The organism is Pseudomonas sp. LJDD11 (assembly GCF_024584215.1).
GTDB lineage: Bacteria > Pseudomonadota > Gammaproteobacteria > Pseudomonadales > Pseudomonadaceae > Aquipseudomonas.
The window spans coordinates 1-55,558 of the sequence record NZ_JANJFL010000014.1 but is presented as its reverse complement, the minus strand read 5'-3'; the positions used below and the strand labels follow the sequence as shown (position 1 = coordinate 55,558).

Genomic DNA, 55,558 nt, shown 5'->3' with positions numbered 1-55,558 from the left:
AACAGCTGAGTAATGAACATGGTCGTTCTCCTTGCACGTATTCAGTGCAGTGAGCCTTCACTGCACCGCTGAATCTTGCGGGTTGCAACTACAGCATTGTCTGCAATGACGCGGCCCACAATCGTAATAAAGCATTAAACCTAAAGTTATAACTGTCGGCCTTGCGTCCAATAGTCATGAACGCGCTTGTATAAACAGGTTATTTGCAACCGCTCATGGCGTTTTCGAATGGGTGATCTACATTCCTATAACGAAATGGAGCATGGAAATCACGACCCGATGCGTCGAAGTGGTCATGAGATGACAACCGGAGAGTCGTCATGAGCAGTCGCGTTACCCTGGCCCTGGCGGTGCTTTCCCTGTTGGGTGCGATTCTGGCCGGGTATCTCGGGGTGGTGATCAGTCGTGAACCGCCTGCCCCCGCGCCCGCTGTTGTCGACACCGCCCAGGCCCCGGCTGCGCCGGTCGAAGCCCTGCCGCCAGCGCCCACAGCAACGGCAACCTCAGCCGAAGAAGCGCTGCGCAAGAACGTCGTGGTACTGGCCCGCGACCTGCCTGCCTATGTCCCCATCCAGCCCGAAGACCTGGTCATCGAGCGGCTCAAGGTCGCGCCGCAGGGCAGCTTCAGTACCTTTGAAGAAGTGCTCGGGCGCAACAGCTGGCGGCCACTGGCGGCGGGCAGTTGGCTGAATGCCGCCAGCTTCGAGGCCGGTGGCGGCTTGGCGCGGATGATCCGCCCGGGTGAGCGGGCGCTGGCCGTGGCCGTGGATGAGGTCGCCAGCGCGGCCGGGCATCTGAGCCCCGGCGACTATGTCGATGTATTGCTGTACCTGCCGCAGGACACTGATAACCCGCTGCGCTCCAGCCAGGTGGTGGTGCCGGCATTGCGGGTGTTGGGGGTCGGGGCGTTGCTCGGCCCGGCGCTCGATGGCAGCCCGGTACAGGCCTCCGGGGCCGATATCCGGGTCCAGCAAGAGCAGCAGCGGGGCAATGTGCGCAGCGTCGTGCTCGCCGTGCCGGCGCCGTTGCAGGACCGCTTGATGCTTGCCTCGCAGACCGGGGTGCTGCGGCTGGCGGTACGCAGCGCCGACGAAAGGCACCTGCAGCAATACTGGGCGGCCGACCCTGGCAGCCAGGACGTCGCCCTGCGCCTGGACTCGACCGCGCGCAGCCTGACGCGGTTTAGCCAACTGACCCTGGCGCCCGCACCGCGCCGCGATGACGCTGCTGCGCCGCGGGCGGTCAAGGCGATGGAAGTGATTCGCGGCAACCAGGTTACCCAACCGAACCCCTGATTTGAGCAAGGATGCAGTTGATGAGCAGTCGTTTCCTTTCGGTTACTGCGATGTGTGTGCTGGCAGGGGTATGGGCAGGCTCTGCCCGCGCGGCAGCCAGTGGCTGTGCGGCGCTGTCGGCCCTGCCGCCGGTGCTGGAAGTGGACCAGGGGGCACAACGCGATATCCGCCCCGGTGTGACGATTACTCGCGTTGCGGTGGGTGATCCGAAGATCGCCGATGTGCAGGCCGCTGGCACCCAGGGCGTGATTGTGACCGGGATCAGTGGCGGCGCCACCAGCCTGATGGTCTGGACCGGCTGTGCCAGCGCGCCGCAGCAGAGCATGGTGTTCGTGCGCGGCAAGGCCAGCGCAGCACTGGCTGAAACCGCGCGTAGCCAGGCCGGCCAAGAGCCGCTGCCGATTCAGGTGCAGACCGACATCCGCTTTGTCGAGGTCAGCCGCACCAAACTCAAAGAAGCCAACTTCTCGATTTTCGGCAAGGGCTCGAACAACTCACTGTTCGGCTCACCGGGAACGGTGCCCGGCTCGCTAGGGGTGACGCCGGGCATTGTGCCGTCGATTGTTGATGCCCCGGCCGGCACCGTGGGGCCGATCCTGCCTTCCAATACGGTGGTGCCGCTGAACAACAACATGTTCAACATCGTCTGGGGCGGTGGCAGCAGCAAGGTGCTGGGCATGCTCAACGCCATGGAGAACAGCGGTTTTGCCTATACCCTGGCACGGCCGAGCCTGGTAGCGCTGAGCGGGCAGAGCGCGAGCTTTCTGGCCGGTGGCGAGTTTCCGGTGCCGGTGCCCAACGCCGAGGGCAGCGGGATTTCCATTGAGTACAAAGCGTTCGGTGTGCGCCTGACCCTGACGCCTACCGTGGTCAGCAACGAGCGCATTTTGCTCAAAGTGGCGCCGGAGGTCAGTGAGCTGGATTTCACCGCCGGCATCACGGTTTCCGGCACCAGTGTGCCGGCGCTTAACGTGCGCCGCACTGACACCAGCATCTCCCTGGCCGATGGCGAGAGCTTCGTGATCAGCGGCCTGATCAGCAACAAGAACAGTTCGGAAGTGGGCAAGTTTCCAGGCCTTGGCGATATCCCGGTGCTGGGCGCGTTCTTTCGCAATTCGCAGATCAACCGTGAAGAGCGTGAGTTGCTGATGGTGGTGACTCCCCACCTGGTCCAGCCGCTGGCCCGTGATGCGCAACTGCCTTCGTTGCCCGGCGAAGGACTGCGCAATTACGACCCGAACTTCTACCGCATGATGTTTCTTGAGCGCGGCGACTTCGAGCGCCGCAGCGGGTTGTCGCAATGAGCCAGAGCCTGAGCCAGACCTTTCTGGCGATCACCCGTAACCCGGCCGACCTGGAATGGCTGCAGGGCGCCCTGGGCTCGTTGGGGCAGGTGGTCAGCGCCGGTTCCGGCAGCCTTGACGATCTGCTGGCGCTGGTCGATGTGACCTTCGCCAGCGTGGTGTTCGTGGGGCTGGATCGTGATCACCTGATGAACCAGAGTGCGCTGATCGAAGGCGCGCTGGAAGCCAAGCCGATGCTGGCCATCGTCGCCTTGGGCGACGGCATGGACAATCAGTTGGTGCTCACTGCCATGCGTGCCGGGGCACGGGACTTTGTCGCGTATGGCTCGCGCTCCAGTGAAGTGGCGGGTCTGGTGCGGCGGCTGGGCAAGCGCTTGCCGGCGGCGGCATCCAACCCGAACATGAGCGGCCTGACCGTGCTTTACGGTGCGCAGTGCGACGGCGACGGAGCACTGATTTCCAGCCACCTGGCGCTGGTAGTGCAGAAGACCGAACAGCGCACCTTGCTGCTGGACCTGGGCTTGCCACGCGGTGACAGCCTGGCATTGCTGGGCCTGGAGTCATCATTCAGTTTTGGCGATGCGCTGCGGCACCTGCGGCGGCTGGACTCGACCCTGATCGACAGTGCGTTTACCACCGCTGACAGTGGTCTGCGGATTCTTGCTTACACCGATGCCGATGACGACCTGGAGCGCTCCAGCGCCGCCGAGCTGTACATGCTGCTCAGCGCGCTGCGCCAGCACTTCCAGCACGTGATCATCAATCTGGTCGGCCAGCCTGACAGCGAGGCCTTGCGCACCTTGGTCAGCCATTGCGATCAATTGGTCTGGTACACCGACCAAAGTGTCATTGAGTGTCGGCGCAACCTGGCGATCCTCAACCTGTGGCGCGACAAGGGCATGAAATTGCAGCACGCGGTGTTGCTGGTCGATCGCTACCTGCGCGCGGTGGCACCGAATGCCGAGACGGTGGGCAAGACGTTCGGCCTGCCGGTGGTCTCGGTGCTGGCGCTGAGTCCGGAGTTGCGCCTGAACGCCAAGAATCAGGGGGTGACCCTGTTCGAGCTGGCGCCGCGTGAGTCGTTGTCGGCCGGTTTGCGGCAACTGGGCGAGCACCTGATCAGCCACTCCGGGCGAGCCGAAAAACGCACTGAAGGCTGGTTCAGCCGGCTATTGAGGAATCGCTGATGCCTGACAAACCGTTTGGCGCGTCTTCGCGCAGCCAGCAACCGGGCGATGATGCCCAGGGCCTGAAGCTGGTACTGCACCGCTACATCATCGACGGTATCGAAGAGCACGGCCGCAACCTGCTGGAAGGCTCGCGCCCGGCGCTGGCGCAGTTCGTCATCGACAAGGTCGCCGAGTATGTCGCACGTTTGCGGCTGGCGATTTCCCGTTACGAGATGGAGCGCCTGGCCGAAGAACTGGTGGATGAACTCACCGGCTTCGGGCCGCTGGAAGTGTTGCTGCGCGATGTGTCGGTCACCGAGATTCTGGTCAACGGCCCCGGCAAGGTGTTCATCGAACGTGACGGGGTGTTGCACCATACCGACCTGCGGTTCATCGACTCGCACCATGTCGAGCGGGTCATGCAGCGCATCCTCGCCCCGCTGGGGCGGCGCCTGGACGAGTCATCGCCGATGGTCGATGCGCGGCTGCCCGACGGCAGCCGGGTCAATGCGATCATTCCGCCGATTGCCCTGGACGGCCCGTGCCTGTCGATTCGTAAATTTCGCAAAGACATGCTCAAGAGCGCTGACCTGGTGGCCACCCAAGCCATCGATCAGGCGATCTTCGAGTTCTTCCAGGACGCGGTGGGCAAACGCTGCAATATCCTGATCAGCGGTGGTACCGGGACCGGCAAGACCACCATGCTCAACGTCCTGAGCCAGTTGATCGACACTCACCAGCGGCTGGTGACCATCGAAGACGTCGCCGAATTGCAACTGAGCCACCCCCATGTGGTGCGCCTGGAAACCCGCCCGCCGAATGCCGAGGGGCATGGTGAAGTGCGCGCCAGTGACCTGATTCGCAATGCCCTGCGGATGCGCCCGGACCGCATCATCCTCGGCGAGATTCGCGGGGTCGAAGTCCTCGATGTACTCACCGCGATGAACACCGGCCACGAAGGTTCGATGAGCACTGTGCACGCCAACAATGCCCAGGATGCTCTGCTGCGCCTGGAAACCCTGGTCGGCCTTACCGGCCGCCAGATCGCTGAAAAGACCCTGCGCCAAATGGTCTGTGCGGCGCTGGATGTGATCATTCAATTGACCCGTCTGCCCGATGGCCGGCGCTGTGTCAGTGAGGTGGTCGAGGTGGTGGGCATGCGTGACGACATCTATGTCACCAACACCCTGTTCCGCCTCGACAAGCGCACCGGCTATGGCTTCCACCGCGAAGCGGTGCATGCCGCAGGCGACAAACTGCGGCCGATGTACTAGGCGCAAGGAGACACGGCCATGAAAGCGACCCTGGTGCTGGTCTTGCTGGCGATTGTACTCTTGGCCGTCGCCGGCTACCTGTTCTACACCGCGCTGAACCGCGGGGCCAATGAGCGGGTTTTGCAGCGGCTGAACCAGGGCCGGGTCGTGGCAAAACCGGAAAAGCCCGGTATGCAGCGTCTGGAGCGGGCGTTTCTGCGCGCCGGCATGGGCCGGCCGGCCGAGCGCATGAAGCTGGTGCTGGCGGTCTGGGGCCTGGCCATTGTCTTTGGTTACCTGTTGGCTGACTGGCCTGGCCTGCTCGCAGGCCTGTTCGGCGTGCCCTTCACATTGCGCATGTACGTGTCATGGCGCTATCGCAAACGGGTGCTGCGGATGATCGAGCAACTGCCGCAGATGCTCGACCACACGGTGCGCAGCCTCAAGTCCGGACGCACCCTGGCTGATGCGGTGCTGCATGGCATCGAGGCGGCTGACCAGCCGCTGCGCGATGGCATGGCAAGGATCGAGCGCAACGTCCAACTGGGCGTCAGCCTGCCCGATGCCGCCCATGACTTTGCCGAACTCTATGAGCGCGACGAACTGCACCTGTTCGCCCTCGGCCTGCGGGTCAACCACCGCTATGGCGGCAATGCCAGTGAACTGATGGAAAACCTGATCAAGCTGATCCGCGAGCGTGAGCAGATGTCCCGCCAGCTCAAGGCAATGACCGGCGAAACGCGCCTGACCGCCGTGGTGCTGGGGGCGTTGCCTATTTCGCTGGCCGGCTATTTCATGCTCTCCAGCCCGGAGTACTTGCTGCACATGTGGAACGACAACAGCGGGCAGAAGATGCTGCTGGTCGCGTTTGCCATGCAAGTGACTGGCTGCCTGTTGCTGTGGCGCATGTTGAGGAGCATTTGAGATGGGCTTGCTGCTGCTCAGTGTCCTGATGTTCCTCGCCGCCTTTGGGCTGCTGGTGTCGCACATGGCATTGGTGCGCCGCAATGAGCGCCAGGTAGCCATGCGCCTGCAAGGCCAGACGATTCGCGAGAGCCGCATCGGCAGTTGGCTGCGGCTGCTGGGCGACACCCCGCTGGGACGCAAAGCGGTGAGCATGGACAGCGAGACTCAGGTTCTGCTCAACCGTATCGGCTGGCGACGCGCGAGTAAGCGCTCGTTGTATGCCGCGTGTCAGATTGGCGTGCCCATGGGCTTGGTCAGCCTCACGTTGTTCGTACAGGTGCTGTTTTTCGCGGACGCGGCCAATCCGCTGATCGCGCCGTTGTTTGCGCTGGGCATGGGTTATCTATTACCCAAGCGGGTGTTGGCGGCGGTCGCTCAGCATCGGCAAAAACAAATCGTGGTCGAGGTGTCGACCTTCATTCCGCTGCTGCGCATTCTGTTTGAGTCAGGCATGGCGGTGGAGCAGGCGCTGCGCGTGCTGAGCAACGAAGGCAAGGAACTGCTGCCGGTGTTGTCCGAGGAAATCCGTGTGATTCTGGTGCGCGTCGATTCCGGGCTGGAACTGGGTGACGAGCTGCGCAAGACCTCCAGCCTGCTGGCGGTGGACGAATTCAGTGACACCTGTGTGATCCTCAACCAGTTGATCCATCAGGGCGGTGGTGCCTTGCGCTCGCTGCTGGCACTCAAGCAACTGATCGACGATCGACGTCTGACGCGCTTGCAGGAGTACATCTCCAAGCTGTCGGCGAAGATGTCGGTGGTGATGATGGTGTTTTTGTTCCCGGCTTTGCTGATCGTGCTGGCCGGTCCAGGGTTTACTGCCATCAGCCAGGCACTGGGCAGCAAATGAATGCGTCGTACAAGGAAAGCGGGCGATGAAAGCAGTGATCGCGGTATGCGGGTTTTTGATGTTGAGCGGTTGTGCCAGTGAGGGGCATGCGCCCTGGGTTCAGGGCTTGAGTGGCAGCAGCCAGGGAAACTGCGGCAAATTGAGTTCCGATCAGGAGTTGGCCATCAATCTGGCGCAAGGCATGGCAGACGAGGGACGTCTGCATGCCAGCCTGGCCAACCTCGAAGACCTGCCCGCTGAGCTGGGCGAGGTGCGCCTGCGCAAGGCGCGGGTGTTACGCCAGTTGGGCAGCGCTGAAGCCGAGCCGCTGTACCGCAGCCTGCTGGGCACCTGCCGCGCCGCCGAAGGCGAGCATGGCCTGGGCCAGATCGCCGCCACCCGGGGTGACTACGTACAGGCCCAGCAGCACCTGCAACGCGCCGCGAAACTGGCGCCCACCGACGAGAAAGTCCGCAACGACCTGGGCATCGCCTACCTGAACCAGCTCAAACTGGAACAGGCGCGCTTTCAGTTCATGACCGCGCTGGAACTCAAACCCTCGGACAACCTGCCGGCGCAGAACCTGGTGACCCTGCTGATTTACCAGGACCAGTGGCAGCAGGCCGCCGAGCTGACCACCCGCGCCGGGCTGACGCCGCGTCAGGTCAGCGCCGCGCAACAGCGCGCGACCCAGCTTGCGGCGCCCGCCCAACGGCCGCAGGCGCTTGCACCGGCCCAGGCGCCAGCCATGACCGCCGGTATGGACACAACCCGCACTGCCAACGTCAGGAGCCAACCATGAAAACGCTGATCGGTATCGTTGTGTTATTCGGTCTGCACAGCATGGCCTGGGCCATCGAGCCGGGGCCGGCCTCGCAGGCCCAGCAACAGACCGAAACCTGGTTGCAGTTGCAGGTCAAGGGCAGTGCTGCCTCGAAAATCCCGCAAACCGCCACCCCCACCGAGCGCGAACAAAGCCTGCAGCGCTGGCTGGACAGCAACAACCACAAGATTCCGGAGTTTTTCGACCAGGAGCAGGGCGGCAAGGTGGCAGGGGGCAGTCGTTGATGGCGATTGTTGGACGCCACCGATTCAATTGAAACAGTAGTGGCTTTAGCCGCACTAGTGTTCAATCAGGTACTGTATGCCCCCGGTGTGAGCAGCCGGCCGGCGTTCCGGTTGCTCGCGAAGAGGCCGGTAAAGTCACGGCATCTGCTGCGAATGTGCCGCAGTCTTCGCTAGCAAGCTAGCTCCCACCAGGTTCACGTCAGGCTCAAGTGATAGGCACAACGCCGACTCGGTGGGAGCCAGCTTGCTGGCGAAGAGGCCGGCAGGATCAATCTGCTGTTGTGCAACCTCCATAGACAAAACCTGGAGCTTGCCCAAGGCCATACAGTCCCCCACCGAGATCTAGGTAACTGGCAGAACAGTGTTGGCTTTAGCCACGAAAGTTTTCGCAGCCAAAGCTGCTACGAGCTGATGGGGCAGATGTGTCAAGCCACAGCTCAGTGCTCGGTGACCCGGCTGCGAGCCATACCAGCGCCCGGCGACAGGGCCAGCGCCAGTTGGGTGCGATTGTGCATGTGGGTCAGGCGCAGTACCTGAGAGACATAGAGCTTGACGGTGTTCTCGGTAATCCCCAGCTCACAGGCAATCTGGTAGTTGGTCTGGCCCTTGCCAACCAGCCGCGCCACGTCCAGCTGGCGAGGCGAGAGGGCAGAGAACAGGTCAGGCACATCGACAACATTATTGTTGCTCTGATCGTTAGCCGACAGTTGCGGCACAAGCGGCGGGCGAGCGTTGTCCAGGTCGTGGTACAGATCGTCGATAGAGGCGGCCAGAAATTGCAGCTTTTCATTGAGCTGGCCAAGCTTCTGCAGGCTGTTTTGCCGTTCCTGCAGGGCGAATTCCTGGCGTTGTACGCCTTCGAGCAACTCGTCGAGGTCTACCGGTTTCTGGTAGTAATCGGAAATCCCGGCGCGCAGGGCGTTGATAACGTCCCTTTTTTCGGCGCGCCCGGTCAGCATGATGGCTTCGAACAGGTGTTTCTTGCCGCCGATCTGCTTCATCGTCTCGACCAGTTCAATGCCGTTCATACCGGGCATTTCCAGATCGCAAAGGACAATGCCGATACTTGCGTCATCGCGAAACCGCTCAACGGCCTCCAGGGCGCTGCTGCACTGCACACAGACATAGCCACAACCATCGAGAAACTCGGCCAACTCTTCAACGATCAGCGGCTGATCGTCGACCACCAGAATTTTCACTGCCGAATACTTGTTCACGCGCTACTCCCTGCCTGACCATTCCCGAATTCCTTGCACATTGATCCCTGCCACGGGTGCAGGGTTTGAGTTCGGGTGTGTCTTTAACCTAGACGCACTTGTTGACTATGTACATAGGACTAAAACCTGATTCTGACTAGCGGATGCAAAGGGCCACCAGCAGCAGCCCCGTAAACAGGAACGGCGAGAACGGAAATTTTTCCCCGGAGTCAGGATTCATCGGGCTATAGCGTGCAGCCAGACCATGACCGAGAACACCAAATACCGCTCGTCGGACGCCTAGCCACACGACCACCGTCACGGCTGCGCCGATGAATGTGCCCAGCAGATACAGGCTGTCACTGGCCAGCGCCAGAGCCGCCAGCAGCTTTACGTCGCCGCCCCCCAAACGTCCCAGCGCGTAACCGGGCAGGGTCATGGCCAGCGCCAATAGCAGGGCTCGGCCACCCTCGGCGGGTTCGGCGCCCAGCCAGGTCTGACCGCTATACAGCAACCACCCCAGTGCAGCGGCACAAGCACCCAGTGTCAGGGTATTGGTGATTTGTCTGCGCCGGGCATCCTGTTCGGCACAGAGGGCGAACCATATGAGTAGGAAAAGTAATTTCATTGAGTAAAAAACATCCTGTATTTCGGAAAGATCCTATGCTCTGTGGAGTAGTACTGTCAGGGTAGACGCCGTCATGCCAGCCAGCGGTCCATCAGGCCTGCATCGCCAGAAGGGCGCTGCCGCGATCGAGTTCGCGGCGGTGTTCGTGATTTTTTTCGCCATTTTCTATGGTGTGGTGAGTTATAGCCTGCCGTTGCTGATGGTCCAGTCGTTCAATGCCGCTGCCAGCGAGGCGGTGCGTCGCAGCGTGGCGCTGAGTCCTGGAGTTGCCAACTACAGCACTCTGGTGCGCAGCCAGGCCGAGAGCGTGTTGCAGAGCCAATTGGCCTGGATGCCCAGCGCGCTGAATTTTGGCCCCTCCGACTACAGCGTGACCTTCAACGGTACGGCGCTGACGGTCAGCATCAACTATCCGAAAACCAAACTGGCGCGCGTACTGCCGTCGCTGACCCTGCCGATCATTGGCGAGGTGCCGCGCTTGCCCGCCCAACTGTCTGCCCAAGCGAGCATTCAACTTGTCCCATGAAAAAAGTCGTTTGAGCCGTTGGCTGGGGCGCTCCGAGGTGCCCGCCCGCGAGCCTTCAACTCCGCTGGTCGTCGAGCCTGACGCGATCGGCGCGGACCTGTACCTGCTGCTCAATAACGAGGGGCAGATTCACAGTATCAGTGCGCACCTGCTCAGCCGTCTGGGCCTGAGCGCGCATACCGTGCTCAACCAGCGGTTGATGATTCTGCTGTTGCCCAACAGCGCGCTGGTGGTCGAAGGCGTGCCGGGGGACTGGGTCGGGCACATGCTGGACCTGGATTTTCGCAGCAACGATGGTCACACCCTGCACGCGCGCGGCTGGGTGCAGCACCATGGCAAGGGCTGGCTGCTGCAACTGACCGATATCAGCGATCTGATGGAAGAGGCCAGCGCTGCGCGTACCCGCCAGCAATGTTTGCGCCTGGCCGGGCAGATGGCCGAGAAGATTCGCGGCTGTATTGTCGAGCGGCTGCCGAGCGTGATTGCCGAACAGCTCGAAGAATTGGCGCAGATGTGGCGCATTCCCTGCGTCGCTCTGGCCTTGCCCGAAGCCAGTGGTATTGGCTGGCGGGTCTACAGCCAGTACAGCGCCCATACCGCGCCGGAACTGTGGCAAGTCGGCCAACGGCTGGGTAACGAATTTGACCTGCTGGATGCCAACATCGCCCACGAGCTGCATTTTGGCGGGCATACCGAGCTGTCGCCATTGCAGAGCATGTTCGGCAATGCTGATGGTTTTCTACTGCCCCATAGCCGCGACGGCGTGGCCAAGGCCTGGTTGATGTTCGGCTTTTATGAGCCGCGTCGGCAGGCACCGGATCTGGGCGAGCGAGAATGGTTGAACTTGTGTTCAGCACTGGCCGGCCCGGTCCTGTTCCGCCTTTCCGAGCAACATAACCGCCATCACGTCGAACGCTTGGCAGTGCTTCAGGATTTGCTCGGCACCGGCTGGTGGGAACTGTTGCCTGGCAGTGATGAGATTCTGCTGGCGCCGCAACTGGCACGCAGCCTGCGCCTGAGCGACCGGGTCGAGCGTCTGGCGCGTCAGGACTGGCTGGCGCTGATTCACCCTGCTGACCGGCAAGAGTTGTCCAGCCGCCTGCTGCAACTGCGCGACAAGGGTACGCCGATGTTGTTGTGTGTGCGCCTGGCCCATGCCGACCCTGGGCAGGAAACTGTCTGGCTGCGCATTCAGGGCCAGGCCTTGATCAGCGGTCAGGTGCAGCGCGTGCTGGGCTTCATGCTTGATGTCAGCGATATCAAGAACCAGGAGACCGAAGCGGCGGCGGCCCATGCGCGGCTCGACAACCTGATTGCCAGTTCGCCGGCGGTGATCTATGTGCAGCGCTATGACCAGGGCAATCTGGAACCGAGTTTCTTCAGTGACAGCCTGACCCCGCTGCTGGGCTGGACCCTGGCCGAGTGTGTCGACGGGCAACTGGCAGGCTATATCCATCCTGAGGACCACGACATCTGGTTCGAGCGTAACCGCCAGTTGCTGCGCGAAGGCTTCGTCAGCCGTCGCTATCGCCTGCGCGGCAAGAATGGTGACTATCACTGGCTGCTGGATGAGGCACGTTTGCTACGCGACGACCTCGGCATGCCGGTCGAGGCGGTCGGTCTTTGGCTGGATGTCACCGAAGCCACGCTGGCCGCCGAGCGGGTGCGTGAAAGCGAAGAGCGTTACCGGATTCTGGTTGAAGATTCGCCAGCGATGATCTGTCGCTACAGCCCGCAGTTGGTCCTGAGTTTCGGTAACCGGCCGCTGGCAACTTACCTGGAGTGCGACCCGGCAGAACTGCCGGGGATCAATCTTGGTGACTGGTTTTCGGAAGACCAGCGTGAAGCCTTTGTGCGGCGTATCGCGCTGCTGACCCCCGAAGCGCCGATGAGCACGGCCGAAATCTGTCTGGAACTGCCCGGTCGTGAACATGCCTGGTGGGTATGGGCCGATCGCGGTGTGTTCGACGAGTCCGGCACGCTGGTGGAAATCCAGGCCGTGGGCCGTGACAACACTGACGTGCGGCGTTCGCGCATGCAGCTCAACCAGAGCGCCAAAATGGCTACGTTGGGCGAGATGGCCACCGGTCTCGCTCACGAGATCAACCAGCCGCTCAACGTCATGCGCATGGCGGTGGTCAACGTGCTCAAGCGCCTGGAGCGCGGCAATGTGGATGTCGACTACATCACTGACAAGCTCAACCGCATCGACAGCCAGGTGCAACGCGCCGCGCGGGTGGTCGACCATATGCGCGTGTTCGGCCGCCGTTCCGAGGTTGAAGAGCAACTGTTCGACCCCTACGACGCCCTGGAAGGCACGCTGTCGATGCTCAGTGAAAGCATGAAAGGCAAGGGCGTGCACATCGAAGCCGGCGAGCGCGGCGCGCCGGTGCAGGTGCGCGGGCATGCCGACCAGCTGGAGCAGGTGCTGATCAACCTGATGGTCAACGCCCGTGACGCCATGCTCTCGCGCAAGGAGCAGAACCCTGACCTGCAACCGGCGATCAGCCTGGACATGCAGCAGGTTGACGACAAGGTCATCGTCACGGTCCAGGACAACGGTGGCGGCATCGACCCGCGGCTGCTGGAAAAGATCTTCGAGCCGTTCTTCACCACCAAGCCGGTGGGCGTCGGCACCGGGCTGGGATTGTCGGTGAGCTACGGCATCATCGAACAGATGAAGGGGCGCTTGAGTGTCAGCAATGCCAATGATGGGGCAAGGTTCAAGATCACCTTGCCGTTGTTCAACGGGGATTAGATCACCAGCGTGGCCTGACCGAAGTTGCAGCTCAGGTTGGCACCGACGTCGGTGGGATTGAGTGTCAGCCCGAGGGTGTCGAGCAATGGATCGAGAACTGACGTCAGCAGTGGTTTGAGCAGCAACTCCACCTGCTGATCGACCAGCCCCAGCAGGGTGTTGAGCAATGTCCCGGTGCCGCTGATGAGACTGCCCAGAGCGTTGCCGTTAAGGGGCTTGTAGACATTGATATTCACACCTGAAACCACGCCATCGAGCAGCGTGCTGGATTTGACATAAGCCGCAGCGGGCAGGCGGGTAGGCGGCTGGCCGATTTCTGCAGGCATGTTGATGGTGGTATTGACGCTGGCAGGGCTGGTCAGCAGCGCATTGTTCAGCGTATTGAAACTCATGCCGATGCCGCCCCCGGCAAAAGGTACCCTGGCTGTGCAACTGCCCAGCAGATTCAGGAGTTGGGTGCAGGTTTGTGTGCCGATATCAACGATGGGCAAAGGCTGGGCAATGACTGCGGCAGGATCGGTACTGGCCGGAAAGGCCGCAGCGCTGTCGATCAGGCCCAGGCGGGCATTGAGCAGCGAAGCGTTGGTGCGTACGCTCAGCGACTTGTCGGTATTGCTGTTGCAGGTGTAACCGGTGACGTAGGCTTCACCGCCAGCCAGGCTGAGGCTCAGGTCTATCCTGGGGCCGAGTAGACTTGAACTGCTGGAGGGTAGAATCCAGGGGTCAGTGACCAGGCACTTGGCGCCCAGCAGGCAAGTCACATCCCCCACCACCCCGGCAATATTCAGGGTCAGGGCGTTGTTGAGTACCGAGGTCAGGTTACCGACCAGTTTGGTGACAGCATTGACCGGTGGCTTGTTGAGAATATCCAGCAAGGGCAGGTTCACCGACACCAGCATGCGGGTTTGTGCGGTACGCACGTAGATACGGTTCGGATCATCGGCGACGGCAAGGGCCGGGTTGACCTTGCGCGGATCACCGATCGCGGAGAGCTGTGGCGGCTCGATGACTTTCAATTGTGTGGTGATTTGCCCGATGCCCAGCACATTGATCTGGCTGTTAGCCGTGATGCCATTTTTTTTGTTGGCCATCTGAGTGAGGCTGGAGATCAGGTCGAACACATTGACTGTCGAGTTCAGGCCGGCAAGGTCCGTTCCGCCCTGAACCTTGATCAGGTCACCAAGCACCACGGTAGTGCTGCCCGCTGCGGCTTTCAACGCCTGCAGATTGAGGATGGTTGCCGAGGTGCTGAGCGTACCGTTCGTTTGCAGAACGTTAATGGCGGTCTGTATCAACTGGCTGACCGTGGCGTTGGCGGACAGCACCTGGGTGTAGCCGACCGCCGTCAGGTTCAGATCGGTTTTCAAACGGTCCAGATAGCTGAGCAGGTTGAGATTGATATTTGCCAGCCCCTGCCAGCCGAGCAGATCGATATTGGTTTTAGCGATGCTATTGAGAATTGGCAGGCTGGCGGTTGCCAGAACGTTGCGGATTGAAAGCTGCGCCAGTGGCGGGGTTGCTGCCGCCACCGCTGTCGCACTCAACTGCACATTGGCCGGTTGCGGCCCGCTGCTGAACAGGGCGGCAACTCCGGCGGCGATGCTGCGGGGGACACCGTGGCTGGCGACCACGCGAATGGCGTCGGTGCTGGCGGCGTTGGCCACGAACGCGCGGCGGCCGTCTGCGGCATTCACGCTCAGGGTTCCGCACAGGGTGTTGAGGGTACGGCCATCGGTGTCAGGGATGAAACCGTTGCGTGTCGCGCTCTGGGTGGCATACAGCGAGGCGGTCGCGGCACTGTTGCAATTGCCCTTGCGGCTCGCCGCTTCCAGCGCTGCCATATCGGCAATGCGCTGCAAGGAACGTTTTTCCAGATACAGCCGGCCGCTGTCGAGCACCGTCACGGTAAACAGCAAGGCCAGGCCAAGGGTCAGCGCCGCGACCAGGCCGATGGCACCCCGCTGCCTGTGAGGCATTGCAAAGCAATGATTCAGGGGAGACATCCAGCACTCCTTTCCTTAGGTTCACTCACCTGTGTGGATGGCAGTGTAGTAAAGCTCCGGTGACAGCGCTGGCATCAGGCCAGCCAGGCAGATGGGTGGTTTGCTATTTTTTGCCAACCGCTATAAACCGGTTTCGGCTGTTGCTTGGTGCGGCGATCAAGGCTGGCGTGGAACAGTCGAGGTATTGGGCGATGCGGCTTATCTGGCGAGTGTTCAGCTGGCGAGTGCCGATCAGTCAAGGCCCACTCGGCCCGGTGGGAGGAGCCGGCCGGCTGGCGACTGCTGCGGTACATTCGCAGCAAATGTGCCGGCTCTACGGGCCTCGTCGCGAGTAGAACTCCCTCCCACTGGGACTGAGCCAGGTCCGAAGTCGCTTAACTGATCGGCATTACACTGTAGGAGCGACTTCAGTCGCGAACCGGTTATTTATCGTGGCGGATACTGCTCCAGGATCTTGGCCACGGTGTTGCGCACCGCTGTGTCCCGTGCCGCCGGGTTGGCTTGATTCTGCTCCAGGATGCGCTCGGTGCTGCCGCGCCAGACCAGCTTGCCGTCCTTGCCGTCGAACAGGTCGATCTGCAAGGTGGTGACCTTGTAGTCGACGCTGCGGGTTTCACTGGCCAGCGGTCCGCCCCAGTAGCCGTAGCCGCCCCATGGGCCCCAGCCGCCGCCGTAATTGGTGCTGACCAGTTGCTGGCGGTCTTCGACGATCAGCCAGGCTTGAACCTTGAGGTCAGCCGGTGCTCCGGCGCTGGCCGGGCGCAGGCCGCGCTGGTCGAGTTGCTGGTTGATCGCATCACGAATGCGCTGTTCGGTCAGGTCACTCTTGAGTCGCGGGTCCGCTGGCTGATATTGCACCGCAGGCTCCTGCCAGCTCCAACTGCGATAGCCGGCAAAATCACGGCGGGCGTCGAAGTCGCGGTTGATCTGGCTGCTTTGGCAGGCGCTGAGCAGCAGGGTAAACGACAGCAGGGCGAGACGAAGGTACATGGCAGTGGCTCCGAAAGGTTACCCGGGAGGATACGCCGTAAGGGCCTTTTGCACAGCCTGGCGCAAGGCCTGATTGCGTGAAGATTGATCCTTGCCGCTGCGGGTTTCGGCACTGGCACTCCAGACCGGCTGACCACTGTGGGCGTCGAACAGACGGATGCTCACCACCAGCACCTGTTCTTCATAAGTGCGCACCATCGGCACCCGCGCATAGCCGCCGTAGCCGTGCCGATAACCGCCGTAGCCCAGCCCGCCGCTGTAGTAAGGGGCCGGGTAGTCTTCACGCACCTGACGCAGCCGGGTTTCCAGGCGGCTATCAGCACTGACCAGCACATCGGCAGGGGCGTTGCGGGCCGGGCGCAGGCCGCGCTGGTCAAGGCCGTTGCTCACCGCCTCGGCGACCTGTGCGGCGTCCAGCCAGGCTGAACCGGTCGGCAGCCGGTTGTCTTGCCAGCCCCAACTGCGATAGCGCGTGTAGTCTCTGGGCGCTGCCGGATAGGCACTCAGGTCCAGCGTTTGCGCCGCCGTGGCCGGTGCGGCGGGTAACGGGGCAGACTGCGCATGGTAAGGATTGTCGCTCTGACAGGCACTGATTCCCAGGGTGATGGTGACCAAGGCAAGACGAGCGTACATGGCAGTCTCCGGTGTGTTACATGGGGCGGCAGATCCAGTGCAGGTAACGGCCCAGCCCGGCAAAAGCAGGGTGACGGCGGTGGGACAGCTCCATTTCCAGCAGTTGCTCAAGATCAGCACGCTTCTGGAAGTCGACGGGCATGTAATCGTGAAATACCCGTATGCCACTTTGGGTTTCGACCCGCCACAAGGGCGCAAGTTGCGCGGCCAATTGCCGTGGGTCGAGGGGCTCCTGTGGGGTCAGGCTCTGCTTTTCGCCGGCCAGCTCGTTGCTGCGCAGCTTGCGGAAATGGCCTTTGAGCAGGTTGCGGTACACCAGTGCGTCGCGATTATAAAAAGCCAGCGACAGCCAGCCGTCTTCGCGGGTCAACTGCCGCAATACCGGCAAGATGGTGAACGGCTCGGCCAGCCACTCCAGCACCGCGTGGCAGACCACCAGGTCATAGGGCTCATCCAGCAGGGCGGGCAGCTCTTGCCAGGGCGCCTGAATGAAGGTGGCGGCCAGCCCGGCTTCGGCGAAGCGTTGGCGCGCGCCCTCAAGCATTGGCGCGGCGGGTTCGCTGACCGTAACCTGATGGCCGCGACCGGCCAGCCATAACGACATATGCCCAAGGCCTGCACCAATGTCCAGCACCCTGAGCGGGCGCTCGGGCAGTGCTTCGGTCAAATCGGCTTGCAGCACGGCCAGGCGAATCGCGCCTTTGGCGCCACCGTAGATTTTTTCCGCGAAGCGGGTTGCCAACTGGTCGAAATGCCGGTCGCTGGAATTGAGCTGTTGGCTCACTTGGCAAACCTCCGCTCACTGTCGGTCAGTTTGCTGCGCACCACCTGATCCATGTCCAGCCCCAGCTCGCTGCACAGCAACAGCAGATACAACACGATATCGCCGACTTCCTGGCCTGCGTGGGCGAGTTTTTCCGGCGGCAACTGGCGCGACTGGTCTTCGCTGAGCCACTGGAAGATTTCCACCAGCTCGGCCATCTCCACACTGGCGGCCATGGCCAGGTTCTTCGGCGCGTGGAACTGCTTCCAGTCGTTGTTATCGCGGATGCGGTGCAGGCGTTGGGTGAGTTCTTCAAGGTTCATGGTGGTTTCCTCAGCCTGCCTGGTTACACCAGCACAAATTCTGGCTCTGGTTCCTGACCGGCTTGCGGCTCGCTGCCGGCGCCGCTGGCCAACAGACCAGACACTTCCAGCAGCAGCCTGACCCGACCCACCAGGTCGTGATTGGCCATGGCCTGCAACTCGCCCAGCAATGCCTCGTTCAGTGCGGGCAGCTCGGCCTTGTAGAACGCTTTGTAGGCTTTCTTCAGCACGCTTTCGACATCGGCGGGCAGGGTTTTGGTGAACTGTCGGGCAACCTTGCGGCCATCGGCTTCAAACGTATGCAGTTCGGTATAGCCTTCCTGGTTGCCATTGCTCTTCTGGCAGCGAATGCAAGAACACGCACCCTGTGCGAACGCCTCAAGCAAGAACGCATTGAAGGCCACGACCGGCTTCAGGGCCAGCCGCTTGTCATCGTCAAACAGATCCAATTTCATCCCTCCGGGCAATCGAGCTTATCGGGGCGCCACGATACAGCAAGCCCGGACAAGCGTCACAAACCGCCCGCCCAATCCCACCTCAATGCTGATTTGAAGTGCAGTAGGAGCGAGCTTGCTCGCGAAAGGGCCGGTAAAGGCACAGCAGATGTAGTGTTTTTACTGGCCTCTTCGCGAGCAACCGGAGCGCCGGCCGGCTCTTCCCACCAGGGGCATGCAGTGCTTAAGTACAGTATTGCGGCTAAAGCCGGTCCTACAGCGGTTGCCAACTGCCGGTCATATGCTTGATCCCGCCTTCGAGCCCATCCACCTGCAATTGGCCATGCGACCCGGCCGCGCTGGCTGACAGGATCACCGCCCCCGGCAAGCGCAGCGGTTTGTGAAACTGCACCGCAATTTCAATATTCGCGTCAGGCAAATGATCATCCAGGGAAGCCAGTGCCCGGGCCTTGAGCCACATCCCGTGCGCAATCGCCTTGGGAAAACCGAACAGCCTGGCACTGGGCGCGCTCAGGTGAATCGGGTTGTAGTCCCCGGACACCCTGGCGTACTGGCGCCCTATGGATGACGGGGTTTCCCAGCGGGCTACCTCGCTCAGCGGTTCATGCGAAACCTCGACGTCGTCGTTAAGCACGCCATCGACCTTGGCGTCTTTGCACAGAAAAGTGCTTTCTTCTGCCCACAGCAGCCCCAACCCGTCATCGATCTGGGTAAACAGACTGAAAGTCGCGCCCTTGGCATGCGGCTGCAGGTTGCCGGCATGAATGCTCACGTACACCTTGCCGACCCCGCCAAGTGGCCGGTGAACACTGATCCGGTTGCCCAGATGCACCAACCCCATCAACGGGAAGGGAAAGTCTTCGCTGGTCATCAATTGCATTTGCAATGGGAACGCCAGCACATGCAGGTAGGTAGGCGGTAACAGGCGGCTGTCGGCGAATCCGCAGACTTTGCGATAGGCCGCAAGCTTCTCGGCATCGACGCTTACCCAACTGCGCAGGCCCAGGTCCGGCAACCGGGTGCCGCTGACCTTGCGGCGCAAGGCCGCCTGGAAAAACAGGCTTGGCAGGGGTGGCAGGTTATCCAGGTAACGCCAGTGTGCAGTCATCTTGTCTCTCCTTGTATCGGCAGCCATGTTGCTGCCTGACGGATTTCAAGCGCCGATCACGCTCTGCCCGCACACGCGCAAGACCTGGCCGCTGACTGCGCCGCTGCCTGATTGGCTCAGCCAGGCCACCGCCTCGGCCACGTCTTGTGGCAGGCCACCCTGGCCCAGCGAATTCATGCGCCGGCCGGCTTCGCGCAGAGCGAAGGGCATTTTCTCGGTCATGTGCGTTTCGATGAATCCCGGTGCCACGGCATTGATGCTGATGCCGCGATCCTTGAGTATCGGCGCCATGGCTCTGGCGTAGCCGATCAGGCCGGCCTTGCTGGCGGTGTAGTTGGTTTGGCCGCGATTGCCGGCCAGGCCGCTGATCGAGGCCATCAGCACGATACGCGCGTCGCTGCGCAGGGTGCCGTTATCGAGCAAGGCCTGGGTCAGCCGCTGCGGCGCCTGCAGGTTGATATCGAGCACCGCATCCCACAGGTCGGGGGTCATGTTGGCCAGGGTTTTATCGCGGGTAATACCGGCGTTATGCACGAGAATGTCCAGCCCTTCGGGCAGATGCTCGCGCAGTTGCTCGGCCGCATCCTGAGCACTGATATCCAGCGCCAGCGCCTGGCCGCCAAGCCGGGCCGCCAGCGCTTCAAGCTCGGCACGGGCTTGTGGCACATCAAGCAGTAGCACCTGCGCACCATCGCGGGCCAGGGTTTCGGCGATCGACGCGCCGATACCGCGGGCGCTGCCGGTCACCAGTGCGCGGCGTCCGGCCAGCGGACGGCTCCAGTCCTGGACCTGATTGCCATTAAGTTCCAGTTGCAGCACCTGGCCGCTAATGAATGCGCTCTTGGGGGACAGGAAAAACCGCAGCGCGCCTTCGAGCTGAGCTTCGGCGCCGGTTGCAACCTGCAGCAACTGCACGGTGCTGCCGTCACGCAGTTCCTTGCCCAACGAGCGGCTGAAGCCTTCGACGGCCTGCTGAGTGCTGGCCGCCAGCGGATCGTCGAGGCTGGCTGGCGCATGGCCGAGAATCACGATCCGCGCGCAACGCTCCAGCTCGCGCAGCACCGGCTTGAAGAAGTCGCGCAGTTGCACCAGTTGCTCGGCACGATGCAGCCCGCTGGCATCGAACACTACCGCCTTCAGGCGCGGGCTTTGCCCTGCGACCCACTGAGGTGCATCGGGGACGTCATTGTCCAGACTGTACTGAGCGTCAGTCAGCCGCGGGGCAAACTGGCGAACCTGATCGGCCAAGGGACCGCTGCTGATCAGCAGGTTGCCTTCGATAGGGCGCAGGCGGCCTGCCTGCCAGCGTTCCAGGCGTGTCGGTGTGGGCAGGCCCACGGCTTTCACCAGGCGACGACCCATGTCGGAATTGGCGAAATCGATGTAGCGATCGGACGGCATGGAACACTCTCCTTGAGTCTGGGTTCAAAGCAGTGGACCACAGCCATGCGACATTTGTTCTTCTATGCGCTGTGCTGCTCATTTTGTGTAACAACTTGCCCGTAGGGCACCGCTAAAAACTACCTGCGTTGCCATCGCCGCGTTGAAACCAGGCTCAGAATGCTCATTTACAACCCGTAAACTGCGCTTCTTCGCCTGTTTTCGCCTTGCGTTGGCTGCCTCGCCTACGTTTTTAGAGGCACCCTGCAGGCTCTTCTGAACCCTGAAAAAACGGAGTTTTTCCATGAATCAGCCACGTCGTGTCGCCATCGTCGGCGGCAACCGTATCCCCTTCGCCCGCTCCAGCGGCGCCTATGCGACGGCCAGTAATCAGGAAATGCTCACCGCCGCGCTGGAAGGCCTGGTTGAACGCTTCAATCTGCATGGCTTGCGGCTGGGCGAAGTGGTTGCCGGGGCGGTGCTCAAGCACTCGCGGGATTTCAACCTGACCCGTGAATGCGTACTCGGCTCGCGGCTGTCGGCGCAGACTCCGGCCTACGACATCCAGCAAGCTTGCGGCACTGGCCTGGAGGCCGCGCTGCTGGTGGCCAACAAGATTGCCTTGGGGCAGATCGAGTGCGGCATTGCCGGCGGCGTCGACACCACCTCGGATGCACCGATCGGCGTCAGCGAAGGGCTGCGCAATATTCTGCTCAAAGCCAACCGGGCCAAGTCCACGGCCGACAAACTCAAGACCCTGCTGCAACTGCGCCCGCAGCACCTCAAGCCGGAGCTGCCACGCAACGGCGAGCCGCGCACCGGGTTGTCGATGGGGCAACACTGCGAGCTGATGGCGCAGACCTGGGGTATTGATCGGCAAAGTCAGGATCAACTGGCGTTCGATAGCCACATGAAAATGGCAGCGGCCTATGCCGAGGGCTGGCACGACGACTTGCTGACGCCGTACCGCGGCCTTAACCGCGACAATAACCTGCGCGATGACCTGACCCTGGACAAACTCGCCAGCCTCAAGCCGGCCTTTGAGCGCAGTGCCAAGGGCACCCTGACGGCGGGTAATTCCACACCGCTGACCGATGGTGCGTCGCTGGTGCTGTTGGCCAGTGAAGCGTGGGCCGCAGAGCGCGGCTTGCCGGTGCTGGCGTATTTACGTGATGGCGAGGCGGCTGCGGTGGATTTCGTGCGTGGTGCCGAGGGGCTGCTGATGGCCCCGGTGTACGCCGTGCCGCGGCTGTTGGCGCGCAGTGGCCTGAGCCTGCAGGACTTTGATTACTATGAAATCCACGAGGCGTTTGCCGCACAGGTGTTGTGTACCCTCAAGGCCTGGCAAGACCCTGAATACTGCCGCACCCGGCTGGGGCTGGCGGCGCCTTTGGGCAGCATTGACCTGAGTCGGCTGAACGTCAAAGGCAGTTCGCTGGCGGCCGGTCATCCGTTTGCCGCCACCGGTGCGCGGATCGTCGCCAATCTGGCCAAGTTGCTGGACGTGGCCGGCCAGGGCCGCGGGTTGATCTCGATTTGTGCGGCAGGTGGCCAAGGGGTAACCGCGATTCTGGAGCGCTGATTCCGGACGGGACGGCCGGCGCGTGGTAAAGCTGTTCAAGCGTGGGCATAATCGGCCCGCGCAGCCTGCGTTTGTTTTCGGCTAACCCTTCAGGTAGAGCATGGGACTGATCATCGCGGTACTGGTATTTCTGACCCTGGTAGGGGTTGCCTTATACCTGTTCGACAAGGGGGCCAGGACGCGTTGGCTGCAGCCGCATATCGGCCTGTTGCTGATTGGCTTGCTGATCGCCGGTATGGGCTGGCTGATGGGCTTGCTGTCGGCCGACATCGAAGCCTGGTTCATGCTGGTGGCCAAGGCGGTGATTGCCCTGGCCGGGGTCATGCTTTGTTTGCGGCTTATCAAGCGTATTGCCAAGCGGTTTATCTTCCGCGATTGAACGCGAGCCGAGACTTCATCCGGTGGACACTCACTTCAAGTTTCTGACCCTGCCCAACGCCACCGGCGATGTTGCGAATATCTTTGTCCATGGCTATTCGGCCGGTCACGACCTGGATGACCGGCGCATGCTGGCGGCCAGCATCCCCGCCGAGTTGCGCCAGAGCATCAACGTTCTGGCGTTCTGGCCGTCCAGTCATTTCATGCAGATGGATAACCGCTCCCGTGGTTTGCTGATGGCGGCCGCGCGTTTGCACCCGTTGGCCGGTGCTGCCGCGTTGGCAGGTGATCGGGCCATGCATTTTGCGCGCATTCGCAGCCGTGCCGAGAACATGGGCAAGGTCCTGCTGCGGCAACTGGGCAGTTATCTGGCGCAGCATCACCCGCAGGTCAAACGCATTAACCTGATCGGCCATTCGCTGGGCGGTCGGCTGTTGATCAGCATGCTCAGGCACCTGGACGCTGCTAACGAACCTGACTTGACCATCGGTGATGTGCTGTTGATGGGCGCGGCGGTGCGGGTCGAAGCAGAGGAAGCTGCGCAGTTGCGCCCGCGCATCGCCGGGCGGCTGATCAATGCCTGGTCCAGTGAAGACCCGGTGCTGCTGCTCAACCTCGGCGAGCGCAGCCTGGGCCGAATGCCGGTGGAGCACTTTGACAATGTGCGCATGACCGGTTATCGACACAACCATTACTGGAAGCGTCTTGGCGACGTGTTGGCGGCCACGCAGTTCAGTGGTTTCGACGGGCCACTGGTGGATACAGCGTTGTTGCCGGTTGCCGACCTCGATCCGGTGTTGCAGGACGCCTACTTGCTTGACGTGGTGCGACGCTCGCCAGCCTATCTGCTGGATGAGGCCATCAAGCATCTGCGCAGCAGCCGCTGGACGCGCCTGCAGGCGCATGAGCCGGACCGGGCTTACGCCTTCGCCCGTGAGTTCCAGTTGGTGGGCGGGCACTTTCTGCTCAACGCCGCACGCCGTCACGGGGTTTCCTACACCCGGGTACTGAGCATGCTGGCCCGCCAGTATGACCTGGGAAATGCCTTGCACCACTGCGCCACCGTCGTCGAGGTCGAGGCGTTGCTGCTCAGGACGTTCTTCGCCCACGCATTCGTCGATGATCATCCGCTGGCCCAGGCGCCGTTGAGCAGTATTAGAAGCATGCCCTGGGATACCTATGCCCGGCATATTGATGAGCTGGCCGAGCGACTGACACTGGCCGCTTCATTCAAAACCGTTTCGCCGTCCACCGCCCCGCCGGTCAGCGGCGTGGCCGGGTCTGTCAGAGGCGTGCTGGGGGCAATCAGGAACGCGCCGCTGCAACGCCTGATGACGCGCTTTGGTACGGCGCTGCGACCAGGCTATTCAGCGCTGATTCCCACCGTGGCGATTGTGTTCTATGCCCGGATTACGCTGGATGATGAAGGATTGATGTAAGCCCTTTTGTACAGTGTCGGGCTGACAGGCTACTCTGTGAAGCCATTACCGACTTGAGCTATAAGAGCCGAGAATGCTGAACAACGGACAGGCCAGCGCGCCATCTGCTGCCGGCCAGCGCAGTATTCCTGACCTGGTGGATTTGCCGCGTCCGCTCTATGCCAGAGCCGAAAGTCTTTGGGCCGGGTCCTGGACGCCGCCGCACAGCCATGACTGGGTGCAGTTTTCCTATGCCATCAGTGGGGTGCTGGGTGTGCATACCCCTGAGGGCAGCTTTTTCGCGCCGCCGCAGTGGGCGGTGTGGATTCCGGCCGGGCTTGAGCATCAAGTGGTGACCTCCACTGAAGCTGAAATGCGCAGCCTGTATGTGCGTAGCCGTGATTGCCAATGGGCGCCGCCGCGCTGCCGGGTACTGGAGGTCACGGCCTTGACCCGCGAGCTGATCAAGCATTTTTGTCAGTTGCCGTCCACCTACCCGGAACACGACAGCGCCGAGGCGCGTCTGGTGCATGTGCTGCTCGATCAACTGGCGGTCTTGCCTGAGGTCGGTTTCAGCCTGCCACTGCCGCGTCATGTGCGGCTGTTGGCGTTGTGCAACGAGTTGATCCGCGACCCCGGCCTGCCTGTGACACTGCACGAATGGGCCGCACGGCTGGGCACATCCGAGAAAACCCTGATGCGCTTGTTTCAGCGTGAAACCGGCCTGAGCTTTCGTGGCTGGCGACAGCGAGCGCGTTTGCTGGCCTCGCTGAACGCGCTGCAAGACGGCAGCCGGGTAACGGACACCGCATTGCAGTGCGGTTATGACTCGACTTCCGCGTTTATCGCAGCCTTCAGGAATCTGTTTGGTTTTACACCGGGAGAGTTGTTCAAGCAGTGATGAACGGCTGTGAAAACTGTGACTCCAACGCCGATTGGTAAACATTTGTATGCACCTGCTGTGTAGATCAGCAAGCGGCCCCTCTACTCGCTGGTAGCGGATTGCCGTATAACGACGACTTACGCGTATCTGGCAAAGGACCCCCACTCAAAGCCGATGAAAACTCCTAAACGCATTGAACCCCTGATCGAAGACGGTCTGGTCGACGAGGTGCTGCGTCCGCTGATGAGCGGGAAAGAGGCAGCTGTGTATGTGGTGCGCTGTGGCAAGCAATTGCGCTGTGCGAAGGTTTACAAGGAGGCGAACAAGCGCAGTTTTCGTCAGGCGGCGGAATACCAGGAAGGGCGTAAGGTTCGTAACAGCCGCCAGGCGCGAGCCATGGCCAAGGGCTCGAAGTTCGGTCGCAAGGAAGCCGAGGATGCCTGGCAGAACGCCGAGGTCGCAGCACTGTTCCGCCTGGCCAGTGCCGGGGTGCGGGTACCCAAGCCCTATGACTTTCTCGATGGCGTGCTGTTGATGGAAATGATCAGCGATGGTGACGGCGATGCGGCGCCACGCCTGAACGATGTCGAGCTGGAACCGGAGCAGGCCCGTGAGTATCACGCCTACCTGATCCGCCAGATCGTGCTGATGCTGTGTGCCGGGCTGGTGCATGGCGATTTGTCGGAGTTCAACGTGCTGCTCGACCCGGACGGCCCGGTGATCATCGATCTGCCCCAGGCGGTGGATGCGGCGGGCAACAATCATGCATTCAGCATGCTTGAGCGCGATGTCGGCAACATGGCCGCCTACTTCGGACGTTTTGCCCCAGAGCTCAGAGAGACCCGCTACGCGAAGGAAATGTGGGCCCATTATCAAGCCGGCACCCTGAGCCCGGATACGCCGCTGACCGGCCAATTCCAGGACTCGACCCGCGAAGCCGATGTGCGTGGGGTGATGCGCGAGATCGAAGCGGCCAAACGCGACGAGGCCCGTCGTCAGGCAGCCCTGGCGGCTGCCGATGCGCCAAACGGGCGGCAGGACGAAGAGCCGACACCGCCGTGGATGCAATAAACCGGTCTATGAGCGTCGGGTACAACAGGCACCCGATTCCAGGCTTTTGAGGATCGGGCAGTCAGGGCGTTGGTCGCCCTGGCAGTGTTCAATCAGCTCGCTCAGGGTGTCGCGCAGGCTGGCCATTTCCTCGATCTTGCGTTGCAGATCATCCACGTGCCGCTGGGCCAGGGCCTTGACGTCGGCGCTGGCGCGCTGGCGATCCTGCCAGAGGGTCAGCAGCTTGCCGACTTCCTCCAGCGAGAAACCCAGGTCCCTTGAGCGTTTGATGAACGCCAGGGTATGCAGGTCCTTGTCCTGATAATGCCGATAACCGCTGTCACTGCGCGGTGCCGGCTGCAGCAGGCCGGTGGCTTCGTAATAGCGGATCATCTTGGCGCTCAGCCCGCTGCGGCTGGCTGCCTGACCGATGTTCATGGTTGCGCCACCGGGTCTTTGGGTTTCCAGGTTTTCAGTAGCAAGGCGTTGCTCACCACGCTGACACTCGACAGCGCCATGGCCGCGCCGGCCAGCACCGGATTGAGGTAGCCCAGCGCGGCCAAGGGAATGCCGATCAGGTTGTAGACGAAGGCCCAGAACAGGTTTTGGCGGATCTTGGCGTAGGTCTTGCGGCTGATCTCCAGCGCTGCCGGCACTAGCCGTGGATCGCCGCGCATCAGGGTAATACCGGCGGCCTGCATGGCCACATCGGTGCCGCCGCCCATGGCAATGCCGACATCCGCGGCCGCCAGCGCCGGGGCGTCGTTGAGGCCGTCGCCGACCATGGCGACGACCTTGTTGCGCTTGAGGTTGTCGACGATAGCGGCTTTGTCGGCCGGCAGAATCTGTGCGTGCACATCGAAGATGCCCAGCTCGCGCGCGACCATCTGCGCACTGCCCTGGTTGTCGCCGGTCAGCAGGTGGCTGGCGATGCCGCGTTGGTTCAGTTGCTGCACGGCTTGCCGGGCACCGGGCTTGAGGGTATCGCCAAAGGCAAACAGGCCAATCACGCCGGGCTGCGGAGCCAGCTCGATCAGCCAGGAGATGGTCCGTCCTTCGGCTTCCCAGGCTTGTGCTGACTCGGCCAGCTCGCCCGGCAGCAGCTCGTTCTCGTCCAGCAGGCGACGATTGCCCAGCGCCAACTGGCGGCCGTTCACGGTGGCGGCAATACCGCGCCCGGCCAGGGCGTGGCTGTGCTCCGGGAGTTCCAGTTGCAGTTGCCACTGTTCGCAGACTTCCAGCACCGCCTTGGCCAACGGGTGTTCGCTGCCGCGTTGCAGGGTGCCGGCCCATTGCAGGAGTTGCTCTTCGTTGACCCTCGCGGCGCTCATGTTGGTGATGCGCGGGCTACCAAGGGTCAGGGTGCCGGTCTTGTCGAACACCACCACATCGACTTCATGGGCACGCTCCAGCGCTTCGGCGTCCTTGATCAAAATGCCATGCCGGGCTGCCACGCCGGTGCCGGCCATGATCGCTGTCGGAGTGGCCAGGCCCAGTGCGCAAGGGCAGGCAATGACCAGAACTGCCACAGCGTTGAGTAACGCGACTTCCAGCGGCGCACCGTAGAGCAGCCAGGCACCCAAGGTGATCAGGGCGATCAGCAGTACCACCGGGACGAACACCTGGCTGACCTTATCCACCAGACGCTGAATCGGTGCCTTGCCAGCCTGGGCGTCTTCGACCAGACGAATGATCCGCGCCAGCACCGACTCGGCGCCCAACGCCGTGGCCCGTACCAGCAGGCGGCCTTCACCATTGATGGCGCCGCCGACCACTTGATCGCCGGGGTGCTTGGGCACCGGCAGGCTTTCACCGCTGATCAGCGCTTCGTCGGCATGGCTCTGGCCCTCGATGACTTGGCCATCCACCGGGAAGCGTTCACCAGGGCGCACCAGCACCCTGTCGTCGACGCGCAGGGCGCTGATGGCAACTTCCCGTTCCTGGCCGTCGATGACCTGCCAGGCACGTTCCGGACGCAGCGCTTCCAGCGCGCGCAAGGCGCTGGCAGTCTGGCGCTTGGCGCGGCTTTCCAGATGTTTGCCGAGCAGCACCAGGGCAATGACCATGGCCGAGGCTTCGAAGTACAGATGCGGTGCGTGATCCGGGGCGGCCATGACCCAGACGTAGACGCTCAGGCCGTAGCCGGCACTGGTGCCCAGTGCAACCAGCAGGTCCATATTGCCGCTGCCGGCGCGCAACGCCTTCCAGGCCGCGACATAAAAGCGTGCGCCGAAAATGAACTGCACCGGAGTGGCCAGCGCGAACTGCGCCCAGGCTGGCAGCATTGCGTGAATACCCAACGGCGTCAGCAGCATGGGCAGTACCAGCGGCAGCGCCAGCAGCAGCGCGGCGAGCACCCACCAGCGCTCGCGATGCCCGTGTTGCGCACGCTCCTGGCTGGACGGCGGGCTCAGGCTTGCGCTGTAACCGGCACGGCTGACGGCCTCGATGAGGGTTTGCGGATCAGTATCGTGCTGTGCCTGGACATACGCGTGTTCGTTGGCCAGGTTGACGGTGACTTGGTCGACACCCGGCACTTTGGCCAGTGCACGCTCGACCCGACCGGCGCAGTTGGCGCAGGTCATGCCGCTGATCGGCAGGTCGAAAGCGATGGGCTCTTGCATTGTGTTCACTCCTTGAAGGCTCAATGCCTGCAAGGATCAACCTTGACCCATGGACAAGGTCAAGGCAATCAATAATTCAGGTCGGCCTGCTTGAGATACAGACCGCTGATATTGGCCGCAATGCGGTACTTGAGGATGTCGCCGCTGCGCACATTCACCCGCGTGACCTGCTGAGCTTCCATGCCGGGCGCGCAGCCGACCACATTGCCGGGCAGGCGGGTCAGGCGGATATCCACCGGGCCAGGCGGCAGGTTGAACGACACCGACTGTTCCTGGAACACCCGGCCGGCCAGTTGGTCCTGGATATACACGCCGATTTCACAGGAGCTGCCAACTTCCAGGCGCTCGCGGGAAATGATCAGGATGCCGTAGTCCTCGGCCTGAACGGCGGGGGCTGCTGCGAAAAGACCGAGGATGGCGCAGAGGCTCAGTGCTGACCAGCGCATCGCTGATACTCCTGTGATAGACGACGATGAACAAGCTTGGCCCAGAGCCGGGACGAATACCAGCCCGGCAGATGCACGAGAAACTTGACCTTGCCATGATGGCAAGGTTGACGATTGGCCCATTCCACTTAAGGAGGTTAATGGCATGCAAGTCTTCAATGTTCAAGGTATGACCTGTGGTCACTGCGTAAAGGCGGTGATCAACGCCATTCAGGGCGAAGATCCGGCAGCCCGGGTCGAGGTCGATCTGCCTGCCGGCCAGGCCCGCGTCGACAGTGCACTGAGTGCTCAACGCATTGTTGAACTGATCGCCGAGGAAGGTTATCAGGCCCAGGCCCGGTAATATTTCTCTGCGTCGAGAGGCCAATGTCCGACAAGCCGGGTAGACTAGCGAATACTTAGCTTGCTTACGGATTTCCATGAACCTGCGAATCATCCTGATCCTCGGCGCGTTGTCGGCGTTTGGCCCGCTGGCGATCGATTTCTACCTGCCGGGCTTCCCGGCGATGGCCCTGGCATTCGGCACTGACGAACAACATGTGCAGTTGACCCTGGCCGCGTACTTCTTTGGCTTGTCTATCGGCCAATTGGTCTACGGTCCGGCGGCTGACCGCTTTGGCCGACGCAAGCCACTGTTGGTCGGTGTGGTGCTGTTCAGCCTGGCGTCGCTGGTCTGTGCCTTGGCGCCGACCCTTGAATGGCTGATCGCGGCGCGCTTTGTTCAGGCGCTGGGCGGCTGCGCCGGGATGGTTGTGGCGCGGGCGATTGTCAGTGACCGTTGTGACGCGATAGGCGCTGCCAAGGTGTTCTCGCAACTGATGCTGGTCATGGGGCTGGCACCGATCCTGGCGCCGATGCTCGGTGGGGTGATGGTCAACGCCTACGGCTGGCAATCGATCTTCCTGGCCCTGACCCTGTTCAGTGCTGCCTGTCTGGTGGCCGTGGCGGTGGGGTTGCCGGAGAGCATGCGCGCCGATCAGCCGCGTGCGCCGCTGTCGGGGGCGCTGGGGCAGTATTTCAATCTGCTCAAGGACCGGGTGTTCATCGGTTACGCGCTGAGTGGCGGGATTGCCATGGCCGGGATGTTCTCCTATATCGCCGGCTCGCCGTTCGTCTTCATCAAGCTCTACGGTGTGCCCGCCGAGCACTACGGCTGGCTGTTCGGCACGAATGCGGCGGGGTTCATTCTGGTCGCGCAGGTCAACGCGCGGGTGCTGCGCCGGTTCGGCCCGGCCTGGATGCTGGCGCGGATGATCTGGGTCTATCTGGCAGCAGCACTGACGGTGCTGGGCATCAGCCTGCTGCGCACCGAGCAACTCTGGCCGTTGCTGGTGCCGCTGTTTGTCTGCCTGGCCAGCCTGGGCTGCATCATTCCCAATGCATCAGCCTGTGCCATGGACGGCCAAGGCCGTCGCGCAGGTAGCGCTTCGGCCTTGCTCGGCTGTATGCAGTTCACCGTGGCGGCAGGTGCCGCCAGCCTGGTGGGCGTGCTGCACGATGGCACTGCCACGCCGATGGCGCTGGTGATCAGCCTGTGCGGGGCACTGGCGGTGAGCATGTCGGTGCTGACCCGGCGCTGGGTGGCCCAGCGCGGTTAAAAGCCTTCCAGCACGATCTTGCCCTTGGCCTTGCCGCTTTCCAGCAGGGCGTGGGCGCGCCGCAGGTTTTCGGCGTTGATGGCGCCGAAGTGTTCGCCGAAGGTGGTCTTCAGGGTGCCGAGGTCGATCAGTTGCGCAACGCGCTCCAGCAGTTTGTGCTGCTCAAGCATGTCGTCGGTCTGGAACATCGAGCGGGTGTACATGAACTCCCAGTGCAGCGACAGGCTCTTGCGCTTGAGCTTCTTGATATCCAGGTTATCCGGGTCGTCGATCAGCGCCAGCTTGCCTTGCGGCTTGAGGGCCTCGACCAGTTGATCCAGATGTTGTTCGGTGTTGGTCAGGCTGGCGACATAGGTGACGTGCTCGATGCCGATACGGCGCAGTTCTTCGCTCAGCGGCTGGCTGTGATCGATCACTTCGTGGGCACCGAGCTCGCGTACCCAGGCCGCAGTTTCCGGGCGTGAGGCGGTGCCAATCACCTTGAGCGAGGTCAGTTGGCGGGCCAGCTGGACCAGAATCGAACCGACACCACCGGCGGCGCCGACAATCAACAGGCTTTGGCCCTCGCCCTGGCCTTCGGCAATCTGCAGGCGCTCGAACAGCAACTCCCAGGCAGTGATTGCGGTCAGCGGCAATGCGGCAGCGTGGGAAAAACTCAGCGATGAGGGCGCGTGGCCGACGATTCGCTCATCCACGACATGCAGTTCGGCATTACCGCCCGAGCGGGTCAGGTCGCCGGCATAGAACACCTTGTCGCCCGGCTGGAACAGGGTCACGTCACTGCCCACCGCCTTGACCACGCCTGCTACGTCCCAGCCCAGCACTTTGGCGGCGCCATCCTGGGGCTGTACATTGCGGCGGATCTTGGTATCCACCGGGTTGACCGAAATGGCTTTGACTTCCACCAGCAGGTCACGCGGGCCAGCGACCGGCGCTGGCAGTTCGATGTCTTGCAGCGCCTGGGTGTCACTGATGGGCAAGGATTGGTAGTAGGCAATGGCTTTCATGGGCACTTCCTGAGTGGTGAACGGGATGGGCAGATGATTGACTATTTGCAGGCCAGATAAAACCGGCTAAAACGGTAGGCTCTTTCAATATTTTTTTGAAAATAAGGCCCGCTATGCTGCGTTTTGATGATCTGCAATTGTTCGTTCGTGCCGCAGAGCTGGGCAGCCTGTCGGCGGCGGCGCGGGTCATGGACATGTCAGCGGCGGTGGCCAGTGCAGCACTCAAACGCATTGAGCAACAATTGGGGGCACGACTGCTGGCCCGTTCGACGCGCAGCCTGCGGCTGACGGCTGAAGGTGAGGGTTTTCTGCAATATGCCCGCGCGGCGCTGGCCAGCCTGGAGGAGGGGCAGCGCCTGCTGAGCGGGCGTGAAGATCAGTGCAGCGGAGTACTGCAGTTGTCAGCACCCTCGGATTTCGGCCGCAACCTGCTGCTGTCCTGGCTGGACGATTTCCAGCGCCAGCACCCGAACCTGAGTGTGCGCCTGTTGCTGGGGGACCGTATTGCCGACCTGTTTCGTCAGCCGGTGGATGTGGCACTGCGTTATGGCGAACCTGAGGATTCAAGCCTGGTGGCGCTGCCGGTGGCGGTCGATAACCGCCGGGTGCTCTGTGCCTCGCCGGCTTATCTGGTGCGCCATGGCGAACCGCAGCAGGTCGAGCAACTGGCGCAGCACAACTGCCTGTTGTACATGCTCGGTGAGCGGGTTCACGACCATTGGCGTTTTCATGATGGTAAACGCCAGGTCAGCCTGACGGTGCGTGGTGACCGCTTCAGCGATGACGCCGATGTGGTGCGCCGTTGGGCCGTTGCCGGCGCCGGCGTGGCGTACAAGTCCTGGCTGGACGTGGCCGGCGATGTGCAGGCCGGTCGCCTCAAGGTGCTGATGCCGGAACTGCTCGGTGAGCCGACGCCGCTGAATTTGCTCTGCACCCACCGGGCACAACTCAACCGGCCCGTGCATCTGTTACTGGAGATGCTGCGTCAGCGCTGTGCCGAGCTTGGAGAAAAAACCTACAGATAATTCGGAAAGTGACAGGCGTTAATAATGCTATCTGCCGTGGAGTGCCAATATGGGGCGAGTGCTCCTGAGGGCTGGCAGGCACCTCGTCGATGATGGCCGTTTTCCCGTGTCGGGGCTTCGCAGGCCATGCCTATAATCCCGGCCGGGGAGGGATCGCGTTGTACTTCATGCCATGGAGGGTCGTGTGGCAGCGCGATGGAAAATGTATCGACAGGGAGTTAACACACATGGAACACGTACCTAGCATCAGTCAGATGGCGGCCTTGCTGGCCGATCCCAAACGCAGTGCCATGCTCTGGGCGCTGCTCGACGGCGCCGCCCGGCCAGCCGATGAGCTGGCCTTGCAGGCCGGGCTGTCCACCGCATCGGCGGGTGCACACCTGGCCAGGCTGGCGGCGGGCGGGATGCTCAAGCAGGAAACCCGCGGGCGTAAGCGTTTTTTTCGGCTGGCAGCGCCGCAGATCGGTGTGGCCGTGCAGGCCCTGGCCAGTGCGTCACTGATCAGCGCCGAACAGGTCAGCCGCAGCCAGGCGCTACCTGTGCCGGTGCCACCAGTGCGTCGGGCACGGGTGTGTTGCGATCATCTGGGCGGTGAACTGGCGGCCGAGTTGTACCAGCGGTTGTTGGGCGATGGCTGGATCGAGCAGCAAGAGCAGCGTGTCGAGGTCACCAGCAAAGGCATGGCCAAGTTTGCCGAACGCGGTATCTACATTCCGGCCCTGGCTCAGCGTGAACGCGAAACCGTCTGTGCCTGCCCCGACCGCCACGAGCACAGCCCGCATCTGGGCGGCGCGCTCGGCGCGGGTCTGCTGCAGTTGTTTATCCAGATGGGCTGGTTACGCGCCACCGAAGAGTCCAACACCTTGCAAGTGTCGTCCAACGGTCAGCGCGAAATCAGCAGGATCGCCTCTGCCGCCTGACCAGCGTCAGGCTTTGACCAGTCGGGCGTCGAGGCTGTTCTGGGCCAGGCGCCGGGCCTGGTCCTCAGTCATGCCCAGATGGGTGTACAGGGCGTGGAAGTTTTCCGTCACGTAACCACCGAAGTAGGCCGGGTCGTCCGAGTTGACCGTGACTTTCACGCCGCGCTCGAGCATGTCGAGGATATTGTGCTGGCTCATGTCGTCGAACACACACAGCTTGGTGTTGGACAGCGGGCAGACGGTCAGCGGGATCTGCTCGTCGATAATGCGCTGCATCAGCCGCTCGTCTTCAATGGCCCGGACGCCGTGGTCGATGCGCTGGATCTTCAGCAGGTCGAGGGCTTCCCAGATGTACTCGGGCGGACCTTCCTCGCCGGCGTGGGCGACGGTCAGGAAGCCTTCACCCCGGGCGCGATCGAAGACCCGCTGGAATTTGCTCGGTGGGTGACCCATTTCCGAACTGTCCAGGCCCACCGCGACGAAGGCATCGCGGTACGGCAGGGCCTGGTCGAGGGTTTTCTGTGCTTCGTCTTCGCTAAGATGGCGCAGGAAGCTGAGGATCAGGCCACTGTCGACGCCCAATTGCTGGCGGCCATCCTGGAGCGCCTGGGTAATGCCGTTGAGCACCACTTCAAACGCAATGCCCCGATCAGTGTGGGTCTGCGGGTCGAAGAACGGCTCGGTGTGGATAACATTCTGCGCCTTGCAGCGTTGCAGGTAGGCCCAGGTCAGGTCGTAGAAATCCTGCTCGGTGCGCAGCACATCCGCACCTTGATAATAGAGGTCGAGAAACTCTTGCAGGTTGTTGAAGGCATAAGCCTTGCGCAGGGTGTCTACATCATTCCACGGCAGGACGATGCGGTTTCGTTCGGCCAGGGCGAAGAGCAGTTCTGGCTCCAGAGAGCCCTCCAGGTGCAGGTGCAATTCTGCTTTGGGCAGGGCGTTCAGCCAGTCGTACATTGATTCTGGAGCTTTGCTAACTGTTAAATCTGTTTTATCTCTCATAAATCAGGTATTTACCGAATCTAATTTTTTTGGCTTGTTTCGTGTGGTACGTGTGAACAAATTACCATAGGTCTAGACGACGCTCGTGGGGAATTGCATTCCACTTGACCACCCGTTTGCATTGCCATTGACCAGTCATTTGCATTCGACGTGACCAGGCGTTTGCACGAGGCTTGACCGGCGCACTGCATGCCCTCGACCGGCTGGAGTCGACCCAATGCAGCCTTCGCAACGGGAGGGAGCAGTCGGCCACGCTCTCCATTCCGCTTACGATGCACGGTTTCGCACATGACAGATTCAACCGTGCGAGTTCGGTGCCTACGGTGCTTGACCCTCGGTAACAATCCAAACGTATATTCGGTGCAATTGCTATCCGCAAGATGATCACGCTAGGCTGGAACCAGACATCGAGACTCAGAGGGATATGTATGCAAGGGAAAGTCGGTCTCATCGTAAGCGTCCAGCCAACACACCTTCCGAACTCCAGCATTAAGGGCGATGGTGTCCGCGTATTTTGATCTGACCCCGAAATGTTGGACGCCTTCTATGCCCGCCGTGCTTGAGTCCTGTATTCCACAGGGCTCAGGCCACTTAGCTTCAGCCTGATTCGCGAATGATCGTAGTAGTGTATGTAGCCCTCTATACCTGCTTCAAGCTCATCGAGACTGTTGAATTTGTTCAGGTAAAAGAACTCGGATTTCAACGTGCCAAAAAAGCTTCCCATAGCCGCATTGTCATAGCAATTTCCTTTGCGGGACATGCTTGGCTTTACCGCACGCTCGTTCAGCACGCGGCGGTAGATAGGCATCCGGTACTGCCATCCCTGGTCGGAATGCAAGATTGGTTTATCGCGTGGCCGCAGCCTCTCAAAAGCTTGCCGTAGCATCGCACCAACCATGTCGAACAGCGGGCGCCTCGCGGTCTTGAAGGCGATTATTTCGCCGTTATAGAGGTCAAGGATCGGCGAGAGATAAAGCTTCTGCCCCCCGACCCGAAACTCCGTCACATCGGTTACCCATTTCTGGTTCGGTCGTTTGGCATCGAACTTCCGTTTCAGCAGGTTCGGCGCTACCTGACCCTCTTCGCCTCTGTAGGCCCGGTATTTCTTTATGCGTACACGGCTTTTCAACTGAAGCTCGCCCATGAGGCGCTGAACAGTCTTGTGGTTCACGGGGTGGCCAGCTCGCCGAACGGCAGCAGTGATACGGCGATAGCCATATCGGCCCTTGTGCTCGTCGAAAATTGAGCAAATTCTGGACTTCAGCACCGCGTATTTATCAACGGATTGCTGCACCTTTTGTTGATAGTAAAAAGTGCTACGGGCCAGGCCAGCCAATTTCAGAAGGCCTTCCAGAGGGTGCTCCTGCCTCAGTTCAATCACGATTTGCGCTTTTTCCGCTGCGCTGCTCGTTCCTTCGCTTGAACCAAGGCATCGAGCTTTTTTAAATAAGCAATTTCCATCCGCAACTGGCTCAATTCGGCCAGCAAATCATCACGCGTACGAGCTTCATCGTCCGAAGATTCAAGCTGAATGGACGGGATGGGATTTGTCATTTTCTTGCAACGTCCGCTTCCTGGCTGCCGGGACAAGGCCTCCAAACCGCTTTCATCATACCTGCGCTCCCATTCGCCAATGATGTCGGATTTCCGGATATCAAACAGCGCAGCGACTTGGCGATAGGACAGCTCTTCCTCTCGCATGCGCTGCAATACTGTCAGCTTGAACTCAGGGCTGTAGTTCTTCTTTCTCTTACTTTTGAGCCCTGCGGCACCAAGTGCCTGATAGGCCGCAATCCACTTTCGAAGCGAAGAAGAATTGACCCCGTGACGATGCGCGACCTCTCTGTGACCTGCGCTCCCCGAACAGTAATCTTCAACAACCGACAATTTTGCCTGCTCTGTGTACTTTTTCATGACCCCCCTCAATGTTGATGTCCAACATTTCGGGGTCAGACCAGTCTTCGGGCTTTTGAAAAAGCGATCAGCGCATGTCCGGATGTGGTTAAGTTTCACACCGTCACCGGGACTATTGAGTATCTTCTGCGTGTTGAACTGGCGGACATGAAGGCTTACAAGACATTCCACAATGATGTCTTGGGTACGCAGCCGCATGTTTCTTCAATTACGAGCTACATCGTAATGGACACGCCAAAGAATGACCGTGCCTAAGCTTAGAGTCCGCGGACGGCCACACGTAGAGCACCGGTCTTGATGCAGAGTTCGAAAGGTGGGTTGCCCGGACGCTTACGTCTCATCGACGTATTCCGTCAGCCTTATGAGGTTTGGACCAGGCGCCAAAACAGTCACCAAGAGGCCTTAGACCTTGTTCTTCATCACGGAGTGCATCCCAGCCAAGCTTCGGAGGTGAACGACAAGCGTATCGCTGTGGTCGCCACAGCTGTTGAAGCTGCTGCTCGACTGCTGGAAGAGCGTGTTGACAACGGTCTCGAGCGTCACGTTGAGGCCGCGTTCGGCTCAAGTGCTGAATATCAAACGCTGCGGAACATGATGTCAGCGGTCGAGCCTACGGCGCTTAGCGCCTACCAAGGTTCATTCACTGAGCAAGACTGGATTTCGGCCGACGCCGCGATCAAGTCTAATGGTGTAGAAATGGCTGAAGGGCAGTTTTTGTTCGATTCTGTTGAAAAAGTCGATTTTTCAGGAAACGTGATGCTGAGCTTGGCCTCATCAAAGAACCTACTCACCACTGTTAAATGGCCTTTCGGTACTTCGTTGACCGTTGCAGCTGTGTCAATGGGTTGATTTGAGGGCTTTTGTTGATTCCAGGCGTACCTAGCCCGTGGTTGGTGGTCCTTGAGATGTCAGTTTGGCCAGCCGTCGCGGGTTCTGTACTGCGGCGGCCAGCGTGAATTCATCCTTTGCGCCACCCATCCCTCGTAGCCGCAGGCGATCCAGTTTCAGAATGCGCTTGAGGTGGGCAAACAACATTTCGACCTTTTTACGTTCGTGGCGAGAGCGCTGATATGCCGGCGTTGCTGCAATGCGCCGAGCCACATCCCGAGCCGCTTCATGGACGCTGCGAGCGATCTTTCGGAACGCAGTTTTCGGGCAGCACTTGGCTTTCATCGGACACGCAGCGCAGTCGGTCTGCCGGGATCGGTAGATGATAGTGTTGGCTCTGGTGATGTGTGAACGCTCATTCTTGAAGGCTCGCCATTCGCTGCGCAATGGGTTGCCAGCCGGGCAGCGGTATTCCTCAGCCTCTTCATTCCAGTGGAAATCGTTGCTCGAAAAACTGTCGTTCTTACGCTCGGTTTTGTCCCACACCGGCACATGCGGTTCGATGTTTTTTTCCTCCACCATCCAAGCCAGCATCGGCGCGGTACCGTAAGCGGTGTCGCCAATGAGGCGCTCCGGCTTGATGTCGAACTGCGCTTCGGCCCGATCAATCATCGTCTTGGTGCTCTCGACTTCTGCGGTTCGATGAGCCGGTGTGGGTTCCACATCCATGATCACGCCGTGCTCGGTATCGATCAGATAATTCGTGGAGTAAGCGTAGAAAGCTGGGCCGCCTGGCGCAGCGGTCCAGCGGGCTTGAGGATCCGTCAGCGACAGGCGCTTTGGTAGCGTTTCGGCCAAAGCCTCTTCATCGAGGCCTTCAAGGTACTCACGCACGGCGCGAGTGCTCAGGGCCGGGTCGCTCCAGTTGACCGGCTCATCACCCGGTACGCCGCGCTGCCGACTCGCATCCGCTTTGATGATGCTGACGTCCACGGCAAAGCCTTCGCCCTTGACCAGACCGGCGTCCATGCAGCGACGCAGCACTTCATTGAACAACCAGCGAAACAGATCACTGTCTCGAAAACGGCCGTGTCGATTTTTCGAAAAGGTTGAGTGGTTGGTGACTTCATCTTCAAGGCTCAACCGGCAGAACCAGCGATACGCTAGGTTCAAATGGGCCTCTTCGCACAACCGCCGCTCGGAGCGGATGCCATAGCAGTAGCCGACGATCAACATGCGGATCATCAGTTCGGGATCAATCGATGAACTCCCGATTGGGCTATAGAAATCGGCGAGGTAATGGCGCAGGTCGCTCAGATCAAGACACCGATCAATGCTGCGCAGAAGGTGATTGGCTGGAATGTGATCTTCAAGGTTGAACGAGTAAAACAGTCGATCCTGCCCACTCGATAACTGTCCCATCATGCTATGTGATCCCCCACCGACCAATGAAGAGATTTTGCCGGAGGCCAGTCAGGGGAGCTACTTTTTCAACAGAATCGGCCCAAAGCGGACATGTGCTCATCGCGGTTTCTGCCTGAGGCATACCCATACCAGCTTAAGTCTCAGTAAGCGGCCGTTTAAGCAGGGCTGGTTTCAAGGGGCTATGGATTGGCGTCACAGCTAACGGGTAACCGACGGTCAAACCATATAAAAACTACCCGACCCTAATTCAGCCACCCTGCATCGCCTGGAGCACCATCGCACTGTCGACATACTGTTCCATGCTGACAATCTTGCCGTCCTCAAGGCGATATAGGTGCGCGAAGGTGGCGCTCATGACTTTGCCGGTGGCCCGGTAGGTACCAGAATACAAACCAAAGGCCGCGACACGGTCGCCATCGGCGAGGTAGGTGTGAACCGTGGCGCGGTACTCCAGCCATTCGCTCGATAATCGGCTAAACACATTGGCGACAATTTCGTCCGGCCCGGTATAAGTGCCCGCGTACGGAAAGCCCGCTGCCTCGGTCCAAGTGGCCGTCGGTGCCAAGGTAGCAAGCAGGTGCTTGCCATTGTCCTCAGAGCTGCCTTCATAGGTTGCGCGAATAATCTCCAGATTGTTCATACTGTTACCCCCATTGCATTTCGCCTTTGGCAACTTTGGCACCGATTTGCAAGGCAACGCCCATGCCGGCATCCGGGTAGAGCGCAGTCATTGCGGCGATCAGTGCAGCGCTGTCCGCTGCTTTGCCCAGCTCCTCCTCAAACGCCAGGAGATAATCGCGGGTGTAGCGGATGGCCGAGGCGTCGGTCACCGTGGCAGGTTTCATGTGGCCGGGTACGACCACGGCCGCATTACGGGTGAGGATGGAATCCAGGTTACGGATCCAGGCTGCACGGCCTTCCGCGCCAGCGGTGTCGGCGGTCCAGACATGCACATCGGCGAACACCAGTACGCCACCGACAATGGCCTTCAGCGACGGCACCCACAGGTAGCGACGGTTGGCCAGGTATTTGGCGTCGACGATCTCGATGGCATGTTCTTCCAGTGTGAGTGTCGAGCCGTCGAATGCCTCAGGCATGACGATGTCTGCCAGGGTCTGCGGCCCGTTCTCTTTCAATTGCGGGCCCCAGGTTGCCAGTTTCTTGGCTACGTTGCCTTGGATGGCGGTCAAGGTAGCAGGCGCAGCAATTACCCGTGCGTCGGGGAACGCGGCTTTGATCGGGCCCAGGCCGAAGTAGTAGTCGGGGTCGCTCTGGCTGATGTAGATGGTGGTTAGCTGTTTGCCGCTGCCCTTGATGGCTTGCGCAATGGCTTGGCCGCCGGACAGGGTAAAGCCAGCATCGATCAGCACGGCCTCACGGGCTCCCGAGAGTAGTACTGGCGCGCGGAAGAAACCGTTCTCGCCTGCGGGGAAATGCCGCCAGCTCAGCCCGGTGCCGTTAGCCCAAGCGCCTTTGCTTAGAACTGTGGCTGCGGCACCGAGAGTGGCGGCAGCTTTGATGACAGTGCGACGTGTGGTCATGGAGTTTCTCCTGCTGCGCTGACAGCGCAATTGACAATGGGGTGGACGGTTTCAGGCTGCTGCGAGCTGCTCGATAAGCGCCGCTGGGTTGGCAAACAAGGCGCTGCTATTCAGCACGGAGCGCTGCCCGGCGGATTCGAGAAGCAGAGTAGGAACGCCGCGGGCAGCAAAGGCCTGAAGCAACTCCTGCGCTTGTCTTGTGCGCGCCTTATTGAGGCTGACAAGCGCCGGCTCTGGATGGGCCAGCAGTGCAGCGGCTTCGCTCAGGCCGAGCGCACGCAGAATTTCAACGAGTGAAACTGCTGAGGTGACATCGCGGCCGTCCACGTAGCGCGCCAACTGGATCGCCTTGAGCGCGTCGTACTCCCGAGCCGGGGCTGTCGCAGCCACGGCACTAAGCGCCAGGGTGGCCGGGCCGCTGTCGAAGCGTTGCTGACGATCAGCCAGCACCAACTGCCGATACGCCTCACTGAAATCCTGTCCTGTCTGTGTGGCGATACGCTGGTCGTTGAACCAGGCGAAGTTGGCGAAATCAGTGTCCATCGCGCGGGCGCCTTGGCCGGTAAACAAGCCCGTCGGTAGCAGTTCGAGGGTCAGGCCGGCCACGCCTTGCAACTTGGCAAGCGCTGGCATGGCGCCGTAGCACCAGCCACACAGTGGGTCGTACAAATACTGCAGGGCTTTGCTCATGGGGATGCCTCCGTTTCTTGAGGCTTAGCTTAGGCGCTGCCAATTGACTATTAAATACACACGCGATATATGTAGAGTATGCTAAAGACATACAATCAAGGCGAAACAGGCTTGGGCGCTTTCAGCAACCTGCGGCGCCTCACCTACTTCGCAACCGTGGTGGAAACCGGCTCCTTCACGGCGGCGGCCGAGCGCCTGGGTATTACCAAAGCTGTGGTCAGCCAGCAGGTGGCGCGGCTAGAGCGGGAGTTCAAAACCTCTCTTTTGGTGCGCACCACACGTAGCGTGCGTACTACGGAGGTGGGCCAGGCGTTTTATCTGCGTTGCGCGCGGATCTTGCGTGAGGCGGAGGAGGCGTTCGACGAGCTGGGCGATGCGTCTCAGGAACCGACGGGCACTTTACGCATCACCGCTCCGTTTGATTATGGCGTCGGTGTCGTGGTTCCGGCGATTGCCGCGTTTACCCAGCGTTACCCGGGGTGCAAGGTCGATGCGACGTTCAGTGATCAGACGCTGGACATGATGTCGGGTAATATCGAACTCGCCATTCGCGTAGGCTGGTTGGCGGAGACCGGCCAGCAAGCGCGTAAGATCGGCGCCTTCCAGCAACTGCTGGTTGCCGCGCCGAGTCTGGCAGCCCAGGTGGCAGGCTTCGCGCAACCACAGGAAATCGGCAAACTGCCGTTCGTGGCCAATACGGCTTTGCGCGAGCACCTGCGCTGGACTTTTTCACGCGGCGAACACGAGCGGCAGACTGTCACCTTGCAGGCCTCGATCTTTCTCGATGCCACACTCGCTGTACGTGAAGCCGTGTGCCAAGGTGCGGGTTTGTCGGTGCTGCCGGACTACGTGATTGCCGACGACCTTGCTAATGGTCGCCTGATCCAGGTGCTGCCGCAGTGGCGCCTGCCTAGCGGTGGTATCCATGCAGTGTTCCCGGCGGCGCGTTTTCGCCCAGCGAAGGTTCGTGCCTTCGTCGAGATGTTGGCGAGCAGTGAGCAACAGCGTCAGGCAGGCGATCGCTGAGTGCAGCCGTCTATTCTCTGAGGGCTGCTGCACCAGGCAGACAACCCCCACGTGAGCCGGCGCTCAACGCTACGCTTAGATCTTGATGAAGTTCTGTGCGGCCAGCGAACCGAAGGGCAGTGAAGCCAGCGGCCCACCGATATCCAACGAGCCCAGGTCTACCGGGTAGAAACCGGCGTCTTCAATGATCTGACGCACGTCTGCTTTTGCTGCAGCATCATCGCCCGAGTAGAACAGCACGCGTTTGCCGCCCGCGACTTCTGGCTCTGGCAGGACATTAACGTCGAGGTGGTTGAACGCTTTGACCACCCGCGCGCCTGGGACGAATTGGCTGAACAGCTCGCTGGAGTGTTTGCCGCCCAGATCGACTGCTTTGATACCGTAAGCTGCGAGCGGATTGCTCGGGTCGTTGGCATCGGGCGAATCCGGGTCGAGAAACTCGACGGGGTTGGTGCCGTCAACCACGATACGGCCATTCCACGCTGGCAAGCTGCTCATTACTGCTTCTGCATCGTTCCAGCGTACAGCGGCAAAAACAATATCTGCGCGTGCGGCATCTTCGACCGTGCCCGCTTTGATGGTGGGACCGAGTTCTGCAACCAGTGCGGCCAATGATGCAGGCCCGCGGCTGTTGGAGAGGGTGGCGGAAATGCCTTTTTTGGCGAGCGCCCGTGCGATGTTGGAGCCGAGGGCGCCGGAACCGATAATGCCAATACTCATGGTGTTCTCCTGATAACGAAGGTTCGGAAAATTGAGCGCTGCCAGCGTCCTGAAGGCTAAGCAGCGCTTTGTCAGGCATTGCCTGGGTTGGCCCTACCTATGGCGTTGTCGTATGTGCTGCGCGATCCAAAATGGTCAGGCATTAAGTGCGCTGATCTGTTGCTCGGCGGCAGCGATTGCGGTGGCGCGTTGCTCAGCGCCTAGGGCAATACCCTCGGCAACAATGACCTGCGGGTCATGGATACCGATAAAGCTGAGCACGCTGCGCAGGTAGGTTTCACCGTGCTCCATCGCTGCGATGGGCGATTCCGGCCCGTAGTGGCCACCACGGGCAACCGCAAGAATGACCCGCTTGCCGCCAGCAAGCCCCTCCAACTGCCCTTCGGCTGTGTAGCGGAAGGTTTGTCCGGCAACCAAGACGCGATCGATCCAGGCCTTAAGCTGGCTAGGAACCGTGAAGTTGTAGAAAGCAACACCAATCACCACGATGTCGGCAGCAAGAAACTCTTGAAGTACGGCGGCGCCGGTTGTGAGGTCGTCCTGCATCTCTGTTGTCTGTTCGCTCCCTGGGTTCTGCAGCGCGCCAAGATAGGCGCCGGACAGGTGGGCGATGGGCGCGGCCGAGAGGTCGCGGTAGGTCACCACTGCATCCTGTGTTTCCACCTGCAGTTTTATGACCACTTGTGCAGACAGCGTGCGGCTGACCGAATGGGCCCCGAGGATGCTCGAGTCGATGTGAAGAATGTGCATGGTTAACTCCTGGCAAGTGGTTGCGTTCGTATGCTTGATCCTTGCGCCGCCGCGCGTCAGGGCCGATAAACCTTGCGCTGCAGGACTGTACCGATGCGCTGAATTTCCGCCTCGCCTTGGGCAAGGGCTTCCTTGTTGGTGTGAACTGAGTAGTAACCGGTCACCAGCTCATGCGGGTGCTTAACGGCCGAGCCCAAGACAAAGGTCGTCTTGCCCAGAGCAGCAAAACTGATGGATTGATCCGACTCCTCAAACACAGCCAGCTCGCCAGAGCGAATCGTGCTGTCGGTCTTGAGCTGACCCTCACTGACAGCCACCCAGGCTACGTCGTGACCGGCTGGCGGCGTGTAGCGCCACCGCTCGCCATCCTTCAAGGTGATGGCCAGGTAGGTCATGTCGGCGGGTGCCGGGATAGCGCTTTTGGCATTACCGTAGTGACCGAGCAACACCCGCACAGGGCCTTCCTGGGGAACCTGCTCAGGGGCGAGGTAGTGGCTTTCAGCAGGTGCATTTTCCAGCGCGGGGGGTAAGGCGACCCACAACTGGAATCCTCGCATGGCGCCCTCGCCGACCGGGGTGCCCGAATGCCAAATGCCGTTACCTGCGCGCATCCACTCCACGCCGCCGGCGGGTAGTACGCCCTTTTTGCCGGTGGTGTCTTCATAGATCACTTCGCCTGCTTCCATGAAGGTCAGGGTGGCGATACCAGAGTGCGGGTGCATGCCAAAACCTTGAGGTTTGGCGTTTGGCTGTGTACTGAAAATATCGAGAAAGACAAACGGCTTCAGCAACTGACCGACATCACCTGGACTTACCAGGCGAGTGACAGGTCCATGCGCGCGGCCGTGGGTACGATGGACGATGGCGCGGGCTTTCTCGTAGGCACGCTCTATGGTGTAGCCGAGCTCATGATCCTGATAGCTGTGGGTATTCATATTCATGGAATCGCATCTCCTCGTGACATGGGTGGGAGAGCGTCGGCCCTCGATGTCGCAAGAATATGGCTACCCCATCCACTTGATAAGATGGCTAAGTCTGATTGCACTCATCCATTTATGTGAGTAATTGAGGTGTGCATTATCGCTTGATGCGCGCGCGCATAATCTTCCAAGGGGGCTATTTCTTTCGAGCGAGTGTCTATATCGCTTTGCAAGGGGCAGTTCGATGCCAAGCAGAGTTGCGCTGGGCCTCCACGCAGACCCGCGCGCAGTACAACGAGCCCTCAGTCGGACTACGAGGGCTCGGCCGGGAAGGCTTCTGCCTTGAGTTTATCCATCACTAGCCCGATAAAGGCCGAGACCGCCAATGGCAAATGCCGACGGCTTGGGTAGAGCACATGCAAGCCGTGACTTGTGCGGTGGTATTGTGGCAGCACTGGCACGAGCCGGCCGGTCTTAAGGTCGACACTGGTGAGCGCGGGTGGAAGCAACGCGATACCTAGGCCTGCCAAGGTGGCTTTACGCAAGGCTTGCGCCGTGTTGGCGGTAAACCGAGTGGGAATTTGTATGTCCTCTTCGGTACCGCTCGGCCCGACAAGACGCCAGGTCGTGAAACCACTGGGATTGCCGAAGTTAACACTGTAATGGTCGAGCAGATCTGCAAGTGCGCCAGGGTTTCCGTGTGTCGCGATATAGGCTGGGCTGGCCACCAACCCTTCGCGGCTGGCATGGATGAGCTGCCTACCAACATAGCCCGAGTCAGGTAGCGGGCCTCCGCGAAACGCGACATCAATGCGGTCGGCGATCAGATCGGCACGGCCATCACTGAGCACGAAATCAAGCTGAACCCGTGGGTGGGCGCTCAGGAAGCCGCCGATCCACTCCATCGGGAAAAAGTCGAAAAAGTCAGCCATAGCCGCAATACGCACGCGCCCGGTGGGTTCTTGACTACCAGTGATGAGCTCCTGACCTGCACCCAACAGCCCGTCAATTGGACCCACGCTGCGGTCGTGAAAAGCTTGACCTGCGTGGGTGAGCGTCAGCTTGCGAGTCGAGCGCTGCAGCAAGCGTGTGTCGAGGTGGGCCTCGAGCATTTGAATGCGTCGGCTCAAGGAGTTGGGCGGCATGCCCAACTGCCGTGCGGCTTCGGCAAAGCTGCCGCTGCGAACCACTTGCACGAATAAAGCAACGTCGTTCAGGTCGAGCATCTAAACGCGACTCTCTATAAAGCGATCAGGAACACCCGTTTTGCCAACCCGACATCGGGTGCCAGCAGGATGGACATAGATTGAGTTAAACAGACGTATCACGCTACTGCCTTCCAGCGAGGCTGCCTGTTTTTCTTACTCGCGCCTAGTGTGCGGATGGTGTTTTCGCGTTGCAGTACTAAACACAGCACATTCGCAGCTTGGCTTTTTTGAGCCGGGCAGCGCGGTGTTGTTCCCGGCGCTAAAGCATCGACCTGTGACGAAAATTCAAAGCAGGTGTGATTTTCTAGCTATATCGGATGGATATTTATCAGTCGTAGTCTCAAGCGCGATGGCTCGGGACGCTTTCCCTCGCCACTGGTAGTCCGATGCTCGCCCTGCACGATCACTCGGAACAATAAAAATAAAATTATCCGGAGACTCCACTATGGGACTCGCGCAAGAAAAAGCCGGTGTCATGCCGTCGTTGAAAAAAGTTTCCAAGGGCGCGGGCGCCGCTTCTTGGGGCGCGATGATTTTGCTCTGGCTGGTGTATGCCATGGACGCGAACTCTCGCCAGATGTTCTTTATGGTGTTGCCCTCGATTACCAGTGAGTTCAAGACCAGTCCTGAGTTGACGGGGTTGTTGGCCGCCATCATCACGGTCGCCACGTCCCTGATCGCCGTGCCGTGCATGATCTGGGCGGACAAGGGCGGGCAGGGCTGGATGCGCAAGTATCGTCACCTGCCCATCGTTATTGCCTACACGCTGTTCACCTTCCTGACGGGCCTGAACATCCTCACCGCCTCGCTGGGCATGCTGGTGGCCTTGCAGATTATTTCCCACGCATTTGGTGGTGCCGGGGAGGCCATCGAGGTCACCTCGGTGTCCGAGTGGTGGTCCAAAGAGCGCCGTGGTTTTGCCCTGGGCCTGCACCACACCGGGTATCCGTGGGGCACGCTGATTGGCGGCTTGGCGATCAGTGCGCTGCTTAACGCTTACGGCCCGGAGAACTGGCGCCTGGCGTTTCTGCTGTTCCCGGTGCCGATGATCATCGTTTTCTCGATCTACTGGTGGTTCTGCACCAAGAAGCGCTATGACGCCTTCGTCAAGCATGTGCGTGAGACGGGCGAAACCCTGCCGGCGCTGAGCGCGGCGCAAGGCACGGTGGTGGCCCCCGAGGGCGCGTTCCGCTCCGCCATCCGCAACCCGAACATCAGCAACATTGCCCTGGTGTCGATGTTGGCCATCGTCGGTTATTTCGGCATCAGCTTCTGGTTGCCGCAGTACCTGGCGTTTGTCGCCCGCTACAACTTTGCCGAGGCCGCGGCGTATTCGGTGCTGTTCACCATCACCGGTGGTATTGGCCAGATTGCCTGGGGTTGGATCTCGGACCGGGTGGGCCGCAAGTTGTGCCTGATCCTGGTGTTCGCCTGGCTGGCCGTTGGTATCTACCTGTTCAAGTTCTCCTCGGTCAGCCTGACCTGGCTGATCTGCATCCAGCTGTTCGCCGGCTTTGCCATGAACGCGCCTTACACGCTGCTGTATGCGATCGCCTTTGACTCGGCCAAGCCAGGCTCTTCCGGTATCGCCGGCTCGATCGTCAACGTGGGCATTTACGCCGGTGGCTTCGGCCCGCTGGTGATCGGCTTGTTTATCGGTGCCGGTGGCGGTTTCGACCAGGCGGCAGGCTACAACTATGCGCTGTATTTCATCTCCGGGCTGATGGTGATAGCCGCGTTGATCACCGCGTTCTTCACGCGGGAAACCACCGGCTGGTTCCTCCAGCATGACCGGGCGCTGGTCTCCAAAGCGTCCTGCAACATGGACAACTAAGGCCTTAGGCAACACCTGAAATCTATAAGAAGTCCCTCTGGGGTCAATAACATCAGGAGATTCAACATGCAGCAATTAGCCGCTACAAAGGGTAAGAATATTCAGGTTAACGGCACTACATTGTGGGTTGCGGACACCGGTGAGGCAGAGTTGCCGGTGGTGCTGTGTCTGCATTCGTGCTTTCTCGACGGCACGATGTTCGACGGGCTGGTACAGGCTGCGGCTGGCAAGTTTCGGGTAGTGCGCCCCGATTTCAGGGGCCAGGGCAAAAGCGCCCTGCACGATGTCGACATCATCACCATGGATGAATGCGCTGACGACATGCTGGCGCTGATCGAAGCCATGCAGCTTAAAGACATCAACGTTATGGCCCAGTCCATGGGCGGTGATGTGGCCTTCCGGCTGATCGCCCAGCGGCAGGCGTTGTTTCGCTCGCTGGTGGTGGCGGGGTCGTCGGCCTGTGGCGAGCCGCCGGAGCAGGGCGCACGCTTTGCACAGTGGGTGGTGGATGCCGGCGAACAGGGATTCACCGGTGAGATTCTCGACATGACCATGGAGGTGATGTTCGGCAAGACCACGCGCAATAACCCCGATAAACAGGCGCTGATGGCCTACTGGCGTGAGCGCATCGCCGCGCTGCCCAAGACCTTGCGCCCAGCGATGAAAGGCGTGATGCACCGCGAAACCTCAGTGCCATTGCTGCCGTCAATCAGGATTCCGGTGCTGATCATCAACGGCGAGGAAGACATGCCACGGCCACCCGCCTGGTCCGATGAGATGAAGCGCGAACTGCCCAATGCCAAGCTCATGCGCCTGAGCAAGATAGGGCACAGCCCGACCCTGGAGGCGCCAGAACAGGTGCTGCCGGCGATCATCGCCTTCTATTCCAACCCCAGCGTGTGAGACGAGTGTTCGCTGCGGCGTAGTTATACAAAATACCAATAGATGAGTTCATGACATGACAGATTCCAGACATTCCGGGCGCGTCGTGCTGGTCACCGGTGCTGGTGGCGGTATCGGTGCGGCTATCGCTGAACAGTATTGCCGGGAAGGCGCAGCGGTGGCCTTGGTGGACGCCGATGCGGTCAAGGTCGAGGCGCAGGCCGCGCAGTTGCGCGAGGCCGGTTTCAAGGTGAGCTGGGCGCATGCCGATGTGGCCGATTACGCCGGTTGTGCCCAGGCCTGCGAGCGGCTGCGCCAGGCGCTGGGGCCTATCGACACCCTGATCAATAACGCCGGCATCTCGCCCAAGCACAACGGCGCCCCGGCGCCAATCTGGCAGATGACGCCGGACGAGTGGCAGCGTGTTGTCGCGATCAATCTCAACGGTTCGTTCAACCTGGTACGCATTCTGACGCCGTCCATGGTGGAGCGGCGCTTCGGTCGTATCGTCAATATGTCATCGGTGGCCGGCAGTGCGTTTCTGCCGCTGGTGGCGGCCCATTACAGTGCGACCAAGGCGGCGATTATCGGCTTTACCCGCCACCTTGCCGGCGAGTTGGGGCCGTTTGGCATTACCGCCAACGCCCTGGCGCCGGGGCGGATCGAGACGCCGCTACTCAAGACAGTGTCGGCAGAGGCGAATCAGGCGGTGGTCGATGACACGCCACTGCGTCGGCTCGGCACCCCGCTGGAAGTGGCCCGTGCGGCCTGCTTTCTGACGTCGAGCGAAAGCGAATTTATTACCGGCCAGGTCGTCGATGTGGCGGGCGGCTGGTTGATGCGCTGAGTGGTCAAGGCGTAGTCGTGCGCCGGTTACGCAATGTGCAGGAAGGTGTGAGTCATGGTTAAGACAATGGGATTTCCGGGCCGCTACGAGCAGGGCCCCGGAGCATTGCAAGAGTTGGGCAGGGTGCTGTCTGATATGGGTCGGTCGCGGCCCATGGTGTTGTGCGATGAGTTTGTGGCCGAGCATTTGTGGCCTGATGTCGCCCGTGCGCTGCAGGCATACGGCGTCGAGGCCACGCCCATCGTGTTCCCCGGTGAGTGCACGCGGGCGGCGATTGCGCAGTTGTCCGAGCAGGCGCAACCACTGGCGCCGGACACCGTCGTGGCGCTGGGCGGCGGCAAGACCATCGACACCGCCAAGGGCCTGTCGGTCAATCTTGGGATGCCGATTATTGTCTGCCCCACCATCGCCTCAAGCGATGCGCCCACCAGCCGGCTGATTGTGCTGTATGACGAGAGCCACAAGGTTGTAGGGGTGGAGTACCTGAAGATGAACCCTTCGGCGGTCATCGTCGACACCCAGGTGATCGCCCAGGCGCCGGCGCGTTTCTTCGCCGCTGGCATTGGCGATGCCATCAGCAAGAAGTTCGAGGCCCACCAGTGCCACGCGGCGGGTGGCAACAACTCCTTCGGCACGCCGGCCCTGCACACCGCGCTGATGCTGACCGACATGGTCTTCGACACCCTCATGCAATACGGCGTTGCCGCCTACCAGGCGGTGTGCCGTAACGAGGTCAATGACGATGTCGAGCGGGTGGTGGAAGGCACGGTGCTGATCAGTGGGGTGGGCTTTGAAAGTGGCGGCCTGTCGCTGTCCCACGCGCTGGTCCGCGGCCTGACCTCGATCCCGACCATGGCTGCGATGCTGCATGGCGAGCTGGTTGCGTTCGGCACCATGGTGCAGATGGCTGTCGAGGAGCGGCCAATCGCGGAAATCAGCCGGGTCGCGCACCTGCTGCAGGCCGTGAAGCTGCCCGTCACCCTCGCCGAGCTGGGCCAGACCCAGCCGCTGAGCGCCGCCGAACTCGACACCTTGGTCGGCGCAACCTTGTCGGCCACCTATGCCAAGAACATGCAACCGGCATTGACCTACGAGCGCCTGGTCCGTGGCTTGGCGGCCGCCGACCAGCTCGGTGCCGGGCTCAAGAGTACCAAGCCTGCCGCTGTGTGATGCGGCATTAACCGCCAGCCTGGGTGCTGCTAATAACGACAAGAGTGAGATCAATAAAATGACCGAGAAAACCGTTCCCCACGTCCACGACCTGCTCAAAGATTCCCCGAAGAACTGGGGCAAATGGGGCCCCGATGATGAGGTGGGCGCGCTCAATTACCTGACGGGTGTTGAGGTGCTGCAGGGCATTGCCGAGGTTAAGCAAGGCAAAACCTTCACCTTGCAGGTGCGTATCGGAGACCCCAAAGGCGACCCGGTTTGGCCGGGTCGCTCCCAGGCCCGACGCATGAACATCATGGACCGTGGCCACTACAACTGCGGCAAAGGCCCGCACTTTCCCGGCTCTTATGAATACGCCGATGACGTGATGTTTTTTCACCTGCAAGGCTCGACGCAGTACGACGCCTTGGGCCATGTCTGGTATGACGATCAGATCTGGAACGGCTATAACGCCGACACCACCATCGGCTCCCTGGCCAAGGCTAGCGTGGCACCGATTGGCGAACGCGGTGTGGTGGGGCGCGGCATTCTTATCGACATGGCGCGTTACCGCGGCAAGGACGTGCTTGATCCCGGTGAAACCTTCACCCACATGGATCTGATGAATGCAGCTGAGGCCCAGGGTGTGGCCATCAACAAGCGCGATATTTTGATCATCCGCACCGGCTGGATCGGCTCCTTCTACCACCGCGATCCTGAGGAGTTCTACAAAGATTTCATCGAGCCGGGGCTGACCTACAGTCCTGAACTAGTCAAATGGTTCCACGAGATGGAAATCCCCAACATCGTGACAGACACCATCGCCAATGAAGTGACTGTGGACCCCGTCTCGGGCGTGGCCTTGCCACTGCACAATGCACTGATGCGTAACCTGGGCATCACGCTCACCGAGATCGCGTTGCTAGACCCGCTGGCCGATGATTGCGCCGCTGATAATCAGTGGACCTTCCTCTACACCGCAGCGCCCCTGAAAGTGGTCGGCGGGACTGGTGCACCGGTCAACCCTATCGTCATCAAATAACTCTGCTTTCAGTGGGGCTCTAGAGCCCCGAGCTTTAGCTCGCCTGTAGAAAGTACTCCTAGGGTCTAGCTGATCCTGTGAGTTGAGTTTTTTATCGATGCCTTGTTTCTTCTGTGCCCTGACGTCATAGGTGGTGTGCCCTTGGCGCTATTTTCACCGCCAGATCACTGCCATAACCTCGGAATCAGCCGTGATCGCTATGCAGAACCCGTTCAGCGATTGCGAGAAAACCAACTGAGAGGACTCAACGTGAACACTCCTGTTAAGCCTGATGAACTGGCGATTCCGTACCAATTGCCGCAAGTCCCGTACATGACCCCCGACATGGTTCACCCCGGTGTAATGACTACATGGCTGGAAGATGACAACCTGTGGGTACCGGTAACCAAATCCGTATCCTTCAAGCCCCTTCTGCTCAGTACTACCGGCGGCTACTACATCAATCTGCTGCGCGTGCGCCAGGCCGGTGTGCTGTCGCGTCATCGGCATACCGGTGGTGTCCACGCCATCGTGCTCAAAGGCCGCTGGTATTACCTAGAACACGATTGGGTCGCTGAAGAGGGCTCGTTCGCCTACGAGCCACCGGGCGAAACCCACACGCTGTTTGTGCCCGAAGGCGTCGAAGAAATGATCACCTGGTTCCATGTGCAAGGTGGCTACACTTATGTCGACCCCCAGGGTGTCGCGGTAGGCTATGAGGACGTGTTCACCAAGCTCGAAACCGCTCGTGCCCACTACAAGACCCTGGGCCTGCCGGATGACTACATCGAGCAGTTCATCCGGTAAACCGGACAGCCTGAAAAGAACGCGCTCCGGCGCGTTTTTTTAGCACCCACTTCGGCACCGCGTCGCGACCATTACGCAGGACGATGCATGGACAATTACTCACAATTACTCGCGTTCATCTGGTCCACGGAATGTGGCAGTTTCTCGGCCGCTGCCCGGATGCACAAGATGACGCCATCGGCCGTGAGCAAGCTGATTACCCGCCTGGAGAATCGTCTGCAGGTGCGCTTGTTCCAGCGTGGCTCTCGGGTGCTCACCCTGACCGAAGAAGGCGCGGCCTATCTGCGCAGTGCCAAGGCTGTGGTGGATGCGATGAACGAGGCGGACTCGTTGGCCGAGGCGCTGCCTTCAAGAGTCAGCGGCACGCTGCGATTGCACACCATGACCTCGTTCGCCAAACACCAGATCGTGCCCTGGTTGCCCGAATTTATGGACCTATACCCGGCGCTGGATGTGGAAATACAACTGGGTGCGCAATTCGTCGATCACTTCGAGCAAGGGCTCGACATCGCCATCCACAGCGGCGTATTGCCCAGTTCGTCGCGCATCGCCAAGCGTATCGGCGAGACGCAATGGCTGATCTGCGCATCTCCGCAGTACCTGGCTGAGCATGGCACCCCCACTGTGCCGGCGGATCTGCTGCAGCACCGCTGCTTCAACTTCAGCTTTGTCAGCCCCTGGAACAAGTGGTCGTTCTTGCAGGAAGGGGACGGTGTCTCGGTTCCCATCGCCGCCAGGGCGTCGTTCACCCAGGGCGATTTGCTACGCGATATGGCGCTTTCAGGTGCTGGTATCGTCAAGCTGGCCGACTTCCATATCGGTCTGGACATAAAGGCTGGCGCCCTGGTGCCGTTGCTGGATGCGTTCAGTTCAGGCGTCGTCGAGCCGGTTTACTTGTTGTACTCCGACCGGAAACACCTGAGCCCACGTATTCGAGTGTTCATTGAGTTCTTTCAGGATAAATGGCGGCAGCATCCCTGGAACGTGGAATGAAGCTACACCTAGGCCTGATGAGCACTTGTGGGAATTATTCCGCTACGGCTACCTAAGGGGCACACCCAGGGCCTTGCTATCAAACTACTGCTCAGAAAGAGGATCTGGAGCATCAGGAATGCTTATCTCGGCGCAATCAACCTGAGCGACGGACAAAACCAGTTCTCGCCTCGTCGCTGGCGAAGGAGTGTACCCACCTAGGGGGAGCACTGTTGCTTGAATGCCAAAGGGCGAGCCGCGACAGCCGGAAACTGTCACGGTCGGTCTGCGCTTTAGCGGTTAGCGTCGGCCAAGCCAGCCTCGATGAAGTGCACGGAACTCTCCATTGCCTGCTGACCTTCTGGCAGCATGGTGGCGTAGAAGTGCCAGGCGTGGAACATCGCAGGCCATACTTCCAGGTTCACGCGAACCCGGTTATCAGCCAGGTGAGTTGCAAGGCGCATTGCATCACTCAACATCAGCTCGTTCTCGCCGATCTGCACCAAGATTGGTGGAAGACCGGTGACGTCCGCGAACACAGGTGAGGCCAGAGGATGATTGGCCAATGTGTCGCCTAGGAATGCTCTGGCGAGGATGTCCAAGACAGGCTTGGAGTTCAGAGGATCCAGACCTTCACGGTTGCTCATGGAAGCACCGGTGTGTTCAAGGTTCGCCCATGGTGAGATGGAGGAGCCAACCGCAGGCAATGGAAGCCCTTTCGATTTAGCCGCGACCATGACGCTGACGACCATTGCGCCGCCAGCCGACTCGCCAGAGAACGCAATTTTGTTAGCCGGGATTTTCTGCTCAAGCAACCATTCGTAAGCGCGCAATGTGTCGTCAATTGATGCTGGGAACTTGTGCTCAGGAGCGAGGCGGTAGTCCGGCATGTACACACGAGCACCGAGCATTTTCGCGTAGTTGCCGCCGATACCGTGGTAGCCGTCTGGACGTCCTACGATGTACGCACCACCGTGGATGTACATGACGACTGCGTCTGTTTTGATCTCATCAGGGGTAACCAGTGTGCCCGGTACGCCGCCCATGTCGACTGCTTCGAATTTGACGCCAGCAGGCGCAGGATTTTGCGCGAGCATTTTTGCGTAAGAGTCGCGGATGTCGCTCATTTTTGTAGTGGTATCGATTCCCTTAAGAACGGGTACCAGATCGCTCAGGCTGTTGGCCCAAGTTTGGACGGCTGCTTGTACTTTGGTGTTCATAATGACCTCAATTGATCGTTGGGAGTGGATGAGCTAATTGAGATACTATGCTTAGTATTGGGGAATAGGGTTCCCCATAACAGGTGCTAAGCCGCCCGAACGTTGAGACCACCGAGGCCGTATGGAACTCCATAACCTGAATGATATTGCCGCGTTTGTGAGCTCGGTAAATGCTGGAAGCTTCACTGCGGCGGCAAAACAGCTTGGCCTTACGCGCTCTGCAGTGGGGAAGTCGATAGTCAGGCTCGAGGCTCGTTTACAGGTACGTTTACTGAATCGCACTACGCGCAGTTTAAGCATGACGGATGACGGCCAAGTTCTGTATGAGCGCTGCGTGGGCGTTCTTCAGGATCTGGACGACGTGGAGGATGCCCTTGCGTTTCGTCGTTCGACACCCAGTGGGCGACTGCGGATGAGTCTGCCGGTTGCGCTGGGCAGACTTCATGTCCTTCAGCACATTGAGTGCTGCCTTAAGGATTGGCCCTCCCTGAGCGTGGATATCACCTTTTCTGACAGGCTGGTCGATCTGATCGATGAGGGATTTGATTTGGCCATGCGCATCGGGCCTCCCAAGGAAGATTCTCGGTTGCTCACGCGTACTGTGGCCTACCAGCAAATGATTACCTGCGCTTCTCCCAAGTATCTGGCTGAGCATGATCAGCCCCAAACACCCGAAGATTTGTCCGAGCACCAGTGTTTGCATTTTGTGAGCGGAGGGAGGCTGCTTCCCTGGAATTTTCGAGTAAATGGTCGCACTTTGCCCGTTACTCATAGTGGAAGGTTACAGATGGACAGTGCTGAGTCCTTGCACCAGTCAGCTGTCGCTGGCTTGGGTATCGCGACTCTGCCATCCTACGTGGTTAACGAAGATTTGCGGAGCGGCAGGCTCGTTCAATTGCTTGCAGGGTATGCGGAGGTTGCCGAGCCTATTCGGGTTATCTACCCTAGCAAGCGGCACCTCTCTCCAAAAATTCGACTCTTCATAGATAAGCTGGTGGAGGCTTGGTCACCTTGCCCACCATGGGAACATACCCTCACTCAACTTGACCCGTGAGCGAGGCACAGGCGCCTGCCTATGCGGTACCAGCACCTTTTGCACCGGCCCACGCGTAGGGGGATCGCAACTGGGTTTGCGATGGTTGAATCGCCCCTAGGTTTTGTACGAAAAGTACTGACGCATGCAACGCAGGCTGCAGGCCAGCGTGACCATGGCTGAAAAGC

General features: G+C 60.6%; 55 protein-coding genes and 1 pseudogene (1 of these 56 cut by a window edge). 30 read left to right on the top strand and 26 right to left on the bottom strand.

Annotated features, from left to right (window positions below; all coding sequences use genetic code 11):
* On the bottom strand, positions 1-20 hold the 5' end (the start) of the coding sequence (locus NRB16_RS17005) for a Flp family type IVb pilin (RefSeq protein WP_045483927.1). Its footprint begins 175 nt before the window's first position; only the first 20 of its 195 coding nucleotides appear in the window; the start codon lies at positions 18-20; the stop codon falls past the left edge of the window.
* Between the two features lie 300 nt (positions 21-320).
* On the opposite strand from NRB16_RS17005, the gene cpaB reads away from it, so the two are divergent.
* From cpaB to NRB16_RS16965, 8 genes are read left to right on the top strand one after another with little or no spacing between them, the layout of a single operon-like run.
* Positions 321-1,295, top strand: coding sequence for a Flp pilus assembly protein CpaB (gene cpaB, locus NRB16_RS17000; RefSeq protein ID WP_257106552.1), 975 nt, complete (start codon positions 321-323; stop codon positions 1,293-1,295).
* A 20-nt stretch (positions 1,296-1,315) separates the two neighbouring features.
* Positions 1,316-2,599, top strand: coding sequence for a type II and III secretion system protein family protein (locus tag NRB16_RS16995; RefSeq protein WP_231906372.1), 1,284 nt, complete (start codon positions 1,316-1,318; stop codon positions 2,597-2,599).
* Positions 2,596-3,786, top strand: coding sequence for a pilus assembly protein (locus tag NRB16_RS16990; protein ID WP_045483918.1), 1,191 nt, complete (start codon positions 2,596-2,598; stop codon positions 3,784-3,786). The genes NRB16_RS16995 and NRB16_RS16990 overlap by 4 nt, the downstream gene beginning before the upstream one ends.
* Positions 3,786-5,042, top strand: coding sequence for a CpaF family protein (locus NRB16_RS16985; RefSeq protein ID WP_045483906.1), 1,257 nt, complete (start codon positions 3,786-3,788; stop codon positions 5,040-5,042). The genes NRB16_RS16990 and NRB16_RS16985 overlap by 1 nt, the downstream gene beginning before the upstream one ends.
* Positions 5,043-5,060: 18 nt before the next feature.
* Complete coding sequence (locus NRB16_RS16980) at positions 5,061-5,945, top strand: type II secretion system F family protein (RefSeq protein ID WP_257106551.1); 885 nt, start codon at positions 5,061-5,063, stop codon at positions 5,943-5,945.
* A 1-nt stretch (position 5,946) separates the two neighbouring features.
* Complete coding sequence (locus NRB16_RS16975; RefSeq protein WP_257106550.1) at positions 5,947-6,837, top strand: type II secretion system F family protein; 891 nt, start codon at positions 5,947-5,949, stop codon at positions 6,835-6,837.
* Between the two features lie 25 nt (positions 6,838-6,862).
* On the top strand, positions 6,863-7,618 hold the full coding sequence (locus NRB16_RS16970; protein WP_045483897.1) for a tetratricopeptide repeat protein: 756 nt from the start codon (positions 6,863-6,865) through the stop codon (positions 7,616-7,618).
* On the top strand, positions 7,615-7,884 hold the full coding sequence (locus tag NRB16_RS16965) for a DUF3613 domain-containing protein (RefSeq protein ID WP_045483894.1): 270 nt from the start codon (positions 7,615-7,617) through the stop codon (positions 7,882-7,884). Before NRB16_RS16970 ends, NRB16_RS16965 begins: the two co-directional genes overlap by 4 nt.
* Positions 7,885-8,321: 437 nt before the next feature.
* On the opposite strand, the gene NRB16_RS16960 is transcribed toward NRB16_RS16965, so the two are convergent.
* Both NRB16_RS16960 and NRB16_RS16955 read right to left on the bottom strand, forming a co-directional pair.
* Complete coding sequence (locus tag NRB16_RS16960; RefSeq protein ID WP_045483889.1) at positions 8,322-9,101, bottom strand: response regulator transcription factor; 780 nt, start codon at positions 9,099-9,101, stop codon at positions 8,322-8,324.
* Between the two features lie 136 nt (positions 9,102-9,237).
* Entirely contained in the window at positions 9,238-9,708 is a 471-nt protein-coding gene (locus NRB16_RS16955; protein ID WP_253117422.1) for a prepilin peptidase, read from the bottom strand.
* Between the two features lie 73 nt (positions 9,709-9,781).
* Here NRB16_RS16955 and NRB16_RS16950 point away from each other — a divergent pair, with 73 nt between their 5' ends.
* Together NRB16_RS16950 and NRB16_RS16945 are read left to right on the top strand one after the other, a co-directional pair.
* Positions 9,782-10,234, top strand: coding sequence for a TadE/TadG family type IV pilus assembly protein (locus NRB16_RS16950; RefSeq protein ID WP_045483886.1), 453 nt, complete (start codon positions 9,782-9,784; stop codon positions 10,232-10,234).
* The gene (locus tag NRB16_RS16945) at positions 10,224-12,992 is read left to right on the top strand and encodes an ATP-binding protein (protein WP_257106549.1); all 2,769 of its coding nucleotides are present in this window, start codon (positions 10,224-10,226) and stop codon (positions 12,990-12,992) included. The genes NRB16_RS16950 and NRB16_RS16945 overlap by 11 nt, the downstream gene beginning before the upstream one ends.
* On the opposite strand, the gene NRB16_RS16940 is transcribed toward NRB16_RS16945, so the two are convergent.
* The 8 genes from NRB16_RS16940 to NRB16_RS16905 all read right to left on the bottom strand — a co-directional run bounded on the left by NRB16_RS16940 (position 12,989) and on the right by NRB16_RS16905 (position 20,668).
* Complete coding sequence (locus NRB16_RS16940; protein ID WP_045483882.1) at positions 12,989-14,995, bottom strand: pilus assembly protein TadG-related protein; 2,007 nt, start codon at positions 14,993-14,995, stop codon at positions 12,989-12,991. The genes NRB16_RS16945 and NRB16_RS16940 overlap by 4 nt on opposite strands.
* A gap of 426 nt (positions 14,996-15,421) precedes the next feature.
* A complete protein-coding gene (locus tag NRB16_RS16935; protein WP_253141621.1) occupies positions 15,422-15,985 on the bottom strand; it encodes a DUF4136 domain-containing protein in 564 nt (187 codons plus the stop codon).
* A gap of 18 nt (positions 15,986-16,003) precedes the next feature.
* The gene (locus tag NRB16_RS16930; protein WP_257106548.1) at positions 16,004-16,618 is read right to left on the bottom strand and encodes a DUF4136 domain-containing protein; all 615 of its coding nucleotides are present in this window, start codon (positions 16,616-16,618) and stop codon (positions 16,004-16,006) included.
* A gap of 16 nt (positions 16,619-16,634) precedes the next feature.
* The gene (locus NRB16_RS16925) at positions 16,635-17,402 is read right to left on the bottom strand and encodes a methyltransferase domain-containing protein (RefSeq protein ID WP_257106547.1); all 768 of its coding nucleotides are present in this window, start codon (positions 17,400-17,402) and stop codon (positions 16,635-16,637) included.
* Positions 17,399-17,704, bottom strand: a complete 306-nt coding sequence (locus tag NRB16_RS16920; protein ID WP_257106546.1) for a MazG-like family protein — start codon at positions 17,702-17,704, stop codon at positions 17,399-17,401. Before NRB16_RS16920 ends, NRB16_RS16925 begins: the two co-directional genes overlap by 4 nt.
* A gap of 23 nt (positions 17,705-17,727) precedes the next feature.
* On the bottom strand, positions 17,728-18,159 hold the full coding sequence (locus NRB16_RS16915) for a hypothetical protein (protein WP_253141626.1): 432 nt from the start codon (positions 18,157-18,159) through the stop codon (positions 17,728-17,730).
* Positions 18,160-18,412: 253 nt separating this feature from the next.
* Complete coding sequence (locus NRB16_RS16910; protein WP_253141629.1) at positions 18,413-19,267, bottom strand: MaoC/PaaZ C-terminal domain-containing protein; 855 nt, start codon at positions 19,265-19,267, stop codon at positions 18,413-18,415.
* Between the two features lie 45 nt (positions 19,268-19,312).
* Entirely contained in the window at positions 19,313-20,668 is a 1,356-nt protein-coding gene (locus NRB16_RS16905) for a 3-oxoacyl-ACP reductase (RefSeq protein WP_257106545.1), read from the bottom strand.
* Positions 20,669-20,951: 283 nt separating this feature from the next.
* On the opposite strand from NRB16_RS16905, the gene NRB16_RS16900 reads away from it, so the two are divergent.
* The 5 genes from NRB16_RS16900 (at position 20,952) to NRB16_RS16880 (ending at position 25,979) form a co-directional block, all read left to right on the top strand.
* A complete protein-coding gene (locus NRB16_RS16900; RefSeq protein WP_257106544.1) occupies positions 20,952-22,229 on the top strand; it encodes an acetyl-CoA C-acetyltransferase in 1,278 nt (425 codons plus the stop codon).
* Positions 22,230-22,329: 100 nt separating this feature from the next.
* The gene (locus NRB16_RS16895; RefSeq protein ID WP_045483859.1) at positions 22,330-22,608 is read left to right on the top strand and encodes a hypothetical protein; all 279 of its coding nucleotides are present in this window, start codon (positions 22,330-22,332) and stop codon (positions 22,606-22,608) included.
* 22 nt (positions 22,609-22,630) lie between these two features.
* On the top strand, positions 22,631-24,046 hold the full coding sequence (locus tag NRB16_RS16890; RefSeq protein WP_253117432.1) for a DUF726 domain-containing protein: 1,416 nt from the start codon (positions 22,631-22,633) through the stop codon (positions 24,044-24,046).
* Positions 24,047-24,119: 73 nt separating this feature from the next.
* Positions 24,120-24,926 carry a helix-turn-helix transcriptional regulator gene (locus tag NRB16_RS16885; RefSeq protein ID WP_257106543.1) on the top strand — a complete coding sequence of 269 codons (807 nt, stop codon included), beginning with the start codon at positions 24,120-24,122 and terminating at the stop codon, positions 24,924-24,926.
* A 156-nt stretch (positions 24,927-25,082) separates the two neighbouring features.
* Positions 25,083-25,979 (top strand): PA4780 family RIO1-like protein kinase, encoded by an 897-nt coding sequence (locus tag NRB16_RS16880; RefSeq protein ID WP_045483851.1) that lies wholly within the window; start codon positions 25,083-25,085, stop codon positions 25,977-25,979.
* Positions 25,980-25,985: 6 nt separating this feature from the next.
* Here the strand turns inward: NRB16_RS16880 and cueR are convergent, their stop codons facing one another.
* The 3 genes from cueR to NRB16_RS16865 all read right to left on the bottom strand — a co-directional run bounded on the left by cueR (position 25,986) and on the right by NRB16_RS16865 (position 29,028).
* Positions 25,986-26,396, bottom strand: coding sequence for a Cu(I)-responsive transcriptional regulator (cueR, locus tag NRB16_RS16875; RefSeq protein ID WP_045483848.1), 411 nt, complete (start codon positions 26,394-26,396; stop codon positions 25,986-25,988).
* Positions 26,393-28,582 (bottom strand): cation-translocating P-type ATPase, encoded by a 2,190-nt coding sequence (locus NRB16_RS16870; protein WP_257106541.1) that lies wholly within the window; start codon positions 28,580-28,582, stop codon positions 26,393-26,395. The genes cueR and NRB16_RS16870 overlap by 4 nt, the downstream gene beginning before the upstream one ends.
* A 68-nt stretch (positions 28,583-28,650) precedes the next feature.
* A complete protein-coding gene (locus NRB16_RS16865; protein WP_045483841.1) occupies positions 28,651-29,028 on the bottom strand; it encodes a hypothetical protein in 378 nt (125 codons plus the stop codon).
* A 145-nt stretch (positions 29,029-29,173) separates the two neighbouring features.
* On the opposite strand from NRB16_RS16865, the gene NRB16_RS16860 reads away from it, so the two are divergent.
* Both NRB16_RS16860 and NRB16_RS16855 read left to right on the top strand, forming a co-directional pair.
* Entirely contained in the window at positions 29,174-29,371 is a 198-nt protein-coding gene (locus NRB16_RS16860; RefSeq protein ID WP_045483838.1) for a heavy-metal-associated domain-containing protein, read from the top strand.
* A 76-nt stretch (positions 29,372-29,447) separates the two neighbouring features.
* Positions 29,448-30,626: a multidrug effflux MFS transporter gene (locus NRB16_RS16855; RefSeq protein WP_045483835.1), complete on the top strand. Its 1,179-nt coding sequence runs from the start codon at positions 29,448-29,450 to the stop codon at positions 30,624-30,626.
* Here the strand turns inward: NRB16_RS16855 and NRB16_RS16850 are convergent.
* Complete coding sequence (locus NRB16_RS16850; protein WP_257106540.1) at positions 30,623-31,633, bottom strand: zinc-binding alcohol dehydrogenase family protein; 1,011 nt, start codon at positions 31,631-31,633, stop codon at positions 30,623-30,625. The genes NRB16_RS16855 and NRB16_RS16850 overlap by 4 nt on opposite strands.
* A 113-nt stretch (positions 31,634-31,746) precedes the next feature.
* Here NRB16_RS16850 and NRB16_RS16845 point away from each other — a divergent pair, with 113 nt between their 5' ends.
* Both NRB16_RS16845 and NRB16_RS16840 read left to right on the top strand, forming a co-directional pair.
* Complete coding sequence (locus NRB16_RS16845; RefSeq protein WP_257106539.1) at positions 31,747-32,658, top strand: LysR family transcriptional regulator; 912 nt, start codon at positions 31,747-31,749, stop codon at positions 32,656-32,658.
* A gap of 227 nt (positions 32,659-32,885) precedes the next feature.
* The gene (locus NRB16_RS16840) at positions 32,886-33,578 is read left to right on the top strand and encodes a helix-turn-helix transcriptional regulator (protein ID WP_045483825.1); all 693 of its coding nucleotides are present in this window, start codon (positions 32,886-32,888) and stop codon (positions 33,576-33,578) included.
* 6 nt (positions 33,579-33,584) lie between these two features.
* On the opposite strand, the gene NRB16_RS16835 is transcribed toward NRB16_RS16840, so the two are convergent.
* Together NRB16_RS16835 and NRB16_RS16830 are read right to left on the bottom strand one after the other, a co-directional pair.
* Positions 33,585-34,538 carry an adenosine deaminase gene (locus tag NRB16_RS16835; RefSeq protein WP_045483822.1) on the bottom strand — a complete coding sequence of 318 codons (954 nt, stop codon included), beginning with the start codon at positions 34,536-34,538 and terminating at the stop codon, positions 33,585-33,587.
* Between the two features lie 589 nt (positions 34,539-35,127).
* Positions 35,128-36,497, bottom strand: a protein-coding gene (locus tag NRB16_RS16830) for an IS3 family transposase (protein ID WP_257106538.1) whose coding sequence is annotated in 2 segments (ribosomal slippage) — positions 35,128-36,029 and positions 36,029-36,497 — 1,371 coding nt in all. Because the reading frame shifts where the segments join, the coding sequence is not laid out codon by codon here.
* A gap of 48 nt (positions 36,498-36,545) precedes the next feature.
* Here NRB16_RS16830 and NRB16_RS16825 point away from each other — a divergent pair.
* Positions 36,546-36,752: pseudogene (locus NRB16_RS16825) on the top strand (Lrp/AsnC ligand binding domain-containing protein); the annotation flags it as partial.
* A gap of 195 nt (positions 36,753-36,947) precedes the next feature.
* Entirely contained in the window at positions 36,948-37,346 is a 399-nt protein-coding gene (locus NRB16_RS16820) for a hypothetical protein (protein WP_257106537.1), read from the top strand.
* A 30-nt stretch (positions 37,347-37,376) separates the two neighbouring features.
* On the opposite strand, the gene NRB16_RS16815 is transcribed toward NRB16_RS16820, so the two are convergent.
* From NRB16_RS16815 to NRB16_RS16800, 4 genes are all read right to left on the bottom strand, one after another.
* Positions 37,377-38,750, bottom strand: coding sequence for a transposase (locus tag NRB16_RS16815; protein ID WP_257106536.1), 1,374 nt, complete (start codon positions 38,748-38,750; stop codon positions 37,377-37,379).
* A 247-nt stretch (positions 38,751-38,997) separates the two neighbouring features.
* The gene (locus NRB16_RS16810; protein ID WP_253118039.1) at positions 38,998-39,390 is read right to left on the bottom strand and encodes a nuclear transport factor 2 family protein; all 393 of its coding nucleotides are present in this window, start codon (positions 39,388-39,390) and stop codon (positions 38,998-39,000) included.
* A 4-nt stretch (positions 39,391-39,394) separates the two neighbouring features.
* On the bottom strand, positions 39,395-40,291 hold the full coding sequence (locus NRB16_RS16805; protein WP_253118038.1) for an MBL fold metallo-hydrolase: 897 nt from the start codon (positions 40,289-40,291) through the stop codon (positions 39,395-39,397).
* A 51-nt stretch (positions 40,292-40,342) separates the two neighbouring features.
* Entirely contained in the window at positions 40,343-40,981 is a 639-nt protein-coding gene (locus tag NRB16_RS16800; RefSeq protein ID WP_257106535.1) for a DsbA family protein, read from the bottom strand.
* Between the two features lie 111 nt (positions 40,982-41,092).
* Here NRB16_RS16800 and NRB16_RS16795 point away from each other — a divergent pair, with 111 nt between their 5' ends.
* Positions 41,093-42,007, top strand: coding sequence for a LysR family transcriptional regulator (locus NRB16_RS16795; RefSeq protein ID WP_253118036.1), 915 nt, complete (start codon positions 41,093-41,095; stop codon positions 42,005-42,007).
* 75 nt (positions 42,008-42,082) lie between these two features.
* On the opposite strand, the gene NRB16_RS16790 is transcribed toward NRB16_RS16795, so the two are convergent.
* The 4 genes from NRB16_RS16790 to NRB16_RS16775 form a co-directional block, all read right to left on the bottom strand.
* A complete protein-coding gene (locus NRB16_RS16790) occupies positions 42,083-42,727 on the bottom strand; it encodes an NADPH-dependent F420 reductase (RefSeq protein WP_253118035.1) in 645 nt (214 codons plus the stop codon).
* A 135-nt stretch (positions 42,728-42,862) separates the two neighbouring features.
* Positions 42,863-43,477 (bottom strand): FMN-dependent NADH-azoreductase, encoded by a 615-nt coding sequence (locus NRB16_RS16785; protein ID WP_253118034.1) that lies wholly within the window; start codon positions 43,475-43,477, stop codon positions 42,863-42,865.
* A 56-nt stretch (positions 43,478-43,533) separates the two neighbouring features.
* Complete coding sequence (locus NRB16_RS16780; protein ID WP_257106565.1) at positions 43,534-44,412, bottom strand: pirin family protein; 879 nt, start codon at positions 44,410-44,412, stop codon at positions 43,534-43,536.
* Between the two features lie 296 nt (positions 44,413-44,708).
* Positions 44,709-45,623, bottom strand: a complete 915-nt coding sequence (locus tag NRB16_RS16775; RefSeq protein ID WP_253118033.1) for a LysR family transcriptional regulator — start codon at positions 45,621-45,623, stop codon at positions 44,709-44,711.
* Between the two features lie 427 nt (positions 45,624-46,050).
* On the opposite strand from NRB16_RS16775, the gene NRB16_RS16770 reads away from it, so the two are divergent.
* From NRB16_RS16770 to NRB16_RS16740, 7 genes are all read left to right on the top strand, one after another.
* The gene (locus NRB16_RS16770) at positions 46,051-47,439 is read left to right on the top strand and encodes an MFS transporter (RefSeq protein ID WP_253118032.1); all 1,389 of its coding nucleotides are present in this window, start codon (positions 46,051-46,053) and stop codon (positions 47,437-47,439) included.
* Positions 47,440-47,505: 66 nt separating this feature from the next.
* Complete coding sequence (locus NRB16_RS16765) at positions 47,506-48,342, top strand: alpha/beta fold hydrolase (protein ID WP_253118031.1); 837 nt, start codon at positions 47,506-47,508, stop codon at positions 48,340-48,342.
* Positions 48,343-48,397: 55 nt separating this feature from the next.
* Complete coding sequence (locus NRB16_RS16760; RefSeq protein WP_253118030.1) at positions 48,398-49,168, top strand: SDR family NAD(P)-dependent oxidoreductase; 771 nt, start codon at positions 48,398-48,400, stop codon at positions 49,166-49,168.
* Positions 49,169-49,222: 54 nt separating this feature from the next.
* On the top strand, positions 49,223-50,338 hold the full coding sequence (locus tag NRB16_RS16755) for a glycerol dehydrogenase (protein ID WP_257106534.1): 1,116 nt from the start codon (positions 49,223-49,225) through the stop codon (positions 50,336-50,338).
* Between the two features lie 58 nt (positions 50,339-50,396).
* The gene (locus NRB16_RS16750) at positions 50,397-51,359 is read left to right on the top strand and encodes a cyclase family protein (RefSeq protein ID WP_253118028.1); all 963 of its coding nucleotides are present in this window, start codon (positions 50,397-50,399) and stop codon (positions 51,357-51,359) included.
* 249 nt (positions 51,360-51,608) lie between these two features.
* On the top strand, positions 51,609-52,145 hold the full coding sequence (locus NRB16_RS16745) for a 2,4'-dihydroxyacetophenone dioxygenase family protein (protein ID WP_253118027.1): 537 nt from the start codon (positions 51,609-51,611) through the stop codon (positions 52,143-52,145).
* An 87-nt stretch (positions 52,146-52,232) separates the two neighbouring features.
* A complete protein-coding gene (locus NRB16_RS16740) occupies positions 52,233-53,138 on the top strand; it encodes a LysR family transcriptional regulator (RefSeq protein ID WP_253118026.1) in 906 nt (301 codons plus the stop codon).
* Positions 53,139-53,410: 272 nt separating this feature from the next.
* Here NRB16_RS16740 and NRB16_RS16735 read toward each other — a convergent pair whose 3' ends face one another.
* Positions 53,411-54,337 carry an alpha/beta hydrolase gene (locus NRB16_RS16735; protein ID WP_253118025.1) on the bottom strand — a complete coding sequence of 309 codons (927 nt, stop codon included), beginning with the start codon at positions 54,335-54,337 and terminating at the stop codon, positions 53,411-53,413.
* 121 nt (positions 54,338-54,458) lie between these two features.
* Between NRB16_RS16735 and NRB16_RS16730 the strand changes: the two genes are divergently transcribed.
* The gene (locus NRB16_RS16730; RefSeq protein ID WP_253118024.1) at positions 54,459-55,391 is read left to right on the top strand and encodes a LysR family transcriptional regulator; all 933 of its coding nucleotides are present in this window, start codon (positions 54,459-54,461) and stop codon (positions 55,389-55,391) included.
* Positions 55,392-55,558: the final 167 nt, after the last annotated feature.

Coding starts and splice junctions, on each gene's coding strand:
- cpaB (WP_257106552.1), top strand. CDS start 321: ATGAGCAGTCGCGTTACCCTGGCCCTGGCGGTGCTTTCCCTGTTGGGT.
- NRB16_RS16995 (WP_231906372.1), top strand. CDS start 1,316: ATGAGCAGTCGTTTCCTTTCGGTTACTGCGATGTGTGTGCTGGCAGGG.
- NRB16_RS16990 (WP_045483918.1), top strand. CDS start 2,596: ATGAGCCAGAGCCTGAGCCAGACCTTTCTGGCGATCACCCGTAACCCG.
- NRB16_RS16985 (WP_045483906.1), top strand. CDS start 3,786: ATGCCTGACAAACCGTTTGGCGCGTCTTCGCGCAGCCAGCAACCGGGC.
- NRB16_RS16980 (WP_257106551.1), top strand. CDS start 5,061: ATGAAAGCGACCCTGGTGCTGGTCTTGCTGGCGATTGTACTCTTGGCC.
- NRB16_RS16975 (WP_257106550.1), top strand. CDS start 5,947: ATGGGCTTGCTGCTGCTCAGTGTCCTGATGTTCCTCGCCGCCTTTGGG.
- NRB16_RS16970 (WP_045483897.1), top strand. CDS start 6,863: ATGAAAGCAGTGATCGCGGTATGCGGGTTTTTGATGTTGAGCGGTTGT.
- NRB16_RS16965 (WP_045483894.1), top strand. CDS start 7,615: ATGAAAACGCTGATCGGTATCGTTGTGTTATTCGGTCTGCACAGCATG.
- NRB16_RS16955 (WP_253117422.1), bottom strand. CDS start 9,708: ATGAAATTACTTTTCCTACTCATATGGTTCGCCCTCTGTGCCGAACAG.
- NRB16_RS16950 (WP_045483886.1), top strand. CDS start 9,782: ATGCCAGCCAGCGGTCCATCAGGCCTGCATCGCCAGAAGGGCGCTGCC.
- NRB16_RS16940 (WP_045483882.1), bottom strand. CDS start 14,995: ATGTCTCCCCTGAATCATTGCTTTGCAATGCCTCACAGGCAGCGGGGT.
- NRB16_RS16935 (WP_253141621.1), bottom strand. CDS start 15,985: ATGTACCTTCGTCTCGCCCTGCTGTCGTTTACCCTGCTGCTCAGCGCC.
- NRB16_RS16930 (WP_257106548.1), bottom strand. CDS start 16,618: ATGTACGCTCGTCTTGCCTTGGTCACCATCACCCTGGGAATCAGTGCC.
- NRB16_RS16920 (WP_257106546.1), bottom strand. CDS start 17,704: ATGAACCTTGAAGAACTCACCCAACGCCTGCACCGCATCCGCGATAAC.
- NRB16_RS16915 (WP_253141626.1), bottom strand. CDS start 18,159: ATGAAATTGGATCTGTTTGACGATGACAAGCGGCTGGCCCTGAAGCCG.
- NRB16_RS16910 (WP_253141629.1), bottom strand. CDS start 19,267: ATGACTGCACACTGGCGTTACCTGGATAACCTGCCACCCCTGCCAAGC.
- NRB16_RS16905 (WP_257106545.1), bottom strand. CDS start 20,668: ATGCCGTCCGATCGCTACATCGATTTCGCCAATTCCGACATGGGTCGT.
- NRB16_RS16900 (WP_257106544.1), top strand. CDS start 20,952: ATGAATCAGCCACGTCGTGTCGCCATCGTCGGCGGCAACCGTATCCCC.
- NRB16_RS16895 (WP_045483859.1), top strand. CDS start 22,330: ATGGGACTGATCATCGCGGTACTGGTATTTCTGACCCTGGTAGGGGTT.
- NRB16_RS16885 (WP_257106543.1), top strand. CDS start 24,120: ATGCTGAACAACGGACAGGCCAGCGCGCCATCTGCTGCCGGCCAGCGC.
- NRB16_RS16880 (WP_045483851.1), top strand. CDS start 25,083: ATGAAAACTCCTAAACGCATTGAACCCCTGATCGAAGACGGTCTGGTC.
- cueR (WP_045483848.1), bottom strand. CDS start 26,396: ATGAACATCGGTCAGGCAGCCAGCCGCAGCGGGCTGAGCGCCAAGATG.
- NRB16_RS16870 (WP_257106541.1), bottom strand. CDS start 28,582: ATGCAAGAGCCCATCGCTTTCGACCTGCCGATCAGCGGCATGACCTGC.
- NRB16_RS16865 (WP_045483841.1), bottom strand. CDS start 29,028: ATGCGCTGGTCAGCACTGAGCCTCTGCGCCATCCTCGGTCTTTTCGCA.
- NRB16_RS16860 (WP_045483838.1), top strand. CDS start 29,174: ATGCAAGTCTTCAATGTTCAAGGTATGACCTGTGGTCACTGCGTAAAG.
- NRB16_RS16855 (WP_045483835.1), top strand. CDS start 29,448: ATGAACCTGCGAATCATCCTGATCCTCGGCGCGTTGTCGGCGTTTGGC.
- NRB16_RS16850 (WP_257106540.1), bottom strand. CDS start 31,633: ATGAAAGCCATTGCCTACTACCAATCCTTGCCCATCAGTGACACCCAG.
- NRB16_RS16845 (WP_257106539.1), top strand. CDS start 31,747: ATGCTGCGTTTTGATGATCTGCAATTGTTCGTTCGTGCCGCAGAGCTG.
- NRB16_RS16840 (WP_045483825.1), top strand. CDS start 32,886: ATGGAACACGTACCTAGCATCAGTCAGATGGCGGCCTTGCTGGCCGAT.
- NRB16_RS16835 (WP_045483822.1), bottom strand. CDS start 34,538: ATGTACGACTGGCTGAACGCCCTGCCCAAAGCAGAATTGCACCTGCAC.
- NRB16_RS16815 (WP_257106536.1), bottom strand. CDS start 38,750: ATGATGGGACAGTTATCGAGTGGGCAGGATCGACTGTTTTACTCGTTC.
- NRB16_RS16810 (WP_253118039.1), bottom strand. CDS start 39,390: ATGAACAATCTGGAGATTATTCGCGCAACCTATGAAGGCAGCTCTGAG.
- NRB16_RS16805 (WP_253118038.1), bottom strand. CDS start 40,291: ATGACCACACGTCGCACTGTCATCAAAGCTGCCGCCACTCTCGGTGCC.
- NRB16_RS16800 (WP_257106535.1), bottom strand. CDS start 40,981: ATGAGCAAAGCCCTGCAGTATTTGTACGACCCACTGTGTGGCTGGTGC.
- NRB16_RS16790 (WP_253118035.1), bottom strand. CDS start 42,727: ATGAGTATTGGCATTATCGGTTCCGGCGCCCTCGGCTCCAACATCGCA.
- NRB16_RS16785 (WP_253118034.1), bottom strand. CDS start 43,477: ATGCACATTCTTCACATCGACTCGAGCATCCTCGGGGCCCATTCGGTC.
- NRB16_RS16780 (WP_257106565.1), bottom strand. CDS start 44,412: ATGAATACCCACAGCTATCAGGATCATGAGCTCGGCTACACCATAGAG.
- NRB16_RS16775 (WP_253118033.1), bottom strand. CDS start 45,623: ATGCTCGACCTGAACGACGTTGCTTTATTCGTGCAAGTGGTTCGCAGC.
- NRB16_RS16770 (WP_253118032.1), top strand. CDS start 46,051: ATGGGACTCGCGCAAGAAAAAGCCGGTGTCATGCCGTCGTTGAAAAAA.
- NRB16_RS16765 (WP_253118031.1), top strand. CDS start 47,506: ATGCAGCAATTAGCCGCTACAAAGGGTAAGAATATTCAGGTTAACGGC.
- NRB16_RS16760 (WP_253118030.1), top strand. CDS start 48,398: ATGACAGATTCCAGACATTCCGGGCGCGTCGTGCTGGTCACCGGTGCT.
- NRB16_RS16755 (WP_257106534.1), top strand. CDS start 49,223: ATGGTTAAGACAATGGGATTTCCGGGCCGCTACGAGCAGGGCCCCGGA.
- NRB16_RS16750 (WP_253118028.1), top strand. CDS start 50,397: ATGACCGAGAAAACCGTTCCCCACGTCCACGACCTGCTCAAAGATTCC.
- NRB16_RS16740 (WP_253118026.1), top strand. CDS start 52,233: ATGGACAATTACTCACAATTACTCGCGTTCATCTGGTCCACGGAATGT.
- NRB16_RS16735 (WP_253118025.1), bottom strand. CDS start 54,337: ATGAACACCAAAGTACAAGCAGCCGTCCAAACTTGGGCCAACAGCCTG.
- NRB16_RS16730 (WP_253118024.1), top strand. CDS start 54,459: ATGGAACTCCATAACCTGAATGATATTGCCGCGTTTGTGAGCTCGGTA.